The following is a 57,671-nucleotide window of genomic DNA, read 5'->3' on the forward strand; positions in this document are numbered from 1 at the left end:
TTGGTCAAGCAGATTATCAGCTGGTCATTGAACAAATGCGTGCTGAACTTGCCAAAGTCGGTGCAGTAAACGTTTAAGCCTACTAGCATAGTGTGCGCTGATAGATAGCATAGAGCATGCTAAACGTATCTGTCTGATGGTTTAAATCAGCAGATGCGTCTACTTTACGCAGCCTGCTTTTAGTGTTTAATCATGCAGCATGAAAATGATAAGAACGACTTTAAATCATCCTTGTTTTGGTTATTTTAACTGTCAGAGATGATTGATTTTAAGCTGAGTATTTCTGTTCAGCTTCGGCTTAAGCTCAATAAAATAGGAACAGCACATGGCTTGGATGGCGTTATTGCTGGCGGGTGTTTTCGAAATTGTCTGGGCCTATTCGATGAAGCTTTCGGATGGCTTTACCCGACTGACCTCGAGTATTGTGACCTTAATTTTTATGATGTTAAGTTTTGCCTTGCTGACTTATGCCATGCGTAGTTTGCCACTGGGTACAGCCTATACCATTTGGACCGGCATTGGTGCAGTGGGTTCTTTTTTAGTGGGCATTTTAGTCTTAGGTGAGCCTGCGACCGCCCTGCGTATGCTGGCCGCGGTGCTGATTATCGCTGGATTAGTCTTAATGAAACTGTCATCATAAAATTAAAGTTTTGCCATAAGGAGCAAGTGATGCAACTCCACTTTATAGACATGCCATCTCCTGTTGGGCGCTTAAAATTAGTGGCCAATTCACAGGCTTTGGTGGCAGTGATGTGGGAAAATGAACAGCCCAAATGTTTAGACTCTAAACAGCTGTTGCCCTGTGCTGATCATCCGATTTTATTGGCCACTCAAAAGCAATTAAGCGAATATTTTGCCGGACAACGCCAACATTTTGATCTGCCTTTGACCTTTGAAGGCACAGACTTTCAACAGAAAGTTTGGCAGGCATTGCTGAGTATTCCGTTTGCAGAAACTCGCAGTTATCGTGATATTGCTGCGCAAATTGGCAATGTCAAAGCAGTACGTGCAGTGGGTGCGGCCAATGGGAAAAACCCAATTTCCATTATTGCGCCGTGTCATCGGGTGATTGGTGCCAATGGCCAGTTGGTGGGTTTTGCCGGTGGATTGAACAATAAACACATTTTACTTCAGCTTGAACAACAGGTGGCTCAAACAAGCAACAGTTAAAGCCCTTGCCATTATTTCTGTCCTATACCATTGAGTAAAAGATGCTAAATGCCATATTAGGTCCCTTATTTTCAATATTGGGTTGGGTTGTTTTTGTCGTTATTGGCTTAGCAATTTTTAAGATTTTTAAGCCAGTTTTAAAAGGTAAGTTGGGGGAGTTTGCGGTCAGCCAACACGCCAAAAAATATTTAACCGCAGAATATATTGTACTGAACAATTGTACCTTGCCCGAGGTGCAGTTAGGCACCACGCAAATTGACCATATTTTACTCAGTCCCTATGGTATTTTTGTGATTGAAACTAAAAACTATAAGGGCTGGATTTTTGGCAGTGAACGTCAAAAAATGTGGACGCAGACTTTATTTAAAAAAAGCTATAAATTTCAAAACCCATTGCATCAAAACTATAAGCATCAAAAAGTGTTACAGCAGTTGTTGGTAGATTTAATCGCACCTGAATATTTGCATTCAATTGTGGTATTTATGCCAGAATGTGAGTTTAAAACAGTCATGCCGATGAATGTATTTAAAGGCAAAGACTGGGTTAACTATGTTAAAGCGTTTAAGCATGAGGTGATTCCGGCGATGAAACTAAAACGCATTCAACAGTGTATTGAAAAAGAAATGCTGGAAAAATCATGGAAAACCGATCGCTTGCATGTGGCCAATTTAAAACAACATAAAAATAACCGTTAACATTCAATCTGGCATACAAGTTTTGTGTTTATTTTATCGCGTGGACTGCAATTTAGTTTAAAAGCATAATCGACTAACTTGTCGTGTGTTGGAGTTGGTCGATTATTTCTTGCAAGTGTTTAATACGTTTGACCTCATTCCACAGGGTTTTTGCTTGAGGATAGTGTTTAGACATCATGCCGAGCCATTGTTTATAACGTCCGACCATATTAATTTCTTTTTTATAGTTGCCTTGTAAAAAACGACTTTGTAGCAGTAATAATTCATCCCACGTCAGTAATGCGGTATCTATATTTTGGCGAATACATTGGCTTAAATCGGGAGTGGTTACTGCGCCGCGGCCGAGCATTAAATCTGCACAGCCTGATTCGAGTCGGCATTGCTTGGCATCTTGATTGTTCCAAATTTCACCATTGGCAATCACATTAATTTTTAAAGCATGTTGAATCGGTTGGAGCTGATCCCAAAAAGCGGGCGGAGTATAGCCTTCGGCTTTGGTACGCGCATGTACGGTTAACCATGCCGCACCGGCATCTTCAATGGCGTGGGCATTTTCCAACGTATAGTTGCGGTCTAAATAACCCAAACGCATTTTGGCTGATACTGGAATATGGGCCGGTACGGCATCTCGAACGGCTTTGACCAATTGATGCACTACTTCCGGTTCATCCAAAAGCACGGAACCACCGCGGTGACGATTCACGGTTTTGGCTGGACAGCCAAAATTAAGATCAATAGCCGGCGCGCCCAGTTCAACCACACGTGCGGCATTGGCGGCCAACATCTCGGCATTGTTACCCAAAAATTGCACATGCACCGGTGTGCCCGCTGCGGTCTTACCATCAGTCAGCAGTTCAGGGCAATAGGTATGATAAACGTGGTCAGGCAGCACAGCGTCGGTCACTCGAATAAATTCGGTTACACACCAATCAAAGCTGCCGACATGCGTTAAAACTTCACGCATAATTGGATCAGTTAAGCCTTCCATGGGCGCAAGAATAAGTTTCAAGGAGAAAGACCTGTCAAGAGCAAAAAAGCGGTTATACGCACTTTATCATCGCTTGTCTAGCCAGCGCTTAAAGCACTGACCGGCAATGCGTCAAGTAAGCGATTTTTAGCGGCCTAAAATCATCTCTAAGACAAACTTAGAGCCAATAAAACCAATGGCCAGTAGGACAAAACCGATCAAGGTAAAACGAATGGCTTTTTGCCCGCGCCAACCAAAACGGTAATGGCCAATCAGTAAAGCGCCGTAAACAAACCATGAGATAATACTAAAAGCCGTTTTATGCGCCAAATGTTGGGCAAAAAAATCATCAATCGTAAAGAAACCAAACAATAACGCCACGGTTAATAGGGCAAAGCCGGTAATAATCAAATCGAAGAGTAACGATTCCATGGCTTGAAAAGAGGGCAATAAATTGACCCAAAGTCTTTTTTGTTTGTTCTTTAGTTCGCGGTCTTGAAACCATAAAATAACCGCTTGAATGGTGGCCATCAGCAGCACCGCATAAGCTGAAAGGGATAAAATAATATGGATATCTAGACCCAAAAAATGCTGTTCAATAAATTGATTTTGCTTGCTTAAACTAAAACCCATAATCAGGCCGACTGCGGCCACCGGAATGCCAATTAAATTGAGTGCTAAAATTGGCCGAAATGCACTAAAAATAAAACTCAGCAGCAGCATTAATCCTGAAGTGAATGACATGAGGACAAATACATCATAATTTACCCCAAGCGGGGTCAGCATATCGTTGTATAAGACCGCAGCATGCAGCACTAAGCCTAAGCCCAGTACCAGTCTGATAAACCAATGGTTTGGTTCACGTTTTGACACTAAATGAATCAACAAATACCAAAAAGAGCTGGTATAGGCCATTAATGCTAAGATCGTGTAAACCAAGGGGAGACTGATCATGTCAAACCTTTTTCAGGGTGATAAATATTCATTTATATAAATTCTACGCGAACTACAGTATCCTATAGCATCTTATGCATAAATTTTCTATTTTAAGAAAGATTTTTTTGCAACTAGCAATTTTAAGCGGATTTTGCAATGTTTGATACCTTAACAGAACGACTCACGCAGAGTTTAAGAAATGTTACTGGCTCAGGGCAGCTAACCGAAGACAATATTAAAGATACGTTACGTGAAGTACGTATGGCACTTCTTGAAGCCGATGTTGCGTTACCTGTAACTCGTGAATTCATCGCGAAAGTTAAGGAAGAAGCATTGGGTCAAGAAGTGATGACTCAGTTATCACCAGGCCAAGCTTTTGTCAAAATTGTTCATGATGAACTGACCAAAATGATGGGCGAGGCCAACGAAAGCCTTGACCTTGCAGCCAAACCGCCAGTGGTGATTTTATTGGCCGGTTTACAAGGTGCGGGTAAAACCACCACCGCTGCAAAATTGGCACGTTTTCTCCATGAGCGTCAAAAGAAAAAAGTCGCGATGGTGTCTGCCGACGTTTATCGTCCGGCGGCGATTAAACAGCTTCAAACTGTGGCAGGTGAAGTGGGCGCGATTTTCTTAGAATCCAGTGCCGATGAAAAACCGATTACCATTGTCACGCGCGCAATTGAACAGGCTAAAATTCAGTTTGCCGATGTGTTGATTGTCGATACTGCGGGTCGTTTACATGTCGATGATGACATGATGGACGAAATTAAACAGCTGCATGCGGCCATTAACCCAACTGAAACGCTGTTCGTGGTGGATGCCATGACCGGTCAGGATGCGGCCAATACCGCAAAAGCATTTAACGATGCATTACCGCTGACCGGTGTGATTCTGACCAAAACCGATGGTGATGCACGCGGTGGTGCGGCACTTTCAGTACGTGCCATTACCGGTAAGCCAATTAAATTCTTGGGCATGGGTGAAAAACTCGATGCGCTAGAGCCATTCCATCCTGAACGTATCGCACAGCGTATTTTAGGCATGGGCGATGTACTTTCTTTAGTCGAAGAAGTTGAACGTAAAATCGACAAAGAAAAAGCGGAAAAAATGGCGAAAAAACTGCAAAAAGGCGGTAGCTTCAACTTTGAAGATATGCTGATGCAGTTTGAACAAATGAACAATATGGGCGGCATGATGGGCTTCTTAGACAAGTTGCCGGGCATGAGTAATTCAGGTATTCAAGATGCCATTGCACAAGCGAATCCTGAAAAGCAAGTGAAAAAAATGGAAGCGATTATCCAATCGATGACCATTAAAGAACGCCGTAACCCAGACTTAATGAATCCAAGTCGTAAAAAACGTATTGCAGCGGGCTGTGGTATGGATGTGGTTGAAGTCAATAAGTTGATTAAACAGCACGCGCAAATGGCTAAAATGATGAAGAAATTCGCTAATCCATCGGGTATGGCGAAAATGATGAAATCATTAAGCGGGATGCAAAATAAATTCGGCGGTGGCGGCGGTATGGGCCCACTGTTCGGTGGCAATGATAAAAAGTAATTTTTATCTGCTTATCATAAAAAAAGATGCGATAAACGCATCTTTTTTTATAGCTGAATTTTTTGATTATTTAGAGGATTCAAACTCTTGCTGTTCAATATAAAATTGCAAACCGCTAAGCAGTAGATCTGGTTTAATGATCGGATTGAATTCTGTTAAAAACTGAGCAAATAACGGCGCATCACCACCGGTGAGAATTAATTGCCGTGGCTTTTGTTGCATGACTTGCTGGATGGTGCTGACCAAACCCAAAAAAATCCCATGATGTACTGCATCAATGGTATTGCGTCCGGGAGTTAGCTCATCAAAGGCGGCATCGGGAATTTTAATGCCTTTGGTGTTTTGAATCAGCGAGTCGCGCTGTAAATATAAATTCGGTAAAATATAGCCACCTAAATGCTGTAAGCCGTCGCTTAAGTCAATGGTTAACGCCGTACCACAGCTGATGATGCAATAATCTGCTGCCGGATCATGCGCCACGGCCAATACTTGTAACCAACGGTCAATCCCCAGTTGTGTCGGCTCATCATAGCCACAGTTTAAGCCCGCATATTCTGCATGGACGCGAGCAAAAATCACTGGAATATTCAGCGTTTTTAAAATGGCTTTAATCCGTGCATTGTTCTTTTTATCTTGCACAGAGGACACGCCCACATTGTGCAGCTGCAAAGCTTTAAAATGTTGAATCAGACCTAACAGTAAATCTGCGGGCGACTGTAAATGCATTTCTGCTGCATGTTCAATCACCTCATGGTGATCGGTAATCCAATATTTAAGCCGTGTATTGCCAATATCTAACCATAAATTTTTCATTGCCATGTCTCTATAGCGCGGCGTCTAAACGGCGTAAACGCCCTTGATAAAACTGTTGTATGCCTGCATGGGTTTCAATACAGACTGCGCCATCATCTTGAATGCCTAAAAAAATACCGCAACACAGTCCCGAATGATGTTCAAATTCAACCGCCTGCTGTATAAATGCGGCATTGTGGTTAAAACGTGCTGCCAAATGATAACAACCATGATCAAACCATTCACGTGCCTGTTGAATGGCCAGATACAGCTCAGCAATCAGTTCAATACGCATAATGTTTGTTAAACCGAGTTCTGCTAAAGAGCTGGCATGTTGATCAAGCTGTTCTTTGGCAATTGGCGCCAGATTAATCCCGACCCCCACAATGACTTGATGCGGCGACAGCGGTTCAACTAAAATACCGCCCCATTTACCCTGTGTGCTATACAGATCATTTGGCCATTTGACTTGTAAATCTAAACCTTTAAGACTGGGCATTTGTAGAATATTCAGTGCAATTTCAAGTGCAAGTCGGCCATCGATGGGTGTTTGTGTATTCAGCAATGTGCTTAAATAGATGTTGCCTTCTGGAGACAACCATTGCCTCTGACGTTGACCGCGACCTTGAGTTTGCTGCGTACTACACACCAAAACACTGTGCATACCTTTCAGAGCCAGTTCACGTACATCATCATTGGTGGATGTGGTGATGGGTTTGAGGATTAACACTTCAGGAAGCTGCTTGGCGTCATTGAGAATTTTTTGCAGTTGTCGCGTCTCTACATCCATTTAAATTAAACACCGTGGAATATGAAATATGGAGTTAATCATATATTTATTAATTGGCGCAATGGCAGGTTTTGCCGCCGGACTGTTTGGGGTCGGTGGTGGCATGATTATTGTTCCTATTTTATATATTGTCTTTACCCAGTTAAATTATGATCCGGCGGTGATTATGCATTTGGCGGTGGGCACTTCGTTGGCCACCATTATTGTGACCTCAATCAGCTCAGTCTCCGCCCATCATAAAAGAGGTGCGGTATTGTGGGATGTGTTTGCTAATTTAGCTCCGGGACTGGCATTGGGTTCATTTTTGGGTGCAGGGATTGCCGATTATATTTCCGGTCAAGGGCTACAATTACTCATTGGTTTTTTTGCAGTGTGGGTGGCTTATGGCATGTTTAACGGTGCCAGTAAACCCGTTGATTTATCCAAGCACTTACCCAGTAAAAAATTACAACTGTTGGCAGGCGGCGGCATTGGTATTGCATCGGCTATTTTTGGGATTGGGGGTGGCAGTTTAACCGTACCGTATTTAAACCGTCATGGTGTGGTGATGCAAAAAGCAGTGGCCACCTCCGCAGCAGGGGGGTTACCTATTGCCGCGGCAGGTGCACTGGGCTTTATGTGGTTTGGTTCGAATGCGTCGGTTGAAATTCCGCACAGTATTGGGTATGTACATATTTATGCTTTTTTAGGGATTAGCGTGATGAGCTTTATGACGGCAAAACTGGGTGCTAAAGTGGCGCATAATTTATCACCGGCAATGCTCAAACGCTGTTTCTCTGGTCTTTTAACCGTGGTCGGGCTATATTTTATTTATCACGGTTTTACAGCTTCCTTTTAATAGCCAAAAATTATTGCGCTGTTAAAGCGTCAGATGATTGAGCCGGTTATTATTGTTTTTGTTCAGCTCAGGGCATCCTCATTTAAAAAATGCCTTTTGAGTGATAAACAGGTCATACGGTTGAATTATCGCGTCATTTAAAGCCTGAATTTTTGAGCGCTTTAGGCTTAGATAGCTTAAATTTTCATCTATAATCAGCAGTATATTTTTTGTTTAATGCTGGCTTAACGCTTGAAGCTACTTTGATTGACTTTAGCGACTTAAAATTGTCTAACAATGTCATATTCTTTATGCTAAAAACACAGTAAAACGGCGGCTAGAGTATCTGAACATGCGTAAATTTTTCGATTGCATCTTATAAAAACAATATAGGGCGAATATGCAACAACAAGAAATCAATAGTCTATCTGGACAAATAGCTCAACACATTAGTGAGCAAATTATTCGCGGTGAGTTGGTGGAAGGGGAACGTATTCAAGAGCTGCGCATCTCCACTGAACTTCAGGTCAGCCGTGGTTCGGTGCGTGAAGCGTTATTGCTGTTACAGCGTACGCAGCTGATTGAGATTTATCCGCGCCGTGGTGCGATTGTCTCGGAAATGTCCACGCAACAAGTGCGTGCGTTATTTGATACCAGTGCTTTGCTGTTGGGGCAAATCGTGCAGCGTATGGCAGAGGTGTGGCGTGCGCATGAAGCAGACAATATTCAACAATTGCTCAATCAATTACATGATGAAACCCGTCAGGGCCATACTGAAAAATTTTATGATTTAATCTTTCAAGGCTTAGCACGGCAACATGATTTAATCAGCAATAGCTATTTAATGAAGTTTTATCACGACCTATTGCCAGCCCTACGACGGAGCTATTTTTTAACCTTAAATATCTCGCGCCGTGAGCTAGATGAATCCTTTGCCTTGTTTAAGTTGGTGACTGATGCGATTTTGAACCGAAAAGCACAACAAGCCACTTTATTTATGGATGATTTTTGTCGACACTTACGCAACCTCGTGTTGGAGTCGCTGACACGAATGAAACAAATCGAACTTGCATGGGCAAGACGTTCACGACGTTGATCAGGACATTATGCGTTTAAGCAGCTTAAAACTCTCCGGCTTTAAATCTTTTGCCGACAGCACCACTTTACATTTTAAAGCTAACCGCAGTGCTGTGGTGGGGCCAAATGGCTGTGGTAAATCCAATATTATTGATGCTATTCGTTGGGTGATGGGTGAATCCAGTGCGCGGCAATTGCGTGGTGGCAGCATGCAAGATGTGATTTTCACCGGTACCGCCAAGCGTAAGCCAGTGGGAGTGGCCAGTGTTGAACTGCGTTTTGACAATACCGCGGGCACTTTGGGTGGAACTTATCAGGCCTATAATGAATTGGCGATACGTCGGCAGGTCAATCGCGAGGGAAAGTCAGAATATTTCTTAAACGGCAGCAAGTGTCGCCGCCGTGATATTACCGATCTTTTTTTGGGGACAGGACTGGGACCGCGGTCTTACGCCATTATTGAACAAGGCATGATTAACCGATTAATCGATGCCAAACCTGATGATATGCGTGTGTTTATTGAAGAAGCCGCTGGCATTTCACGTTATCAGGCACGTCGCCGTGAAACCTTATTGCATTTAGAGCATACACAGCAAAACCTTGCGCGTTTAGACGATATTTTGGCAGAACTTAAAGCGCAGCGTAAAAGCTTAAAACGCCAGTCCGAAGCGGCTATTCAGTATAAAAATTTAAAAACGCAAATTCGTCGGTTAAATATTGAAATGCTGTCTTTTCAATATGAACAAAGTATGCAGGCGCAGCAACAACACAGTGGACAGATGACTCAGTTAGAGCACAGTCTTAAAGTGGTACATGCTGAACTTGGTACAGTAGAGCAGGCGTTGACGGCCAGTCAGGAGGTCTTTCAGCAGCTGATACAGCAATCGAGTCCGTTACAACAGGCATGGCAACAGGCAGAGCAAAAGCTGTCTGAATTAAAACGCGATTACGAACAAAAACAGGCACGCTATACGCACAATTGTTTGAGCTTAACCCAGTTACAGCAGCAACAGTTGCACAGCCAACAGCAGCTGCAACAGATGGATGCAGACCGGCTGAGGTTGCTTGCACAACAGCAGCAACAGCTTCAGCAGCAAGCGCAACAACAGCAACAGCTGCAGCAATATAGCCAAAACCTAAGCGCGCAAAAACGACAGCAGCAACAGCTACAACAACAGTTTGCAGCGATTAAAACGCAAGTTGAACGGCAGCAGCAGCAAAAAAACCAATGCGCGATGCACAGCGAACAATTGGCTAAAAATATTCTACGGCTAGAGCAGCAAAAAACCACTTTGCAGCAGCAAATGGCACACATCCATCAGCAGCATCCACCGCAGCAGGTTCAGCAGCTAAACGATCGGCAACATCAGCTTGCAGAGCAAATTGAGCAGCTACAGCAGGGCATTCAGGCCGATACTGCAAGCTTAGATTTAGTCCAAGCAGAATACGCACAGCAGCACAGTGATGTGGCGGATTTAAAATCCGAAATACATATTTTACAGATCGAGCAAAATCATCTGAGGCAATTGCTGATAAAAAATAATCCGCATACTCAGCAAGATGCGCAGCAATTGATGCAACTGTTAAAACTGAATGACATCGCCAAACCACATGCCGCTTTAATTGAAAAGTTTTTAGCGCAGTGGTTGTCGGCACATGTGCTTGATGCAGAGGATAGCTTTGCTGAAAATATCGCGCGGCAACTGAAACTGCAGACCAATAACGCGTGCATGCAATTGGCCAATTTACCCTGTTTGGCCGATTGGATTATTGCCCCGCAGCATTCAATTTGGCAGCAAGTGGCCGTGACAGAGCATTTGGCGCAGGCATTGTGTTTACAAGCAACACTGCGTGCTGGACAGTCGATCTTAACTTTGGATGGTTATCATGTGGCTGCCGATTGGGTGATTGGCTTATTTTATGACAGCGCCAGTCAAGCCGCACAAGGAACACTCACTCATCAAATTCGTTTAGATGAAATTGATGCCGCGCTCGGTGATGCGTGCTTGAAACTGAAAACCGCGGAACAGCAGTTACCGCCGCTGAAGCAGCAGATTCAAACGCTGCAACAAACGCTGCAACAGCAGCAAGCACAATTACAAAAACAGCATAATACTGTGCAACATACTGCGCTTGAATTGGCCAGCTTAAACAGTGCGCAGCATGCTTTTAGCGTGCAAAAGCAACAATTGACCGAGCAACTGCAACAGCTTGAGGCACAGCTGCAAGAAGATTTAATGCAAAAAGATGATTTAGACATTGATTTGCATGCGCTGGATATCAAACTTGCGCAGAACTTACCCAACTATCAACAGCTGCAATCTCAAGTCACTGAAACTCATCAGCAACTTGAAAAAATGCAAGAGCAAGCGCAACAAGTGCAACAACAGTTGGCGTTATTACAGCATCAACAGGTGCAGACTCAGCAGCAAATTGCATTGCTAGAAAAAGATGAGGGTATGCTCAAAAGTCAATTAAAGCACACTATTGATCAAATTCGCGATATACAACACACAATTGCCTCGTTACAATCAGAACTGCCAGCACAAGCGTCAGCGGTGGATCAACAAGCACAGCTGAGCCTGCAATGCCAAAATACTTGCAATAGCTGGCAAGTTGAACTCAATCAGATTCAACAAAAACAGCAGCAGTTGACAGAGCAGCGTCATCAGCAGCAACAGCAGCATGAAATATTACGCACAGAATTAGAGCATAGTCGTCTGGCGGTGCAGGCAGCAAAATCAGACGCGCAGCATTATGCAGAACAATTGAGTGCTTTAAATACGGTTTTTGTGAGTGGCTTGCAGATAGATTTAACGCTTCATCAGCAGCAATTAAGCACCGCCCAGCAGCAATTTACACAGTTGGGCGCGGTAAATTTAGCGGCTATGCAAGAATATGAACAGATCAGCCTGCGTTTTGAAGAACTTGATCATCAAATGCAGGATTTGCAAAAAACGGTTGATCAATTGCAAGCGGCCATGAAAAGTATTGATCAAGAAACGCGTAAATTATTTATGGCGACCTTTAATCAGATTAATCTTGAGCTGCAAGATTTATTTCCAAAAGTTTTTAATGGGGGAGAAGCCAGTTTAACCTTAGATGGTGACTGGCAATCGGGAGTCAAATTGATGGCCCGACCGCCCGGTAAGCGTAATAGTGCTTTGGCGTTATTGTCAGGCGGTGAAAAAGCTTTAACCGCCTTGGCCTTGGTGTTTGCCATTTTTCGTTTAAATCCGGCACCATTTTGTGTGTTGGATGAAGTTGATGCACCTTTAGACGATGCGAACGTTGCCAGATTTTGTAATTTGGTAAAAGAGCTTTCTGAACAAGTGCAATTCATTTACATTACCCATAATAAAGTTGCAATGACAATGGCAACCGATTTATTAGGTGTTACCATGCCAGAACCCGGTACATCAAAATTAGTCACTGTCGATTTGGAACATGCAAAAGAATACGGTTTAGTCGCGGAGTCATAAAAATGGAAATCACCACCGTTGTTGGGATTGTTATCGCCGTTATCATTATGTTATTCGGCTTAAGAATATTACTTAAAAAACCTGCCGATGCAACACCGTCACTCGATTCAGAACTGCATGTCGATACAGACAGCCAACAGCCTGTGATTCCTCGCCATGTCCGCGATCAATTGCAAAATACTGAAGCGACTTCGCTTGAAGCACGCGTTGAACCGACCTTAGCAGAGCCTGCGAGTCAGTTTGCCAAGCCGTCTGAAGATACGGCCAAAGCCAGCGTTGCGGCAATTAAGCCGGTGGAGAATGTGCCTGTGTCGGTTGACAGCACAGCAGCACTCAGCACAGATACTCTATCGACCGCCAAAACGGTCGATGCGAACAATGAGTCTGAGGCTTTGAAAGCGGTCGCGACTGAAACCAAAGTGGCTGATGCCAAAACGCCGACGGAGCTGAGTCTAAATGCGCATATCGAAAAAGCTGAAATTTCTGAATTTGAAGATGAAAGTAATATTTTAGATGAGCACTTACATGAGCAGCAACGTGTGGATGAAGAAAGCGCCTTGTCGACTGCGGTTGAGTTTATTACCCTGAATATTTATCCAGAGCGCCGTGTCTTATCGGGTGAAAAAACCTTAAAAGTCTTGCTGAAATATGGTCTGCGTTTTGGTGAAATGGCGTGTTTTCATCGTTATAATCAAGACGACACGAAACTCTTGTTTTCGGTATTACAAATTACCGATGAAGGTGCAGCAGGGTTTGATTTAGAAACCTTGTCGACTGAACAAGTCAAAGGTTTGGCCTTTTTCTTGGCTCTACCACACAGTGATGTGCAAAATGCGTTTGATACCATGGACAGTCTATCGCGATTAATTGCGCGTGAAATAGATGGCACGATTTACGATCAAAATAATCAAGAATTTACTCCACAGCTACGCGAGCAATGGCGTCATCAGGCAATTGATTATCGTGCAGGTCACACTGCTGAAGTTTAGTTTGAAAAAACATGCTTCGATTTCTATAATAGCAACAGATCAAATATCAACAAAGGGCGGAAATACCGCCCTTTTTTATGGTGTAAAAATGACCCACGATGTAAGCATTCCAGCACAAATGCGCCAATTGATTGACCTATTGGCCCAGCATAACCATGCCTATTATGTGATGGATCAACCGACGATTGAAGATAGTGAATATGATCAATTATTTCAGCAATTAAAAGCCTTAGAGGCGCAGTATCCTGAATATCTACAAGCGGATACACCCACCGATAAAGTCGGTGGAAAGGCGCTGCCTAAATTTGAAAATGTCACCCATGTGGTACCAATGCTGTCATTGGGTAATGTCTTTCATCAAGACGATTTATTTGAATTTGATCGCAAAGTAAAAGAGCGTTTACCGCATCAACAGGTTCAATATGATGTCGAGCTGAAATTTGATGGCTTGGCGATTTCCTTGTGGTATGAACACGGAGTTTTAATTCGTGCCGTAACGCGTGGCGATGGGGAAACGGGGGAACTAATTACCGAAAATGTGAAAACCATTCGTAATTTACCCAAAGTCCTTTGCTCTACGCATCAACCGGTGCCTGAACTGTTAGAAGTTCGCGGTGAAGTACTGATGCCCAAAGCCGGCTTTGAAAAACTCAATGCCCAAAATGCGGCCAAAGGTGAAAAACTATTTGCCAATCCACGCAATGCAGCAGCGGGTAGTTTACGTCAACTTGATCCGGCCATTGCACGTTCACGACCGTTGGCTTTTTATGCCTATGGCATTGCGCAATGTCAGCCGCATCATGAACAAAGTACTATGTCGGCCAGTTTAGCGTGGTTGACGCAGTTTGGTTTTGCAATTGGCGAACAGCATTTTATTTGTGACAGTATTGAAGAAGTACAGCAGCGCTATGATGAAATTAATCAGCTGCGCGCACAGTTAAAAGTTGAAATTGATGGCGTGGTCATCAAGGTTGATGACTTAAAACAACAACAACAACTGGGTTTTTTAAGCCGTGAACCGCGTTGGGCCACCGCCTATAAATTCCCAGCCGTGGCGGCGTTAACCACGATTGAAAATATTGACTGGCAGGTGGGGCGTACAGGCACTTTAACACCGGTGGCTCGTTTAAATCCGGTTGCAGTTGGTGGCGTCATTGTCTCCAATGTGACCTTACACAACATTGGCGAAATTCACCGACTAGATGTGCGTATCGGCGATACCGTCAGCGTCTACCGCAGTGGCGATGTGATTCCAAAAGTTGAAAAAGTCTGGCCGGAATTTCGTCCACAGACTGCGCTAGCGGTGCATTTACCAGAACAGTGTCCAGTGTGTGATTCACCTGTGGTCATGCCTGAAGGTGAGGCTTTGGCACGTTGTTCAGGTGGGCTGTACTGTGCGGCGCAGCGTATTGAAGCGATTCGTCATTTTGTCTCACGTAAAGCGTTGGATATTGAAGGTTTGGGCGATCGTTGGGTGGAATCTTTGTTACATCTAGATTTACTTAACAATGTGGCGGATATTTATAGCTTGCATCAACATCGTGAACAGTTACTCAGCATTGAAAAAATGGGCGAGAAATCGGTTCAGAATCTCTTTGATGCAATTGAAAACAGTAAGAAAACCACCTTGGCCGCCTTTATCTATGCCTTAGGTATTCGCGGGGTAGGCGAGACCACGGCACGGATGTTGGCGCAAACCTTCCAAACCTTGGATGCACTGCAAGCGGCCGATTTAGAAGCACTCAAAAAAACCCCTGATGTGGGCGCGATAACCGCAGAGTGGATTGTTGATTTCTTTCAAGCGCCACATAATTTAGAAGTGCTGCAGCGGTTATTGGCTGCCGGTATTCATTGGGATGCACCGATTGCACCAACGCGTCAGCCACTGAATGGCGAAAGCTGGGTGATTACCGGTACGCTTAGCCAAATGGGACGTGATCAGGCCACACAAATGCTACAAGCCTTAGGTGCGCGCGTCAGTGGTAGTATTTCCAGTAAAACCAAATGTTTGGTGGCAGGTGAAAAAGCCGGTTCTAAGCTTGAAAAGGCTGAGAAACTGGGGGTATCGGTTATGAATGAAACTGAATTCTTGGCCTTGATGGCAGAATATGGACAAAGTTTATAAGCTTTTACACAGCCCGTAAGCAGATTTTTTAGGTTATAAAGTATTAAATCTAAAGAGCATGATGGCTTATCAGTACTAGCGTGCTGATAAGCACAGAGAGGACTTATTTTTCTGTAAAACGTTAGCTCTAGCGATTCTAGTGCCTCGAGATTGTGCTGATCTGTCTCATTTGCGCTGCTGCTCACCAATCCTTACAAATTTTAAAAATCACTTTTTAGCACCAAAAGTGATTTGATGAAGTTGGCAGGCTGCGCGCAAAGGCTTATTTTATATATGGAAAATGTATTTTTGATTGCTGTAAATGCGTATGTTTCTCATTTTAATTTATAAAAATCATAAACTTACATAATTTATCTTTTGCATTATGGTGTTAACTTGGCCATAATCATAGCTAATCGAGTCGGGAGTAATTGCAATGCGTGGTAATCCAGAAGTCATAGACTATCTTAATATGTTGATTGGCGGCGAACTGGCTGCTCGTGATCAATATCTCATCCATTCTCGTATGTATGAAGATTGGGGCTTAAGTAAAATTTTTCAGCGTATCGACCATGAAATGCAAGAAGAAGCGGCCCATGCTGATGCAATTATTCGCCGTGTGCTGTTTTTAGAAGGCATCCCGAATATGCAACGTGATGATGTTGAAATTGGTGAAGATGTCATCAGTTGTTTAAAAGCCGATTTAAAGCTTGAATACGATGTACGTGAAAAATTAGCCCAAGGCGTAAAGCTCTGTGAAGACAAAGCCGATTATGTAACCCGTGAAATGTTACGTCAGCAAATGTCAGATACCGAAGAAGATCATACCTATTGGTTAGAAAAACAATTACGTTTGATTGAGTTGATGGGTTTACAAAACTATATTCAATCACAAATGTAAGCTGCCGTTGAAGTCAAAAAGCCCAGTGTATACTGGGCTTTTTAATGCGCTGATTTTTTTCCTGAGATTAAAATTTAGCGCTCAAAATCAATCTAAGTCAGACTTGCGCTTATTTGCTTTTGGTGAGTTTTTCAATATCTGCAAGCACTTGCGCAGCATGCGACTGAGTATTAACACTGTTATAGTGATAAACAATCGTGCCTTGCGGATCGATTAAAAAGCTTTCGCGCTTGGCAATTTGCGCAATACCAAAATTACGCACAATTCCGTACTGCTGAGCCAATTGCTGATTACTGTCGGCCAAAATAGGAAAGGGTAGGGCTAACTTTTCAGAGAACTTTTGATGCGATTTTACGTCATCTAAACTTACGCCCAAGACCACGGCATTATTTTGAATAAATTGCGGATACAGTGCTTTAAATTGATTGGCTTCTTGGGTACAGCCGGGTGAGTTATCTTTTGGATAAAAATACAGCACAATCCATTTGCCTTTATATTGACTCAAGCTATGCCATTTTGCATTTTGATCTTGTAATTTAAAGCTGGGTGCAGGTTTTCCAACCCATTGTTTTTGTTGATTTGCGCTTTTGCTGGCGATGTTGTTTTCTGCATGACTGAAGTTTGAAAATCCAATGCTGGTGCCCATACAAACCAAGCCAATACTCAAAATTTTTGTATAGTTCATATCGTTCACTATGATTTGGAAGTGCCACCAGTTTAGCAGAGTTTAAAATCTAAACACTTATGAAAATGCTTTTCAGCGCGAGGCATGAAGTAATGGCCATGGATCGCTGCATTTTGATCAGATGAAGGTCAAGCATTTATCAATCTCGTGCTTGAATAAATACGTCAATGGGACAAATTTTCTTATTTTAAGCATGCGCCATATATCGCGATGAATGTTGCCATTGGCAATAGCACAGTGGGATGCAGATTGAATATACTGAAGCTCCCTGATTTTATGCTGAGCATATTTTGAATTTCTCTATTTTACTGATCACTGGTTGGGGCGGCGGTACGCAACTGCTGCATCCACTAAAACAGGCTTTAGAAAATCATGCGCATCATGTTGAGGTGATCAATATTTTTGATGCTTTTGATGCTGCCGTTTTACAACAGAACGTCGCATTGGCACGTGCTTATGATGTGATTGTCGGCTGGTCGTTGGGTGGGCAATTGGCTGCTGTTTTGGTCAATGAAATTGAAAAAAAGTATGCTGAACACAAAATTTTAATTACCTTGGCCTCTAATCCTTGTTTTGTGGCGAATGATTTTTGGCCGCATGCCATGCCGGTTGCAACCTTTAAAGCCTTTAAACAGTCATTTGAGCATGATGCGATCAGCACGCTAAAACGTTTTGGGTATATGGTTTGTCAAGGCGTACTCAGCACCAAGACAGATTTACTGATTTTACAAAGTTTGATTCAGCCGCAACAAATTCAGCTGCTTCAACAGGGTTTAGTGCTGCTGGAAAATCTTAATGTGGTGGATATCTTAAAAAATTACTCAGGTCAGCAGTATCATCTGTTTGCCATGCAGGATGCCTTGGTTCCTCACCAAGTTAGCCATGATTTGCAAAATTTAGCCGCAAAATATCTCAATACGGACACTATTTTAGGCGCTCATGCTTTCCCCGTAACGCAGCCGCTCATGAGCAGTGATCAAATCTACCAATATTTAAGGCAAATTCAGTCAAGCTGAGTATAAATGCACAATCTCGCAATTTCTTTTTATCGGTACTGGGTTTAACATCCAAGCATTAGATTTTTTACACTGTTCGAGGCAAAAGGATGACCGAATTAACTGATCTAGAGTTTGATCTTCAACATATTTGGCATCCTTATACGTCCATGACCTGTCCATTGCCGACCTTTAAAGTGAAAAAAGCTTTTGGTGCAATGATTGAGTTAGATGATGGTCGTCAATTGATTGATGGTATGTCGTCATGGTGGTGCGCCATTCATGGTTATAACCATCCTGAACTGAATCAGGCGGTGACGGATCAGCTGCAAAATATGTCGCACATTATGTTTGGTGGACTGACTCATCAACCGGCCATTGATTTGACCCGCTTGTTGTTAACCATCATGCCACCCAGCTTGGATAAAGTTTTTTATTCAGATTCGGGGTCGGTGGCAGTTGAAGTGGCTTTAAAGATGGCAGTGCAATATTGGGCATCGTTGGGATCTGCGCACAGCAGTCAAAAAACCAATTTTGTCACGCCGCGCTCTGGTTATCATGGTGATACATGGAACGCGATGTCAGTTTGTGATCCCGTGACGGGTATGCATCAAATTTTTGGCTCAAGTTTACCCAATCGTATTTTTGTACCCGCCCCAAAAACTGCTTTTGATCAAGCGTGGGATCAAGCCGATATTGCCGAATTGGCACAGGTTTTAGCGCAGCATCACGCCAGTATCGCTGGTCTAATTTTAGAGCCAATTGTACAAGGTGCAGGCGGCATGCGTTTTTATCATCCTGAATATTTACGCCAAGCCAAACTGCTGTGCGAGCAGTATCAGGTGCTGTTAATTTTTGATGAAATTGCCACTGGTTTTGGCCGTACCGGTAAATTATTTGCATGGGAACATGCGCAAGTTGAACCGGATATTATGTGTATCGGTAAAGGCTTAACGGGAGGGTATATGACGCTGGCTGCTACCCTCACCACCCAAAAAGTGGCTGAAACTATTAGTCAGGGGCCGGCAGGGGTATTTATGCATGGCCCGACTTTTATGGCCAATCCGCTGGCCTGTGCAGTGGCACTTAAAAGCACGCAACTGTTATTGGGGCAGGAGTGGCAGGCCACTATTCAGCGCATTGAGCAGCAACTGATACAATATTTAACGCCGCTTTCAGAGCTGGAATATGTCAAAGAGGTGCGCATACTGGGGGCGATTGGCGTGGTTGAACTGTGCTTTAATGTGGATATGCAAAGCCTGCAACAAGAATTTGTGCGCCGTGGTATTTGGGTGCGCCCATTTGGAAAATTAGTCTACGTAATGCCACCATATATCATCAGTACCGCTGAATTAAGCCATTTATTACAACAATTGGTTGAGGTGGTACAGCAGATGCAGGAGATCAATGCATGAGCCTGTTAGATGGATATGCAATCAAGCTGGATGAATTAAAACAGCACGGTAATCTGCGTCAATTTCGCTCGAATCGGCAGCATGGGCGCTATATCGAAATCAATCAGCAACAGATGCTAAACTTGTCTTCGAATGATTATTTGGGATTGGCTGCAGACCTTCAATTGCGCGAACAGTTCTTTGATGAAACACCGTCTGATCAGCGCATCATGAGTGCATCTTCTTCGCGTTTATTAACGGGGAATTTTCCGGCTTATGAAGCGTTAGAAGCTCGTTTAAGTCAGGCTTTTCAAGGCCGTGCCGCGCTGTTATTTAACAGTGGCTATCACATGAATATTGGTATTTTACCTGCGCTGTGTGACGCAAAAACGCTCATCCTTGCCGATAAACTGGTGCATGCCAGCATCATTGATGGTATTCGCTTGTCCTCTGCAAAATATGTGCGTTATCGTCACAATGATTTAGAGCATCTGCGCCAACTTTTACAGAAATATCATCTAGATGAAAACTTTAATCGCATTATAGTGGTGACGGAATCTATTTTCAGTATGGATGGCGATGAAACCCATCTGGCTGAATTGGTGCGGATAAAACAGCAATTTAATAAAGTCATGCTGTATGTCGATGAAGCGCATGCCATTGGCGTGCGCGGTGAACACGGTCTTGGCTGTGCAGAACAGCATGGCGTTATAGATGAGATTGATTTTTTGGTCGGCACCTTTGGTAAAGCCTTGGCATCGATTGGTGGTTATTTGATTTGCCATCCTATTATTCGCGACTATTTAATCAATAGTATGCGGCCGCTTATTTTTAGTACCGCCCAGCCGCCCATTTGTATGGCGTGGAGCGACTTTATCTTGCAAAAAGTCTTTACCTTGCAGCAATCGCGGCAGCATTTACAGCAGATCAGTCAGTACTTAAAGCAGGCCGTGCAGGCCAAAGGCTTTGATTGTCCATCGACCTCTCAGATTGTACCGATCATTTTGGGTGAATCACAAAAGACCGTGAATAAAGCCCAAGCACTACAGCAAGCTGGTTTTTATATTATGCCGGTCCGCCCACCCACCGTACCGCAGCACAGTTCTCGATTACGCATCTGTTTAAACCGTCAAGTGAATACCGATGATCTTGATCAGCTGATTGCTTTGTTGTGAGAGCCAATAGTGAATATTGATAAGCGACGGGTGGCGCAGCGTTTTGCCAAAGCCAGCCAAAGTTATACTCAGCACGCGATTGTGCAAAAGCAGATTTGTCAGCAGTTAATCCAATTGATGCAGCAATATCTGCCAGCAACCGATGTGGATCGGGTGTTTGAAATTGGTTGTGGTTCAGGTAATTTAACCCAGTTAATATTGCAAGAATTGAGCGTACAACAGTTAATTTTGAATGATTTATATCCTCAAGTGCAGCAACATTTTACGGAAAATAATGCGCTACACTGGTATATTGGCGATATTGAACAGCTGGATTTTCCGCAGAATTTGGCCTTAATTGCCTCAAGTTCCGCTTTGCAGTGGATGTCGGATATAGACGCAATTTTTAAGCAATGTGCAGCTGCTTTAAATCAGAACGGTTATTTTTGTTTTTCCAGTTTTGGGCAAAAAAACTTACAGGAAATTAAAGCCCTTACCGGTCAAGGCTTGAAGTATCTAGAGCCTGAATGTATTGCTCAAAAATTAGAGTCACACGGTTTTGAAATTATTCATTTTTCAGAGCAGCTGGAGGTTTTAGATTTCAGCCATCCTAAACAGATTTTACAGCATTTAAAAGCCACCGGTGTGACTGCAACCGCGTCTCATCACCGCTGGACCAAGCAGTCATTACACCAATTTTATTTCGATTATCAACAATTTTCAAATGTAGATCAGCAGGGTCAAATCAGCTATCGTCTGACCTATCATCCTATTTATTGTATTGCACGGAGAACGCCATGATCACACCTGTATATTTTATTAGCGGTATCGATACAGGCATCGGCAAAACCTATACCACGGGTTATTTGGCAAAATTGTGGAATGAACAAGGGCAGAAAACCATTACCCAGAAGTTAATTCAAACCGGTAATGTGGATATTTCTGAAGATATTCAACAACACCGTGAAATTATGCAAAGCGGTTGGCTGGCTGAAGATGACAGCAAGCTGACCATGCCGGAAATTTTTAGTTATCCTGCATCACCGCATTTGGCCACTAAAATTGATGGCCGTGAGATTGATTTTCACAAAATCTCTGCGGCAACGATAAGCTTGACTGAAAAATATGATGTGGTGCTACTTGAAGGTGCGGGCGGTTTAATGGTGCCTTTAACCGATAGCTTACTGACCATTGATTATTTAGTAGATAAAAAATTTCCGATTATTTTGGTCAGCTCAGGACGTTTAGGCAGTATCAATCACACGCTGTTAAGTTTAGAGGCCCTCAAAAGCCGTGGGCTAGAGTTGTATGCATTGGCCTATAACTTAAATGATGAATCTCAAGATGAGTTAATTTCTAAAGATACCTCGGATTACTTAAAAAATTATTTGGCGCTACATTTTCCCCAAGCACAGTGGATTGATATTCCAAAAATTGAGTCGCAGCAGCTACGGAAGATACAACGATGACGGACCTAGAATTCTTACAATATACCGTTAATTTAGCCAAAGAAAATGTCGCTACAGGAGGCAGACCCTTTGCCGCATTGGTGGTTAAAGACGGTCAGATTATCAGTCGTGGGGTTAATCAAATCTTGATCAGTAATGATCCGACTGCGCATGCAGAATTAACTGCGCTACGTGAGGCATGTCAAGTCTTGCAAAATTTATCACTTGAAGGCTGTATGGTCTATGCCAGCGGTCAACCCTGTCCGATGTGCTTGGCTGCAATGCGCATGGTCGGTATTCACAAAATTATTTATGCCTATTCCAATCAAGATGCAGCACCTTTTGGCTTATCCACAGAAAAGATTGCCAATATTTTAAGGCAAGTACCCGATCAGCAAGAAGGTTTAGAGTTTATTCAGTTAAAGCTGGATTCTTCTTTTGCCGTATATCCGTTATGGCAGCAAGAAAATACTTAACAGTGGTATTTTTATCCGTTTATTCTAGGTTGAAGCATAAAAAATGGGGCTTACCATTGTATGTAAGCCCCATTCAGATATAGCTACGTAAGAGCGGTCAGCCCTTACGACTTAACCGCTTAAAACTTTTTAAAGCCTTTGTTGCTGCCAAACGGTTTACGTGGTGCAAATTTGTTTTCACCACGATTTTGATTGTCTAAAGTATTGCCATTACGCTCTGTGCTGGCGCGATTACCGCGATCATCGCCACGTGAATCTGAACGTTCTTGACGTGGGTAAGCAGAACGCTGTTCTGTTGCGCCCTCTGTGCGAGGACGACTATTTGGTCGGCTGTCGCGGGTGTTGTCAGTATTTGCTGGACGTGAGTCACGGCGTTGTTCAGACGGCTGCGCTTCACCTTCGTTGTCACGGCGTTGTTGACGCAAATAACCACCACGACGTGCTGCCATTGGTTTTTCTTGCATACGCTCGTTACGACGTTTTGCCATACCAAACAGACCTGTACCTTGACGTGGTTTTAATTCCACGGACTTGGTGAGGTTATCAATATCGTTTTTATCCAGTTCAATCCAACGACCGGTACGTAATTCACGCGGTAAAATCACTGTGCCATAACGGGTACGCAGTAAACGACTAACTTTTAAACCTTGTGATTCAAAAATACGACGAACTTCGCGATTACGACCTTCTTTAACCACCACTTGATACCAACGGTTGATCCCTTCGCCACCAATTTCAGAGAAGTTTTCAAATTTTGCTGGGCCATCATCCAATACCACGCCTTTGAGCATGGTGTTTTTGATGAGTGGCGTCACTTCGCCCATAACACGTACCGCATATTCGCGTTCAATTTCATTGGACGGATGCATTAAGCGGTTGGCCAACTCACCATCGTTTGTGAACAACAATAAGCCCGATGAGTTAATGTCGAGACGACCAACCATCACCCAGCGATCGCCTGCAATAGCAGGTAATTGTTCAAAGACGGTTGGACGTGACTCAGGGTCATTGCGCGAACAAATCTCACCTTCAGGTTTGTAATAAATCAGGACACGGCGACGAATTTCATCTTCAATTTGGAATTGAACTTTACGACCATCGATGCGAAGCTCATCACCTGGTTCAATGCGTTCACCCACTTGGGCAACGGTGCCGTTAATGCTTACGCGACCAGCGGCAATGACTTCTTCCATATAACGGCGAGAACCCAAACCAACGCGTGCAAGCACCTTTTGTAATTTTTCACTCATGACAGCATAACCTTAGAAATTATCATCAACAGTACGCCTATTTACGACATCGGTGCGTGAGCATCGAGCGCCATAAAAGCTTCCTTGGCATCCTGTAGGGGAGGCAATTGACCTAAAGACAGCAGGCCAAAAGCATTTAAAAATTGTGGCGTTGTAACTAACAACGCAGGTCTTCCTGGTAACTCTTTAAAGCCGGACTCTTTAATCCAGTTCCAATCAAACAATGAGCGTAATATTTGGCTATTGTTGGAAACTCCACGAATTTGTTCAATATCTGCTCGGGTCACCGGTTGGTGATACGCAATCACCGCCACGGTTTCAAGCAGCGTTGGCGATAAGCGAGTTGGTCGCTCTGGCCACACTTGGGTAATAATATCACGATATTTCGCACGGACCTGAAAACGGTAACCTTGTGCAGTTTCAATCAATTCAATTGAGCGGCCCTGTTGCAACACACTTAGTTGTTGTAACAGCAGGCGTAATTCTGTTTTGCTGTATTTATTTTGCAATGCTTCTTCTAAGCGTGCCAATGACACGGCAGTTTCACTGGCAAAAATAATCGCCTCTAACTGCATTAACGTTTCGTGTTGAGGTGCTACAGTCAATTCAGAATCTACACAAGTGTTGCTCATCTTTGCACCCCTTGAATAGCAAGTGGCGCGTCAATGCCATTGGCCACAATAGTGACCTTTTGTTGCCGCGTCAGTTCTAAAATAGCCATAAAAGTCACCACCATGCCCAAACGCCCTTGACTGGGTTTAAGTAACAGCTGAAACGATAAAACCTCACCGCAGTGTAATTTTTGTTCAATAAAGGCAATGCGCTCTTCAAGTAAAACCGGCTCGGCTTGAATATGATGAACAATCGGCTCGGGGCGGTTAAAGACACAGCGTAGCGCATCATGCAGCAGATCCACTGTATAGCCTTGTGGTTGTTCTAGCGTCTGACTTAAGCCCACATGGGTTAAGAAGGTATCGCGCTCTAAAACAGGGAGCTGGCCCAAACGTTCCGCCGCTTGTTTAATCCGTAAATAGGTTTCTAAACGATCAATCAATTGTTGTTTTGGATCTTTTTCAATGATCCGCGTTGGACTGGCTTTGGGTAACAACAGTCGAGACTTCAGATCGGCCAACAACGCCGCCATCACCATATAATCTGCGGTCAGCTCAATATCGAGCGACTTCATCGCATGCATATAAGATAAATATTGCGCTGCAATCGGGGCAATATCAAGCTGTAATAAGTCAAAACCATTTTTTTGAATCAGATAAATTAAAAAATCGAGTGGTCCTTCGAAATGCTCTAAAAGAATTTCAAATGCAGCAGGAGGAATATAGAGATCCTCAGGGAATGAGTTGTGCCACTCATCCATAACACGGATCAGTGTGGCTTGCTCCATAGGCTTATGGATAGATTGATTCATTGCAATTATAGGCCACGCGAATTTTCAAAGGCATGAAGATGCTATTTCGGATCAGCTTTTTGGAAAAAGCATCAGGGTGATGAGAAAAAGCACAGAATTAATCTGCGTAGTCTAAAGGAAAACGCAGCTCAAATAAATTACAAAATCTCACAAATAGCAAAAAACCTGAAAATAAGTAGGGATTATTAATGTTAAAGCAGCAAAAGTGGAGTGATACAGGATAATATTTTGCAGCAGATCAAGGCTTAGCGCGTAATTAAATTAAAATCCAACAATAAGAGATAAAATTTCAGATGAACGATCATCACCGCGTACACCAGAATGAATATGGACAAATGGTTGGGAGTTCGGTGCAGCTGAAGCCGATTCATTTTTTAGCCGATTCCTTATCTGGCACTCATGCCAGCTTGCAGGTTTTATCTACGGATACACTCACCCCAGCTTGCTTAAAGCAATTGTGGCAAGTGCTAAAGGATGAAAGCGATGGTCGTTGTTGGACTTATTTGCCTTATTCTGCTTTTAAAAGTGCAGCGGCGTTAGAAACATTATTGCAGCATAATTTTTCTATGCCCCATGCCATTCATTATTTAATTCAAATTCAGCACAGAATAGTCGGTTGGGTCGGTCTGCTGAATCTGCGCCCCACAGATGGGGTGATAGAGATTGGCAATATTTATTTTTCTCATCAGATGAAACAGTCTGTCGCCTCCACTGAAGTGATCTATCTATTATTAAATAGCTGCTTTGAACAGGGCTTTCGCCGAGTAGAGTGGAAGTGTGATGATTTAAATACGCCGTCAAAACGTGCGGCTTTACGCTTTGGTTTTCAGTATGAAGGCACATTTCGTCAAGATCGTATCTATAAAGCCCGCAACCGTAATACCGCTTGGTTTTCAATGTTAGACAGTGAATGGCCGCGGGTTAAAGCAGCCTATCTTGCATGGCTCACTATTGATAATTTTGATCCTGCGGGGCAGCAAAAAATTAAATTGGCCGAATTCATGCAGCAATATGTCTTAGATGAGACGCGGTAATCAGCTTGCAGTAGGCATTTAGATGTTTGCTTGGTGCATTGGTCATTGCGTGATCTAAAGCAATTTAAATGCAATCCTCCAAAGCGTGAGCGGCCAAAAACAATTATCTAAGCGAGAAAGTGAAGTCAGTCATGGGTTTAAGCTAAGTCAAATAGGCTTTGCTATCGCTTGATTGAGCGCAAATTCAAGCACGCGTTGACAACGCTCACGTAAGCATAAATTTTGCTGATCAAACTGAATTGACAGCTCATCAATGATCGAAACTTCTAAAAAGTAAGTGAACACGCGCTCATTCATCCGTATGAAGGGCGCGGCAGGATCCAGCTCAATGACTTGCGTCTGGGACTCTAGTGTCCATGGCTGTTCAACATACAGCGTATCCTGTTCTGGAAACTGGCCAATGTTCAGCAGCACACTGAATAAGTCCATTGCTTTATCTTAACAATGAAGCATCGAGCACTTATTCAAATGCGCTAACATCGCCAACACCGCGGCGAATCACTTCGGGATGATCACCAGATAGATCAATAATACTGGTGGTGTTTAAAATCCCTAAACCGCCATCAATAAACACATCAATACGATTGGCTAAGGCCATTTCAATCTCATACGGATCATCTAAGGGATCTTCGTGATTGGGCAGAATTAGCGTACTGGTCAGCAGCGGTTCACCCAATTCTTGAAGTAACATCTGACAGATTGGATTGCTGGGAATACGTAAGCCAATCGTTTTCTTTTTCGCATGCATTAAGCGTTTGGGAACTTCACTGGTGGCCGGTAAAATAAAGGTGGTAACAGCGGGCGTGTTGTTCTTCAATAGACGATACATGGCATTGTCCACTTTGGCATAGGTGGCAATATCGGATAAGTCACAACAAATAATGGCATATTGATGTTTTGGGCCTAAACCACGAATTTGGGCAATGCGCTCCATGGCGGCTTTATTGCCAATTTGACAGCCAATGGCATAAGCGGCATCGGTGGGGTAGACCACCACATCGCCGGCACGGATACGCTCTACCGCTTGGCTGATTAAACGCGGTTGAGGATTATCAGGATGTACTCTTAAATGCAGCATATTTATTCTCTCCCGACTTATTTTTAGTCATTATCTGTTGAATTTACAAGGTCTTGCAATCAAGCTTTAGTGCGTTTGTGTAATTTAATCTAACATTTGACGCGTAAACTCAGCACTTTGTAATCTTTTGCCACTTCGGGTACAGGCACAAATACAGGCAATAAAGTGTGCAGCGTCACGCGGAAGTTTGGCCTCTCTATTCAAATAGCGTTGCACTTGGGCATAAACATGGTCTTTAAACGTCGCGCCATTACCGCCATCACCGGTTAAATTATCGAGTGAGACACGGAATTTTCGCCCAAAAGCTTGCGAAAATAACCATTCAATCGCTTGCGGTTTAATTTCCACTTGCTCAAATAGAGCTTGCTGTTCGGCAGTTCGACCATCAGGTGCATACCAATAACCTAAGTCAGGCAATAAGCGTCTATGCTCGCCTGCAATGCTCCAGTGGCTAATTTCATGTAAGGCGCTGTTAAAGAAGCCATGCGCAAATTGAATTCGCGCGGGTTCATTTTTGTTGGCAGGAAAGTATTCTGGCTCAAAATCTCCGCGGATAAGCGTCACATTTAGGTGGGAAAACCAATAATTAAAGTGTAGTATAAGCCAGTCTACTTGTTGCGCTTCTGTTTGCAAATTAGTCCATAGCGTACGTTGCACTTGGTCTAAATTACTTGCAGGATTTGAAGTTAAATGAGTGGTTAACTGTAATGAAGTGGTGACTTCAGGTTGCGGCTGCAACTGATGCATGACTTGTATTACCCAAATGATCTGTCTAAATAAGTACAAAATTGTATCTTAATCTTTGACAGAGTACCCATGAATTTGTAGAATTGCCGCCTTAATTATGTCAGCAAATACCTTTCCGGCACAGATTGAGCCGTTTAAATGGGCTGAACAAGGCTTTACATGGTCAGGTACCCTGCCATTGTCTCGCTTTGTTCGTATTTCCCGTGAAACTATTGGATCAATTGATCATCAATTGATTAATATAAACTGTAAGCTATCAATGGATGCGTATCATCGTATCGTATGGTTAGATGGACATGTTGAAACGAAAGCACCAATGGAATGTCAGCGTTGTCTGAATACCGTTGAAATACCGCTCGTTTTAGATTTTCATTTAGCGCTTGTGGGTGATGAAGCACTGATAGAGCGCTTGGATGAGGATGCTGATTTCATCGTTTTAGGTGAAAGTGAAGCAACGACAAAAGGTAGCATTGATGCGCCTGCGTCGGCTGATTTACTCGCGCTGATAGAAGATGAGTTGTTATTGTTGATGCCTTTGTCTCCTAGACATGACGTTTGTGAGCATAAGCATCAACCTGCCGAAGAAGAGATTGTCGAAGAAAAACGGGATAATCCGTTTGATGTTTTGGCAAATTTGAAAGGCAAACTTAACTAATTCTTGTGTTATACTGTAAAGTATAAGACAACTGAATTTGTTCTGATCCATTTTTTCGATCTTTGTAAGGAGCCATCATGGCCGTTCAGCAAAACCGTAAAAGTCGCTCTCGCCGTGACATGCGCCGTTCACATGACGCTTTAACCGAGAATGCATTAACTGTAGACCAAACATCTGGTGAAATTCACCGTCGTCACCACGTGACTAAAGATGGTATCTACCGTGGTCATCAATTATTCGCTAAAGCAGTTGCTGCTGAATAAATGATGATGTATTAAGCGTTAAGCTTAGTAAAAAATTGGGAGCGAAAGCTCCCTTTTTTTGTGGCTGTTTTTGTTGTATTTGGCAATTACCAAAACAAAAATTAAGTGTTAAATTTCGCAGCATAAAACGAGCTTAGCTTCTTGAAAGGATTTTTATATGTCGTCTAAACGACTCGAGCAGATTGCTCAAGCGACAAAAACTGCATTTGTTTTTCCAGGTCAGGGCTCACAAAAAGTCGGTATGTTGGCTGATCTTGCTCAGCAGTTTGCAGGCATCAACGCTACTTTTGCCGAAGCTTCCGAGGCCATTGGCTTTGATTTGTGGCAGATTGCGCAAAGCGGCGAAGGTTTAAATCAAACAGAATTTACACAGCCTGTATTGCTCACCGCAAGTATCGCCTTATGGCGCGTGTGGTTAGAATTGGGTGGTGTGGCACCAAAATATCTTGCAGGTCACTCACTGGGTGAGTACAGCGCCTTGGTTGCAGCTGAAGCCATGAGCTTAGGCGATGCCGTTAAGCTTGTACATTTACGCGGTAAATTGATGCAAGAAGCTGTGCCTGAAGGACAGGGCGCCATGGCGGCAATTTTGGGCTTAGATGATGCTAAAGTGCTTGCGCTGTGTGCAGAAGTCAATGCACAAGGTCAAGGTTCAGTAGACGCCGCCAATTACAATGCACAAGGTCAAGTGGTGGTTGCAGGCGATAAAGCTGCCGTAGAAGCAGTGATGTTGGCAGCAAAAGAACAATCGGGTAAAGCCATTGCCTTACCGGTGTCTGTACCATCGCATTGTTCATTGATGAAACCTGCGGCTGAGAAGTTTGCCCAAGCATTAGAACAAACAAATATTGAGCTACCTCATCTTGCGGTAATACAAAATGTCAATGCAGCCATTGCCACCGATGTAGCACAACTACGTCAGGCATTGACGGCCCAATTGTACCAGTCGGTGCAATGGACCAAGACCATGCAATATCTGCAAGACCAAGGTGTGCAATATGTGGTTGAGTGTGGTCCGGGCAATGTGTTGGCCAATATGGCCAAGCGTTTGCCCAATATTGAAAAAGCTTTTCCACTTGACAGTTCAAGTCGCTTGGAAGATGCACTAAATGCCATTTTAGTGGCTGAAGGAAAAATTGCATGACACAGGAACGTAAAGTTGCACTGGTTACCGGTGCAAGTAGAGGCATTGGCGCAGCCATCGCAAAACAACTGATTTTAGACGGTTACTTTGTGGTGGGTACAGCAACATCTTCAGCGGGTGCAGAAAAGATTTCTGTAGAGTTTGCTGAAAATGGTGCAGGTCTGGTTCTAGATGTACGTGATGCCGGCGCAATTGATGCCTTGGTTACAGAGATTGAACAAAAATATGGACCGGTTTTAATATTGGTAAATAATGCCGGTATTACCAAAGATAATTTATTATTGCGCATGTCTGAAGATGATTGGGATGACATTCTCAACATTCATTTAAAAGCCGTTTACCGTTTATCTAAACGCGTTTTAAAAGGCATGACCCGCGCACGTTTTGGCCGCATTATTAATATTAGTTCTGTGGTTGCGCATTTTGCCAATCCTGGACAAGCCAATTATTCTGCGGCAAAGGCCGGTATAGAAGCGTTTGGACGTAGTTTGGCAAAAGAAATGGGCAGTCGTCAAATTACAGTCAATGCTGTTGCACCCGGTTTTATCTCGACTGAGATGACCGAGCAACTTAGTGAAGAAATTCGCAAGAAAATGAGCGATCAAGTGGCCTTAAACCGTTTAGGTGATCCACAAGACATCGCAAATGCAGTGAGCTTTTTGGCCAGCGAGAAAGCAAATTATATCACTGGAACTGTTTTACACGTGAATGGTGGTTTATACATGAGCTAATTGGCTGATGGATAAACTTTGCAAAAACAACATATTCAATTAAACTAACGGCATTAAAAAAGCCACAAGCAATGAGGAGAATTCCTGTGAGCGATATCGAACTACGTATCAAAAAAGCAGTTGCAGAACAACTGGGTCTTAAAGCTGAAGAAATCAAAAACGAAGCATCTTTCATGGATGATTTGGGTGCTGACTCTTTAGACTTGGTTGAGCTTGTTATGTCTTTCGAAAATGATTTCGACATCACCATCCCTGATGAAGATTCTAATGAAATCACAACCGTACAATCTGCAATTGACTATGTTTCTAAAAAACTAGGTTAATTGTTGTTTCAGCCTAGCTGAATAAAAAGGTCACCTTTACGGTGGCTTTTTTATTGCCTATTGAAAAGTATAATTACACATCGTTACCTTTGTTTTACTAAAGACAACCTTATGTAGGCAAAATTTTAGGTATAAAAATAGGGTACTTTTGCTTTAGATAGCGTGAATAACAATTACGGAGAAATACAATGGGTCTTTTTGATTTTGTAAAAGGTATTGGTAAAAAAAATACAGCACCAGCTGAACCACAAGCTGCTCCAACCACACCTGCTGAGCCTTCTGCACAAGAAATTGCAAACAAACTATTGGGCCATATCAAAGCATTGGGTCTGTCTGTATCGGGCTTATCGGTCAGTTATAACTCAACCAGTGATTTGGCCACAGTTAAAGGGCAGGTGCAGACTCAAGCAGATCGTGAAAAAATTATTTTGGCCGTGGGGAATGTTGATCATGTCGCGCAAGTGGATGATCAGATGACTGTGGCCACACCTGAGGCTGAAAGTAAATTTTATACGGTTAAATCAGGTGATAATCTATCTAAAATTTCTAAAGAATTTTATGGTGATGCTAATCATTACAACAAAATTTTTGAAGCCAATCGTCCATTGTTAAAAAATGTCGATGATATTTATCCTGGTCAGATGTTGCGTATTCCAGCTTAAATTACTCACTGATAAAAAGGCGCTTTATGCGCCTTTTTTGTTTAAAAGAGATATATAAAAGATACGTTAGCCTATAAACTGTATAAGTATTTGATAAATAATAATTAGGCTAAAAATGAAAGGACAAATATTAGATTACTCGATTCAAAGCAATAGCGGAGTAATTAGTGGGGATGATCAAAACCGTTATCAATTTTCGGGAAGTGCTTGGCGTGGACAGAATGCACCCGTTCGAGGTCAGAAAGTAGATTTTACGATTGATGCTACAGGTCAAGCCAACGAGATCTATGTGCTTAGCTCAACTTCTGTATTTCCTACTCAAGTGGGAGATAAAAATAGAATTGTTGCGGCAATTCTTGCATTCTTTTTGGGTGGTTTTGGTATACACAAATTTTATTTAGGCCAAATTGGCTTGGGCATTTTATATTTAATTTTCTTTTGGACATTTATTCCAGCTTTAGTCGCTTTTATCGAATTTATTATTTATCTATGTACTTCTGATGAAGATTTTGCCCGAAAATATGGCTAAATTTGAAACAAAAAAAAGGACGATATAGTCGTCCTTTTTTGGGTTTGCCTTTATTTAGCAGGCTGCCCCCATTGATTGGTTTCTTGTTTGGTCTCTGTTGCGAGCCATACAATTAATAAAATAGTACCAATCAGTGGAATAAGGGCAATTAGGAACCACCAACCCGAACGGCCTATATCATGTAAACGTCGAACTGCTGCTGCAAGACTTGGAATAAAGAGTGCTAATGCGGCAATCATATAAAAGATAAAGTCAGTGCTGAGGATTGCATCAATAATTTGCGCAATCACTAAGAGAATGAATTGAACTAAAGCGAAGAACCAATACTCTTTACGACGCGCACGTCCAGTAAAGTTGGCATAATTTTTTAAGCATTTGACGAACCAATCAATCATATTGAATTGTTCTTCAGCCTTATTTTGGTCAGAAATTTTATCTAGTTGATTGGAAATATTTTGTACAGAGTTGCTATGACCTAGGGCGTTAAAAATTTGAAGGGCATTACCTGCTGGGTCGATATCAAAATCTACTCGATCACCGCGTGCAGGAGGACGTTGTCCACGCCATTCTGCGCCTGTAAAGTTGTAACGGTTTTGGTCGTCCCCACTAATAATACCGGTATTGCTCTGGATTGAAAAATCCAAAATACTTCCTTTCATTGTTGCCTCGTGATTTTTATGACTATAAAGCGGTAGATTTACTATTTTTTATATGCGAATGATAATAACAGGATTGCTGTAAATTTAATCTAATTATCTTCTTAAGTGACTGTATTATAATTTATTAATAAAAAATCCCGCCATGCTAGGCGGGATTTTATCTATTTTCTTATTACCAGCTTAATGCGCCACCGGTTTGATAGTCTGTTACACGCGTTTCAAAGAAATTTTTCTCTTTACGCAAGTCCATCATCTCAGACATCCATTGGAATGGATTATTTACACCCGCGAATTGCTCAGGTAAGCCCAATTGCGCCAAACGGCGGTTAGCAATGAACTGTAAATATTCTTCCATCATGGCGGCATTCATACCCAATACACCACGTGGCATAGTGTCACGTGCATATTCAATTTCCAGCATGGTTCCTTCTAGAATCATTTGAATGATTTCTTCTTGGAATTCAGCTGTCCATAAGGCAGGATTTTCATTCTTGATTTGGTTAATCATGTCGATACCAAAATTCAAGTGCATAGATTCATCACGCAAGATGTATTGGAATTGCTCAGCAACACCGTTCATCTTATTGCGACGACCCATCGACAAGATTTGGCTAAAACCACAATAGAAGAAAATACCTTCTAGTACACAATAGAAGGCAATCAAATTACGCAGTAAAATTTGATCGTTTTCTGGTGTGCCGGTTTTGAAGTTTGGATCACATAAAGACTGGGTATACTTTAAGCCCCAAGCGGCTTTACGTGCAACCGAGGGTACTTCGCGGTACATGTTGAAGACTTCGCCTTCATCCATACCCAAAGATTCGATGCAGTATTGGTACGCGTGGGTATGAATCGCTTCTTCAAAAGCTTGACGCAAAATGTATTGACGGCATTCAGGGTTGGTAATGTGGCGATAAATTGCCAAAACCAAGTTGTTTGCCACCAATGAATCTGCGGTAGAGAAGAAACCCAACGAACGCATAACAATGGTACGCTCATCTTCGGTTAAGCCATTTTCAGACTTCCAAAGCGCGATGTCATGGTTCATGTTCACTTCTTGCGGCATCCAGTGGTTTGCACAACCGTCTAGATACTTTTGCCAAGCCCATTCGTATTTGAACGGTACAAGTTGATTTAAATCGGCACGACAGTTAATCATGGCTTTGTCATCAACTTGCACACGTTGTGCGCCCATTTCAAGCTCTTCTAAGCCGGGTGCAACATCAAGCGTTTCTAAGGCAGCAGATGCTCTTGCCATTGAATCGGTTGAATATACGGTCCGCTTTGAAGGGGCTGTAGCGGGTTGTGCAGCAGCCACATCCGACGGTGTGTGGTGTGCATCAGATACCATCTGCGAATCAGTCGCTTTTTGCGGTTCGATGCGCGCAGACTTGTGTTCAGGTACAGCCGGTTTTTGCGAATCATCTTCGAAATCGTCCCAACTAAGGATAGACATATCACTTCTCTCTTCGTTGCTTGCATCGGTTATCTGACATCTCACAAACGAAGATGTCTACTATACGCTTATTCTGTATAAGCCAAATCAAGTTTTGCCGATAGATGCTATCGTTCGCTTTGAAAATAGCAGCAATCTTCATTGATTATTTTACTTACGCTGTTGTTTACAAATGGCTATAAAGGCATAGACCATTGGTACATAGAAAAAAATAAAGGCAGAGACCAAAACAGCCAGTCCTAACATATAGTTATGGGTCATATGGTGCATGGTCTTTTCCTTTATTTATATTTTAATTTTCCTAAATCCTTCTTTGTTAATGAGGGGGATTACACGTATTAAAATTGGTGCAATCCCCCTCCTTTTAGGAGGGGTTAGGGGAGGTCATGCAAAGCTTATTGGCAAGCTTCGCAATCAGGATTATCAAGTGAACATGCCAATGGCACAGGCGCTGCTTGCGCAAAATCATCTTCAGCCACAATCGCTGCTTCGGGTTTTTTTGCCGCTTCAACTACAGCAACCGATGCGCTGGTTACCACGGGTGCGCCAGTATTTGATTTTACTGCGTTTAAAGCACCGGTATTAATGGTTGATTTTTCAGCAGATGTTGCACCCAAAGCACGTAGGTAATAAGTGGTTTTAAGACCACGTAACCACGCCATTTTATAGGTCATATCCAGTTTTTTACCATTGGCACCTGAAATATATAGGTTCAATGATTGTGCTTGATCGATCCATTTTTGACGACGTGATGCAGCATCCACAATCCAACGGGTTTCCACTTCAAATGCAGTTGCAAAAATAGCTTTGAGTTCTTCTGGGATACGCGAAATCTTTTGTACCGAACCTTCAAAGTGTTTCAGATCATTGACCATGACTGAATCCCACAGGTTACGCTCTTTTAACGCACGTACTAAGTACGGGTTAATGACGGTGAACTCACCTGAAAGGTTTGATTTCACATACAGATTTTGGAATGTTGGTTCAATCGACTGTGAAACACCACAAATGTTTGAAATGGTTGCGGTTGGCGCAATGGCCATCACATTCGAGTTACGCATACCGTCTTTTTGAACTTTATGACGTAAGGTATCCCAATCTAAACGCTGTGTACGATCAACTTCAAACATACGTTCAGGACGGGTTTTTGCAACCAAGTCTAAAGAATCAATCGGTAAAATCCCTTGATCCCACAGTGAACCTTTAAAGGTTTCGTAAGTACCACGTTCCACCGCCAAATCACTAGAAGTTGAAATCGCGTAATAGCTGATCACTTCCATAGATTCATCGGCAAATTCAACCGCAGCATCAGAACCGTAGGCCAAGTTCATTTCATATAGCGCATCTTGGAAGCCCATGATGCCCATACCGACTGGACGGTGCTTCATGTTTGAGGTGCGTGCTTGCGGAACAGCGTAATAGTTAATATCAATCACGTTGTCGAGCATACGAACCGCAGTTTTAACGGTGCGTGCTAGTTTTTCACGGTCTAAAATACCACCTTTAACGTGTTCAACCAAGTTGATTGAACCTAAATTACACACCGCAATTTCATCTTCACTGGTGTTTAAGGTAATTTCGGTACACAAGTTTGATGAATGCACCACGCCTACGTGTTGTTGTGGTGAACGTAAGTTACACACGTCTTTAAAGGTAATCCAAGGATGACCTGTTTCAAATAACATCGATAACATTTTGCGCCACAAATCTTTTGCACGGATTTTTTTGTGCAACATATTTGTTTCTTTGGCGATGCCTTCGTAATAGGCATAACGCTGTGCAAATTCTAGACCCGTTAAATCATGCAAATCTGGTGTTTCTGAAGGCGTGAACAAGGTCCATTCACCATCTTCAAATACGCGTTGCATGAATAAATCCGGAACCCAGTTGGCAGTATTCATGTCATGGGTACGACGACGGTCATCACCAGTGTTTTTACGTAGCTCTAGGAATTCTTCAATATCCAAATGCCATGTTTCAAGATAGGCGCAGACTGCACCTTTACGTTTACCACCTTGGTTGACGGCAACTGCAGTATCGTTAGCAACTTTTAAAAATGGAACCACACCTTGTGATTTACCATTGGTGCCTTTGATGTACGAGTTCAACGCACGAACGGGTGTCCAGTCATTACCTAAACCGCCGGCCCATTTTGACAACATGGCATTATCACGCATCGCGCCATAAATATTGTAGAGGTCATCGCCAATGGTGGTTAAGTAGCAGCTTGATAATTGTGGACGCAACGTACCTGAGTTAAACAGGGTAGGCGTAGAAGCCATATAATCAAAGCTAGAGAGTAAGTTATAGAACTCAATGGCACGATCTTCACGGTTTTCTTCATTGATGGACAAACCCATACATACGCGCATAAAGAACAATTGTGGAAGTTCAAAACGCACGCCATCTGAATGGATAAAGTAACGATCAAATAAAGTCTGTAGACCTAAATAGGTAAATTGGTTTGAGCGTTCAGGTTGAATCGCGGCGGCCAATTTAACCAAGTCAAAATTTAATAGCTCAGGTGATAATAGCTCCAGCGCAATCCCTTTTTTTAAGAAGGTTTCTAAAGCATCACCTTCTAAAGTATCACTTGGTAAATCCAAGAATGCTAAACCGGTGTCGACTAAATTATCACGCAGTAAACGCGCAGTCACATACGTGTAGTTCGGTTCTTGTTCAATACGAGTACGCGTCGCCATCATCATGGTGGTGGCGATGTCTGACTCTTTAACTCCGTTGTATAAGTTTTTAACGGTTTCATTGATGATCTCTTGAACATCAATGCCCTCTAAACCTTCAGCTGCTTTTTCGATGTGTGCTTTTAATGCAGCCAAATCTAAAGGTTTTAATTGACCATCTGCCGCAGTCACTTGCAAAGTCGGGTGATGATGCGCGCCCAGTTTTTTACGTGCTTCAGAGCGTTGTTCGCGGTAGATCACATACGAGCGAGCAACTTTTTGCTCACCGGTACGCATCAATGCCAATTCAACTTGGTCTTGAATTTCTTCAATGTGAATCGTGCCGCCTGACGGTAAACGACGATTAAAGGTATTCATGACCATTTCAGTCAACTGTTCAATACGATCGTGAATACGGCTTGAATCAGCGCTTTGTTGACCTTCTACAGCCAAAAAAGCTTTACCGATTGCTACAGAAATTTTTTCTGCATCAAAAGCGGCAACATCACCGGTGCGTTTAATCACCTGAAGTTGACCGGGAGTTGAGGTGGTTACGCTCATTGAGGCATAGCTCCATTATCATCTATGGTTATGTGTGTAGCTCACTTGAACGCGGGCGATATTTCGCTACAGCGTTTAAGGGCTAAACACAAGAACTAGTGGTTTAAAATCGAATTGAACACAAGATACGGGAAAATTGAGGGTAGATCAATATTGACATTTTAGTAAAAATTTTTCTATTTTTCCCCAGAATTCATTTGCAAAAAAATTCCTATTTTTATCTTTTTGGTATAAGCCTTATTAGACAAGGGCGTAGCATAACAAAGCTTGGGCAAAGCACTTAGAGATAACATTGTGGATAACTATAAACAGTGAAACTAATCAGTCATATTCTGTACAATCCGATAAAAGCCCTAAAATGCTCATAAAAACCTCAATTTGTAACATTATGTGTCAATATTGGCACAATATATTTTTATTTTTTATAAAAACTCAATTAATTCAATGCTTCATAAAAATATAACAAAAAACTACTTTGATGTAGCAGTTTGGTGAATGCCATCTTGTTTACAATGTAAACGTGTGTATATTGCTGAATATATTAAAAACGTATCTGTTGGATTTGAGGATACCTTAATCCATAGACAAGGGGCATTTTATGAGTCAAGAAGAAAAGTTACCAAAAGTCTTAATTGTTGAAGATGACGAGCGTCTTGCGCGTTTGACTCAAGAATACCTGATCCGTAATGGACTAGAGGTTGGGGTAGAGCCGGATGGTAACCGTGCGATTCGTCGTATTATTGCAGAGCAACCAGACATCGTGGTACTGGATGTGATGTTGCCAGGTGCTGATGGTTTAACCATTTGCCGTGAAGTTCGTCCACATTATCATCAACCGATTCTGATGCTAACGGCACGTACTGAAGATATGGACCAAGTCTTGGGTCTAGAAATGGGCGCAGATGACTATGTCGCTAAGCCGGTACAGCCACGTGTTTTACTGGCGCGTATTCGTGCATTATTGCGTCGTACTGACAAAGTGCCTGAAGATGAAGTGGCACAACGTATTGAATTTGATGACTTGGTTATCGACAACGGCGGCCGCTCAGTGACCTTAAATGGCGAGTTGGTTGATTTTACCAGTGCAGAATATGATTTATTGTGGTTATTGGCATCCAATGCCGGACGCATCTTGTCTCGTGAAGATATTTTTGAGCGTCTACGTGGTATTGAATATGATGGCCAAGACCGTTCAATTGATGTGCGTATTTCACGTATTCGTCCAAAAATTGGTGATGATCCTGAAAACCCAAAACGCATTAAAACTGTGCGTAGTAAAGGTTATTTATTCGTTAAAGAAACCAGCGGTTTATAATATTTGTACCTAATTTTTATAGGACACACCTTTGTTTAAACACAGTATATTTTTGCGCATTTATGCGGGCTTGGTCATTTTGGTCGCCTTGGTGGCAGTATTCGGCTATCTGTTGGTACAAATTATTAACTATCAGCGCGCGCAAGAATATCGTGAGTCATTAACCGATGGCGTGTCTTATATTATTAGTGAAGGCATTGCACGGCAGCCAAACGAGCAACAAAAAAAAGATTGGATCTCTGATGCTGCTGATTTACTGGAACTGCCGATTTACTATGTCGATGCCAGTAAAGTTGAATTGTCGCGTGCAGAAAAAAAACGCATTGAAGCGCGTAAGGCTGCAGTGCGTTATGATGCTGAACATTCTACCGCCTATATTATTATTGGTTTAAAAGATGATGCTAAACATCTGCTGTATATAAAAGTCGATAAAATTGGCGAGCGCCAAATGAAGGCCTTACCGATCTTTATTTTGGATTATTTGGTTTATTATCCCGGCCAAGAAAAAGAATATTTAGCTAAAATTCAATCTAATTTCTCTTATCCGATTCAAATTCAAAAAGTTCAAGATCTACCTCTAGACTCTGAACAAATTGGGCGCTTAAGGCTCGATCACAGCATTATTTTATACCGTGACAATGCTTCAGTGCGCGGCACCACCATCTCGATTGTATCACCGATGCCAAGTTCGCCTTCTGAGGTGTTGGTGTTAGGTCCTGTGCCGCTCTTTAATTGGATGCCTTTTCAGCTTGCCGCCGGTATTACTTTACTGAGTTTGTTTGTGTTAAGCCTAGGTGTGTATGGTCTGTTGGTGCCGATGCAACGTCGTTTGCGTGAAGTGAATTATGCGCTGCATCGCATGAAATCTGGTGACATGACATTACGTTTACCGATTGATGGTACCGATGAAATGGCCAGTTTGGCCAGTAATTACAACAGTATGTCCGATCATATTCAGCGCTTAATTGAAGCACAGCGTGAGTTGATGCGCGCGGTGTCGCATGAGTTACGTACGCCGGTGGCACGTATTCGTTTTGCCATGGAAATGCTGGCCGATGAAGATGATTACGATTACCGCATACAACAAGTCGAGATGATTGATAAAGACATTGAAGCCTTAAATACTTTAATTGATGAAATTATGACCTATGCCAAATTAGAGCAGGGCGCACCATCTTTAGATTTTGAAAAAATTATTTTATCTGATGTGTTGGATCAAGTCGTGGTTGAGACTGCAGCACTCAAAACTCAAAAAGACATTCAACTTAAAGCACCGCCTGCTGAATTGATGGTGGATGCTGAGCGTCGCTATTTACACCGTGTGGTACAAAATTTAGTCGGTAATGCGGTACGTTATTGCAATCAGACTGTGATTGTCAGTGGTGGGATTGATGAGCAAGGCTTGGCCTATGTGCAAGTTGAGGATGATGGGCAGGGCATTGCAGAAGAGGATCGCCAGCGCATCTTTGAAGCGTTTTCTCGCTTAGATGATAGTCGTACGCGTGAATCTGGCGGATACGGTTTGGGCTTGTCAATTGTCAATCGCATCGCGTACTGGTTTGGCGGCACGATTCATGTGGATGAAAGTCCAACCTTGGGCGGAGCGCGTTTTACCATGTCATGGCCTGCCGAGCGCTTTAATCAATCTAAAAAGAAAGGCATTTTAACCAAAGATGATATAGATGTTTAAGTAAAGCATTAAAAAAGCACCGAATTCGGTGCTTTTTTAATGCTTTACTTTCTGTATTTTTTATTCATGTAGCGTAGCATCAGGTTCGATAATTGGTTTGCCTTGTCTTAAGCTAACCAATGCATCGGGATTAAAATCCAGCAATAAAGAATTATTGGTGGCATCAATGGCGTAACGGCTAATCACAATTTGATCGCCATTAATGGTTTCCACTTTATATTGATCGGCAATATTTAAGATGGCATCCAAATTGGTGGTGGTAGAGGCGAAATCTTGGCGGAACAGCTCATAAATATCACGCAGATCAAAAATGGCATTTTGCGCATCTGGGTGTTTTTTAACATAGCTTTCTAAATGGCGCACCAGTAATTGTGCAAAGAAAAAATAGTCAGGTTTATGGGTGTATTGTAAGCTCATGCAAGTGTTCCTTATTCTATCTTTCGTCGTTATAAATACAAATAGCATAAATAATAGAGCGATTCATGAGTAGATACCTTTGAGTTATAAAAAAACACATAAAATATGCATTAGAGCTAATTTTTTATATCCTGATATCAAGTGTTTGTGAGCCAATGCTGTGAATATAGTAAGGTGATTTCTTCGGGCTATAGCGGGGGTTTTAGTTGATTTAATTGAAGCGGTAAATTTCTATCCGCTAGCGCTCAAAAGAGTACATTAAAACAGCCTATTTAAAAATTATTGAGCTTCGTTATGCTAAGGTGTTTAGGTCAGTATTAAAACAAAGCCCTTCAGATAAAGGCGGTTTGGAAAAATATAAAAAAAGAATCTATAAATTTGAAAAAAATAATCGGTTTGCTTTTCTTGATTTAATAAAGCGATTATTAAATCAATAAAACTGGCTAAGCCTTTAAAAAATTGCAAAATGATTAAAAATGCGCCTAAAGACTAAGTCTTATAAACTAGCAAGTGAAATCATAAATCAGGTACAATTGGCGGGATTAATTTTGTGTTTGGTGTATTTGAAGGCCAATACATACATTCTTTGTTAATAAATTAGGCCTGCCAGGAGTTATCCCCGCATGAGTGCCATTACTCCATACGACTGGGCAATTATTGCCTTCGTGATCGGCGTTACATTTCTTTGCGTCTTTATGCTCACAGTTCCGTTACTCCTTGGGGGTAAATCATGGGGCCGTGCCAAACAAGAGCAATTTGAATCAGGTGTGGTAGGTGCTGGTGGAGCACGTATTCGCTTGTCTGCTAAGTTTTACTTGGTTGCTATTTTCTTCGTGGTGTTTGACTTAGAAGCCCTCTATCTTTACGCATGGGCAACATCGGTTCGTGAAGTCGGTTGGTTTGGTTTTACCACCGTGGTGATTTTTGTGGTCGACTTATTAATTGCTTTGGTTTATGCCATCTCTGTTGGGGCTTTAAACTGGGCGCCAGTTGATCGTCGTAAATCAGGGGCACCCGCAATGAAAATTGGTTCTCCGAACATGAACCTTGCAGACATTACCCGCTTTAATTCTATCGAAGAGTTGGTGCTTGATCCTACGGGACAAATTCCGGCTCAATCTTCTGGTCGTGTGAAAGCAAAAACACCGGCTACATCATCTATTAAGGAGTAATACGGGATGAAATATACATTAACCCGTGCGAATCCGGATGCTGACGAATATCCACTTCAAGAGCGCCAGATCGTCAGTGATCCGCTAGAAGAAGAAGTGAATAAGAATGTATTCATGACTCGTCTAGAGGACATGGCGCATACAGCTGTCAACTGGGGGCGTAAAAACTCTGTCTGGCCTTTTAACTTTGGGACCTCGTGCTGCTACGTTGAGTATGCCACTACTTTAACCGGTGTACATGATATGTCGCGTTTTGGTGCAGAAGTTATTCGTGCCTCACCACGTCAAGCTGATTTAATGATTGTTGCAGGCACCTGTTTTGTTAAAATGGCCCCTGTAATTCAGCGTTTATATGAGCAAATGTTAGAGCCTAAATGGGTGATTTCAATGGGTGCTTGTGCAAACTCTGGCGGTATGTACGACATTTATTCCGTTGTACAAGGTGTGGATAAAATTATTCCTGTCGATGTGTACGTCCCAGGTTGTCCACCGCGTCCTGAAGCATTGTTACAAGCCCTAATGTTGTTACAAGACCAAATTCAATTAGAGCGCCGTCCACTTTCAGCCGTTTTGGGTGATGATCTTCAGCCGATATATAAGCCAAAGATGCAGCCAGAGCGTGACCGTAAAAATGCTGAACGTATTGCTGTGAAAAACTTACGCTCTATGGATGAAATTAAATAATTTTAGCGATGAATAGTGATGCACCCGTCTGGGTGTAATTGTCGTTAAAGTTGCCTTGAATTTGTATTAAATAGGAAGCCAAGACAATGGCTGAAACTGAAATTGCTATGCCAGAATCAACGCCTGTTGATTCACGCCCAGCATTTGCAATTGTAGAAGAGCTGAAAACCAAATTTGGTGAGAACTTCTATGTGCAAGCGACTTTTGAAGATTTTCCAACGGTCTGGGTTGAGCGCGCGCGTATACAAGACGTTTTAATGTTCTTGCGTAAAGTGTCGCGTCCTTACGTGATGCTGTTTGACTTATCTGCAGTCGATGAGCGTTTACGTACGCATCGTGAAGATTTGCCGCCCTCAGAATTCACTGTGTTTTATCACTTGTTGTCGCTTGAGCGTAACAGTGATATTCGTATTAAAGTTGCGTTGAATGAGAGCGATCTCAATATGCCAACCGCAACCAACATTTGGCCCAATGCCAACTGGTACGAACGTGAAGCTTACGATATGTTCGGGATCAATTTCGAAGGGCATCCTATGCTCCGTCGTATTTTGTTGCCGACCTATTGGGAAGGTCATCCACTGCGTAAAGAATACTCTGCACGTGCGACCGAATATACCCCGTATATGCAGAACCAAGCCAAGCAAGATTTCGAGCAAGAGCATTTACGCTTTGTACCCGAAGATTGGGGTCTATCGCGCGGTAATGCCGACGAAGATTTCATGTTCTTGAACTTGGGGCCGAACCATCCTTCAGCGCATGGTGCATTCCGTGTCATCTTGCAGCTTGATGGTGAAGAAGTTAAAGACTGCGTACCGGATATTGGTTATCACCACCGCGGTGTGGAAAAAATGGCTGAACGTCAAACTTGGCATTCTTTCATTCCCTATACCGATCGGGTCGACTACTTAGGTGGTTGCGCGCAAAACATGCCCTATGTAATGGGTGTGGAGCAATTGGCCGGTATTACTGTGCCGGATCGTGCGCAATGTATCCGCGTGATGATGTCTGAGCTATTTCGTATTAATAACCATTTATTGTTTATTGGTACAGCCATTCAAGATGCCGGCGGTATGACGCCAGTATTTTATATGTTTGCCGATCGTCAAAAAATCTATGATGCCATTGAAGCCATTACCGGTTTCCGTATGCATCCCGCATGGTTCCGTATTGGTGGAACCGCGCATGATTTACCCAACAATTGGCAGTCATTGATTCGTGACATCCTCGATTGGATGCCAAAACGAATGAATGAATACTATACCGCTGCACTGCGTAACTCTGTGTTTATGGGTCGTACTCAAAAGGTTGCACAGTACGATGCAAAATCAGCATTGGCGTGGGGCGTAACCGGTACTGGTTTACGTGCGACGGGTATTGACTTTGATGTACGTAAATATCGTCCATACAGTGGCTATGAAAATTACGACTTTGAAGTGCCACTGGAATATGAAGGTGATGCTTACGCGCGCGTGATGGTGCATTTCCATGAAATTAATGAATCGTTAAAGATCGTTAAGCAATGCTTGGACAATATGCCATCGGGTGCCTATAAAGCCGATCATCCATTGGCTGTTCCACCGCCAAAAGACAAAACCTTGCAAGACATTGAAACTTTGATTACGCATTTCTTAAGCGTGTCATGGGGTCCGGTGATGCCGGCCGGTGAAGCGTCGGTCATGGCTGAAGTGGTGAAGGGTGCGTCGAATTATTATTTGACTTCAGATAAGTCAACCATGAGTTATCGTACCCGTATTCGTACACCTACCTTTACCCATTTGCAGCAAATGCCTTCTGTGATTAACGGCAGTTTAGTCTCTGACTTGATCATTTATTTAGCGACAATTGATGTCGTGATGGCTGACGTGGATCGCTAAGGGGAAACGCATTATGATGATTTTGACTGATAAAAAGCCCCGTGTGAATGTTGAAGGGATTTTAACCCCTGAAGAAATTCATGATATTCAGCATCACATTGGCCACTATCCGTACCCACGCGCTGCATCCCTCGATGCATTAAAGGGTGTACAGCGCCGTAATGGTTGGGTAGACAATGCACAAATGAATGCCATTGCACAATTGCTGAGCATGAGTGTGGCAGATTTAGAAGGTGTAGCAACTTTTTATAACCGTATCTATCGTCAACCGGTAGGTCGTCACGTAATTCTACTGTGTGACTCAATTGCCTGTTTCTTGATGGGTGCAGAGACCTTAGCAGAAGCTTTTCAGCGTGAATTGGGCATTCAGTTTGGTCAAACCACGGCTGATGATCGTTTTACCTTGCTGCCTATTTGCTGCCTCGGGAATTGCGATAAAGGGCCAACCTTAATGATTGATGAAGACACTCACGGTTTGGTTGAAGTGACTTCGGTGAAACAGTTGTTGGAGAAGTATGTATGAATACTGAACCAAGACCAATTTATGGCGACGGTAATCCAGAAAAGTATCCATTGACTTGGCGCTTAAGCAAACAAGAACATGTGCGCAACGCCGATGATTATGAAGCTTTAGACGGTTATGCGGGCTTTAAAAAGGCCATTGAGCTTAAACCGGCTGAAGTGCTTGATGCGATTAAAGCGGCTACGGTAAAAGGCCGTGGTGGTGCAGGTTTCCCCGCGGGTATTAAATGGTCGTTGATGGCACCGAATGACGGTGGCCCACGCTACCTGATCTGTAATGCCGATGAAATGGAACCGGGTACCTTTAAAGACCGTTTGTTGATGGAAAAACTTCCACATCAATTGATCGAAGGCATGTTGATTGCAGCGTATACCTTAGAAGCCACACACGGATATATCTTTATCCGCGGTGAATATATTGAAGCGGCGCAATATCTAAATGAAGCATTGGTGCAAATTCGTGCCAAAGGTTATTTAGGTGACAACATCCTTGATACCGGTTGGAGCTTCGATTTACACGTGCATACCGGTGCGGGTCGTTATATTTGCGGTGAAGAAACGGCATTGATTAACTCGCTTGAAGGCCGCCGTGCTAATCCACGAACCAAACCACCGTTTCCACAAGTGGCCGGTGCTTGGGGTCGTCCAACGATTGTTAATAACGTTGAAACCTTCAATAACTTACCGGCCATTATTTTGCGTGGTGCAGAGTGGTATGTCGGTTTATCTGCGGGTAAATCCAAAGACCCAGGCACCAAAATTTATGGTGCATCGGGCAAAGTGAAATTCCCGGGTTTGTGGGAATTGCCCTTTGGTACCACGGCTCGTGAAGTGATTGAAGATTATGCCGGTGGTATGCGTGATGGTTTAACCCTCAAAGCATGGTTACCGGGCGGCGCTTCAACGGATTTCTTGGCAGCAGAACACATTGATTTGCCGATGGATGCTGAAAGCATCATGAAAGCAGGTTCACGTTTAGGGACCTGCTTGTTGATGGTGGTGGATGAAACCCAATGTATGGTGGCTGCAACCCGTAACTTAGAAGAATTCTTTTCGCGTGAATCATGTGGTTTCTGTACCCCTTGCCGTGATGGTTTGCCTTGGGCGGTTAAAGCGCTTAAAGCAATCGAAACCGGTCAAGGTAAAATGGAAGACATTGAACACTTGCAAGAGCTTACCCGTAAATTATGGATTGGTAAGACTTTCTGTGCTCACGCACCTGGTGCGATGGAACCATTGATGGGCGCCCTCAAATATTTCCGTAGCGAGTTTGAAGCAAAAGTGACCAACAGTCCGCTTGCTGCCGCCCGCCACGTAGAACAAGCTTAAGGAATTCGACTATGGCTACAATTCATGTCGATGGAAAATCGTACGAAGTCAATGGCTCCGAAAACTTGCTACAAGCATGTTTATCTTTGGGTCTTGATATTCCGTACTTTTGTTGGCATCCATCCTTAGGTTCTGTCGGTTCTTGCCGTCAATGTGCCGTGACCCAATATGCGAACCCTGAAGATACGCGCGGTCGCTTGGTCATGTCATGTATGACACCTGCATCTGACAATACCTATATTTCAATTGAAGACAAAGAAGCAAAAGATTTTCGTGCCTCGATTGTTGAATTTTTGATGACCAACCACCCACACGACTGTCCAGTGTGTGAAGAAGGTGGACACTGTCATTTACAAGATATGACCGTCATGACGCAGCACGATCGTCGTCGTTATCGCTTCACAAAACGTACGCACTATAACCAAGAGCTTGGCTCGTTTATTTCTCATGAAATGAACCGTTGTATCGCCTGTTATCGTTGTGTGCGTTACTACAACGATTATGCGGGTGGTACAGACTTTGGTGTGTATGCCAATGCCTCACGGGTATATTTTGGTCGTCCAGAATCGGGTACTTTAGAATCTGAATTTTCAGGTAACTTAACTGAAGTTTGCCCAACTGGTGTGTTTACCGATAAAACCCATTCAGAGCGTTACAACCGTAAATGGGACATGCAGTATGCGCCAAGCGTATGCCACGGCTGTTCGTCAGGTTGTAATATTTCTCCGGGTGAACGTTATGGTGAGCTGCGACGCGTTGAAAACCGCTTTAATGGTGACGTGAATCAGTACTTCTTGTGCGATAAAGGTCGTTTCGGAACTGGTTATGTAAACCGTGCCGATCGTCCGCGTCAACCCCAGTTCCGTTCGGATGAAAACATCAGTGATGTTTCAGTTGATCAAGCCTTAGACACTATTATTGCCAAACTTGAAGGCAAAAAAGTCTTGGGTATTGGTTCACCACGTGCAAGTTTAGAAAGTAATTTCGCATTACGTGAATTGGTCGGTCAAGAACATTACTGCGCGGGTATGTCGCAAAAAGAACAAAACTTGGTGGAACTTGCAGCCTCAATCATGCAAACCGAGGGTGTTTATAACCCAACGATGCGTGAAATTGAAAGCTATGATGCCGTGCTCATTTTGGGGGAAGACTTAACCCAAACTGCGCCACGTATGGCCTTGTCTGTACGCCAAGCGGCAAAAAACAAAGCCAAAGAAATGGCTGCGGAACGTCGCACGCAAGAATGGTTGGCAGAACCGGTACAACGTATTGCACAAGATGCAAAATCACCCATTTATATTTTGGCGGCAACACAAACGCGTTTGTCTGATGTGGCCACTGCTGAAGTGGTGGCATCACCAAATGATATCGCACGTTTAGGCTTTGCCGTTGCAGCCGCTTTGGTGGGTGACACTTTAAATGGTTTAGATGACGATGCCACTGCATTTGCTCAAACCATTGCCGATACCTTAAAAGCTGCGAAAAAACCGTTGATTATCTCCGGTACCAGCTTACAAGATCCAGCCATCATGGAAGCTGCAGCACAAGTGGCGCAGAATTTGGGTACGCATGCCGGTTTAACCTTAACAGTTCCTGAAGTGAACTCGATGGGTGCGGCAATTTTTGGTGGTCAAAGTCTCGAGCAAGCCTTTGCACAAGATTATGATGTGGTGATTGTGGTAGAAAACGATCTTTATCGTCGTCTACCGGCTGCACAAGTAGATGCGGCATTGGCCAAAGTGCAAGATTTAATTGTACTGGATCACTCAGAAACAGCGACCGTTAAGCAAGCATCGATTGTATTGTCTGCGGCCAGCTTTGCTGAAGGTGATGGTACGGTGGTGTCTCAAGAAGGTCGTGCACAGCGTTTCTTCCAAGTTTATGATCCAAGTTACTACAAACCAGAATTGGCCATTAAAGAGTCATGGCGCTGGTTGCATGCCCTTGAAACAGGCATTGCAGGTAAAGCCATTTCTTGGACAGTGTTGGATGACGTGATTGAATCGGTGGCTAAAAATGTTCCGGCATTACAAGCCATTCAAGATGTTGCACCGGATGCAGGTTTCCGTGTACATGGTTTGAAAATTGCACGTGAACCGCGCCGTTATTCAGGCCGTACTGCAATGCGTGCGCCATTATCTGTACATGAACCAAAACAACCGATTGATATTGATTCTGCCTTAACCTTCTCGATGGAAGGGTATGTCGGTGATCAAACACCATCTGCATTGATTCCATTTGCATGGTCAGCCGGTTGGAACTCGCCACAAGCGTGGAATAAATTGCAAGATAACGTCGGTGGCCACTTAAAAGGTGGTGATGCGGGTGTGCGTTTATTTGATCGTTTAAGCAAGCGTCCAGCACGTAGTTTTGTTGCACCGATGCCGATTTTAGTTCATGCCGATAGTTTCCGTTTAGTGCCGATGCATCATATTTTTGCCTCAGGTGAATTCACGGTGAAAACGCCAGCCATGGAATCTCGTATTCCCAATGCCATGTTTGCAGTGGGTGAGCAAGATGCAACGCGTTTAAATCTGCAAGATGGTCAAGAAATGACCGTGAAAGCAGGTGAGAGCACGATTCGTCTACCGGTTCAGGTGATTGAATATTTACCGACAGGTTATATTGGTTATCCAGTGGGTCTGGCGCCTACAGTATCTCTAGCAGAGCCTGTATCCGTTGCGGTAGGAGTGTAATTCATGAATCAAGAAGTTATACGTCAAACACCGCTTTGGGCTGAGAACTGGCCAATTGCTTATTCAGTTATTCAAGCAATTGTGATTTTGTTGGTGGTGGTACTGGTTGCTGCATTGATGTCGTTTATTGAACGTCGTCTGTTGGCACTTTGGCAAGATCGTTATGGTCCAAACCGTGTGGGTCCGGGCGGGATGTTCCAAATTGTCGCCGACATGCTTAAAATCATGTTTAAAGAAGATTGGACACCAAAATTTGCCGATAAACTGACCTTTCGTTTAGCACCTGCTGTGGCCATGGCCACTGCGGTATTGTCATTTATGGTGATTCCAGTCAGTCCAACGCTGGGCGTGGCTGACATGAGTATTGGCCTATTGTTCTTTATGGCCATGGCGGGTATTTCAGTCTATGCCGTACTGTTTGGTGGTTGGTCATCGAACAATAAATATGCCTTACTGGGCGGACTTCGTTCTGCTGCACAGACCATTTCTTATGAAGTGTTTTTGGGGATTTCATTGATGGGTGTGGTGGCAATTGCCGGCTCATTCAATATGCGTGAAATTGTTGAAGCACAGCGTGATGTCTGGTTCGTGATACCACAATTTTTAGGCTTCTTGGTCTTTGTTGTGGCCGGTGTTGCGGTAACACATCGTCATCCATTTGACCAACCTGAAGCTGAACAAGAATTAGCGGAAGGTTATCACGTGGAATATGGCGGCATGAAATGGGGAATGTTCTTCGTTGCCGAATATGTCAACGTGGTGCTTATTTCAGCATTGATTGTGACTTTATTCTTCGGTGGATGGTTAGCGCCATTCAACCTAGAAATTCCATTTGTTCCACCAGTGTTCTGGTTCATTATTAAAACTGCATTCTTTGTAATGATGTTTGTTTTGGCGCGTGGCTCGTTAATGCGTCCACGTTATGACCAAGTAATGAATTTTGGTTGGAAAGTTTGTTTGCCATTGGCGTTGGTCAACTTGTTAGTGACTGGTGCTGTGATTCTGATGAATCAGGCCTAGGACAGCAGGGAGTACAAAATGTATAAAATTCTAGCTGGATTCGGGTCAATCGTACGTTCATTGTGGATGGTTTTTAGCCACGTGACACGTAAACGTGACACCATTTTATATCCAGAAGTACCGGGCGAACAAATTGCTCCGCCGCGTTATCGTGGTCGTATTGTTTTGACCCGTGACCCCGATGGCGAAGAGCGCTGTGTGGCATGTAACTTGTGCGCAGTGGCTTGTCCGGTGGGTTGTATTTCACTGCAAAAAGCTGAAAAAGAAGATGGTCGTTGGTATCCGGAGTTTTTCCGTATCAACTTCTCTCGCTGTATTTTCTGCGGCATGTGTGAAGAGGCCTGTCCAACCACGGCGATTCAAATGACCCCTGATTTTGAAATGGGTGAATATGTGCGTCAAGACTTGGTCTATGAGAAAGAAAACTTGCTTATCTCAGGACCGGGTAAATATCCTGACTATAATTTTTATCGTGTAGCCGGTATGGCCATTACAGGTAAAGACAAAGGTCAAGCACAGCATGAAAGTGCACCTATTGATGTACGGAGCTTATTACCATGATTTGGCCATTTTATTTGATGGCACTCGTGGCCATAGTCTCAACCATTCGCGTGGTGACGAACGCGAACCCTGTACATGCTTTGCTTAGCCTAATTGTTTCGTTGCTGGCCGTTTCGGGTATGTTCATGATTGTCGGTGCGCCGTTTGCCGGTGCGCTTGAAATTATTGTCTATGCCGGCGCGATCATGGTGCTGTTCGTGTTTGTGGTGATGATGCTGAATTTAGGTCAGCATACTGTTGATCAAGAACGTAAATGGCTCAGTTCATCAGCATGGGCTTATCCTGCGTTGATGAGCTTCCTGATGGGTTTGGTGTTGGTGTGGATGCTCGGTTCTGATTACACCACTGCCGGCCCAGTAATGGGAACGACCGTGATTGGTCCTAAAGCCGTTGGTCAAGCACTCTTTACTCACTATTTACTATTGGTTGAAGTTGCCGCGATGTTGTTACTTGCCGCTTTGGTGGGTGCATTTCATTTGGGTAAACGTGAGCCAAGTGCAGAGAAGGAAAAAGAATAATGGGCAACATCCCTTTAGAACATGGTTTGATCGTTGCAACCATTCTTTTTGCACTTGGTTTTTACGGTGTAATGGTGCGACGCAATCTTTTGTTTATGTTAATGAGCCTTGAAGTCATGATGAATGCTGCAGCACTGGCATTCGTTTTAGCGGGCAGTGCTTGGGTACAACCAGATGGGCAAATCATGTTCATCTTGATTTTAACTCTTGCCGCTGCTGAGGCATGTATTGGTTTGGCCATTGTGCTTCAGTTCTATCATCGCTTCCATCACTTGGATGTGGATGCGGCTAGTGAGATGCGCGGATGAGTTATTTATATTTAACAGTATTGTTTCCGCTCATTGGTTTCATCCTTTTAGCGGCGGGGCGTAATAAGCTGCCGGAAAATGTTGCTGCAATCATCGGTGTCGGTTCAGTCGGTTTATCGGCTTTATTTGCGCTGATTGCGGGTATGGGCTTTGTGGCCAATGGTTCGGTGGCTCAAGTTCAGCATTTGTGGACATGGTTTAATGTGGCCGGTCTTGCACCGGGCATGAGTCTACATTTAGATGGTTTATCCTTATTAATGTTGGGTATGGTGACCGGTGTTGGTTTCCTTATTCATATCTTTGCTGCATGGTATATGCGCGGTGAAGAAGACTTTGCGCGTTTCTTCTCGTATTTCAACCTCTTTGTGGCCAGCATGTTGTTGTTGGTTCTAGGCGATAACTTGGTGTTATTGTTCTTGGGTTGGGAAGGCGTAGGTCTGTGCTCATATCTGTTAATTGGTTATTACTATCAAAATCCAGACAATGGGTTTGCAGCTATTAAAGCATTTACCGTCACGCGTATTGGTGATGTGTTTTTACTAATTGCTTTATTCTTGTTGTATCAACAATTTGGCACCTTACATATTGCTACCATCGTTGAAAATGCACCGCAGGTCTTGGCCGGAAATCATTCACTGGCCATCTGGACTTCATTAATGTTGTTCTTGGGTGCAGCGGGTAAATCTGCACAAATTCCATTACAAACTTGGCTTGCCGATGCAATGGCAGGTCCAACGCCTGTTTCTGCATTGATCCATGCCGCAACGATGGTCACCGCAGGTGTTTACCTGTGCTGCCGTATGTTCAGCGTGTTTGAAATGACCCCTGAAGTGATGATGTTTATCTCCATCACGGGTGCAGTTACCTTGATTGTGGCCGGCTTTGCAGCCTTGGTACAAACGGACATTAAACGTATTTTGGCTTACTCAACCATGAGTCAGCTGGGGTATATGTTTATGGCAGTTGGTGCAGAAGCCTATCAAGCGGGTTTATTCCACATGCTTGCGCACGCATTCTTTAAGGCATTGTTGTTCTTATCGTCTGGTGCGGTCATTTTGGCTTATCATCACGAACAAAATATCTTCAAAATGGGTGGCTTGTTCAAACATAACAAATTCCTATTTGCTTGCTTCGCCATTGGTGGGGGAGCACTCGCTGCAATTCCATTCTTAACCATTGGTTTCTTCTCTAAAGATGCCATCTTGGGTGCGGTTTGGGCACAAGGTCAAACTGTCGCGCTCTATGGCAGCTTGTACTGGGTCGGTGTTGCAGGTGCATTCTTAACGTCTATTTATACTTTCCGTTTAATTTGGGTGGTATTTTTTGGCGAAGAAAAAACAGCATATCACGACATCAAAGGGGCCACGTATTGGTTGCCTTTGGCAGTCTTGGCGGTACTTTCCACGGGTTTAGCGTACTTCTTAAAAGCGCCAGTGGAAGGAATTTTAAATGCTGCACATATTCCAGCCTTTGTGATTCCTGAAGCGCTTGAAGCCGGTGTACACAGTGCAGAATATACCGCAGTGGGTATTGCATTGGTCGGTTTGGTGATTGGCGTTATTTTATTTGCCTTTGCTTACAATGCGGTTAAAGGCTTTGCGCAAGGTTCATTTGGCGCCGGTTTGGTGACTATCTGCCGCAACGCCTTTGGTTTTGATGCCTTGTATAACATCGTATTTGTGAAGCCATATTTATTTATCGCGAAATTATTGGGTCGTGATCCAATTGATAATTTGTGGTTAATGCTTCCTGCCATTGTTAAAGGTGGTCATAGCTTTACCAGCGCACGTCAAACAGGTTCATTGCGTGAATACGCATCAAGTATGTCACTGGGTGTTGTGGTGTTACTGATGATCTTGGTCGTGATTCAGGTCGTGGGGAAATAAGATGGAAATCACAAACAACTGGATTTTACCCGCACTCATCCTCGTACCGTTCATTGCCGGTTTTATTTGCTGGTTGGTTGATAAATTTGACCAGCATTTACCACGTTATATCGCGTTAATCGGTATGCTGGTAACCTTAGGTTTAACGGTTGCGTTGTGGCAGTCGGGTAGTTTTACGTATGAATTAGGCGCCAAAGTTCCAACTTGGTCAGCAGAATTCATGTTGCCTTGGATTCAAACCCTCGGTATTAACATTCACCTTGCGGTGGATGGTTTATCTTTACTGATGGTCGGCTTAACGGCATTACTGGGTGTACTTGCAGTCGGTTGTTCATGGGGCGAGATTCAAAAGAACGTGGGTTTCTTCCACCTCAACCTTTTATGGTCGTTGGGTGGGGTGATCGGGGTATTTCTAGCGATTGATTTGTTCTTGTTCTTCTTCTTCTGGGAGATGATGCTGGTTCCAATCTATTTCTTGATCGCTCTTTGGGGTCATAAAGGCGCAGATGGTAAATCTCGTGTCTATGCAGCCACTAAATTCTTCATCTATACTCAAGTTGCCGGCTTAATCATGCTGATCGGTATCTTAGGATTGGTGGTGTATGGCTACATGATGACCGGTATGATCGGATTTGATTACGGTTACTTATTGGGTGTAGCAAATACACTGGATGCACAACTCCCATCAGTGGCTTATGCCTTAATGCTGTGTATGTTTGTCGGTTTTGCAGTGAAACTTCCTGTATTTCCTTTGCATGGCTGGTTACCGGATGCACATGCGCAAGCACCCACCGCAGGTTCGGTGGATTTAGCCGGTATCTTAATTAAGACTGCAGCTTACGGTTTACTACGTTTTGTGATTCCATTTTTCCCAGCGGCATCTGCACAGTTTGCAGACATCGCAATTATTTTGGGTTTAATTGGTATCTTCTACGGCGCGTGGTGTGCTTTCCAGCAAACCGACATGAAACGTCTGCTTGCCTATACCTCTATTTCGCATATGGGTTTTGTCTTACTGGCGCTTTACGCCGGTAATCTTTTAACCTTCCAAGGCTTAATGATCATGATGTTGGCGCACGGTTTATCCTCTGCGGCTTTGTTCATTATGTGTGGTCAAGTGTATGAGCGTTTACATACCCGTGATTTGCGTCAAATGGGCGGTATTCGGGGTCAATTTAAATACCTGTCTTTCTTCTTAATGTTCTTTGTTGCTGCATTGGTCGGTATTCCGGGTCTAGGTAACTTTATTGGTGAATTCCTGATTTTAATCGGTTCATTTGCCAAGTTCCCAACCTTTACTATTTTGGCCGCTATCAGCTTAGTCTTTGCCGGTCTATATGGTTTAATCCTGATCCACAAAGCATTATTTGGTACGCCAAACGAAGCACAAAAACCGCACTATAACCATCCACTCAAAGACTTAAATGCACGTGAAGTGGTTATTTTACTGGTGTGTGCCTTTGGTCTACTGTGGCTTGGTATCTATCCACAAAGCTTCCTTGATATTTCCAATTCAAGCATGGCGTGGTTAGCAAATAGCTATATTCCAGTTCAAGAGACAGTTGATGTGCTGCAACAAGCCAGTACTCAACTTGAAAATGTGGAGATCCAATAAGCCATGAACTTCACAATGTCATTTTCCGAGCTTATGCCGTTAGCTCCTGTGATGATCGTGGCTTTAACTGCGATCCTCGTGATGATTTTGATTACCATTAAACGTAATCATAATTTAGTTGCCACTGTATCTGTGGTGGGCTTAAACCTCGCCGCGGCTTATATTTTATATGCCATGTTTGGTGGGGCGTTTGCACCCGCCAACGTGATGGGCATGTTTATGGTTGATCCATTTAGCATGCTCTATCAATTGGTGATTATTGTTGCAGCACTGGCATGCTGTACCTTGTCACATGCCTATATTGAAACCTACACCGATAACCGTGAAGAGCTGTATATCTTGATGTTGTCTTCGGTGGCCGGTGCCATGTTAATGGTGTCAAGTTCACACTATGCCTCTTTCTTCATTAGCCTTGAGCTGATGTCGATTCCGATTTATGGTCTGCTTGCGTATACCCATCAGCGTTCACAATCGTTAGAAGCCGGCGTTAAATATTTGGTTCTTTCCGCAACAGCATCTGCCATGTTGCTGATGGGGATGGCCTATATTTATGCCTATACCGGTTCATTGTCTTTTTATGACAACGTTCAAGCACTGATGCAAGCCATTCAACAACCGATGGTAATTCTAGGTTTAGGCCTGATTATCTGTGCGGTGGCCTTTAAATTGTCTTTGGCACCATTTCATAAATGGACTCCAGACGTTTATGCAGGTGCACCGGCTCCGATTGCAACGTTCCTTGCCACAGTGGCAAAAGTTGCCACCATTGGTTTGTTCGTTCGTTATTTACTGACCTCTGGCGCAATCTTGATTGATTCGATTGTGACCATTTTGACCATTATTGCGGTACTTTCCATCTTGGTGGGTAACTTCCTTGCGGTGCGTCAAGTCAACTTAAAACGTATTTTAGGTTACTCCTCTATCGCACACTTTGGTTACTTGTTGATTGGTCTAATCAGCATGACTTATGCCAGCTTAGGTAACGTATCGGTCTATGTGATTACTTATGTACTCACCACAATTGGTGCCTTTGGTGTGGTGGCGTTAATGTCGAGTCCCTATAACAATACGGATGAAGCGCAAAGTTTGGCGGACTATCGTGGTTTGTTCTGGCGTCGTCCAGTGCTCACTGCGGCGTTAACCGTGATGATGTTATCACTGGCCGGTATTCCAATGACGGCAGGCTTTATTGGTAAGTTCTTGGTGGTGATGGCTGCGGTAACAACACAGCATTGGTTCTTGGCTGCCATGATTGTGGTGGGTTCAGGGATTGGTCTGTACTATTACTTGCGTGTCATGGTCGTGATGTATATGACACCACCGGATACCCCACGTATTGATGCCGATAAACATTGGGGTCAAAAAGTCGGTGGTATTATGGTGTTGGCTGCGGCTCTAGCGGTATTGGTGATCGGGGTTTATCCAGATCCAATTATTAAGCTGGCGCTACAAGCAGAAATTATGTCACCACTACATTTCATGCTATCTCAACAGTAATGTTCATAAATTAGTACTATTAACAAAAAAGCCCCCATAGATTGGGGGCTTTTTTACGCCTGAAGGATAAAAAGCACTTATAATAGTGCAAATTTTTATCTACTTTTTAGGTACTCTCCCGTGGCTATTCATGAAATTCGTCATCCACTCATTCAACATAAACTTGGTTTACTGCGCCGTGCAGACATCAGTACAAAAAACTTTCGTGAACTTGCACAAGAAGTCACCATGCTACTGACCTATGAAGCGACCAAAGACTTACCGATGGTCGATCATGAATTAGATGGTTGGAATGGCAAAGTAACGGTACAGCGTATTGCAGGTAAAAAAATTACAGTGGTGCCTATTCTACGTGCCGGTATTGGCATGTTGGATGGTTTTCTGAATCTTATTCCAAGTGCCAAAGTATCGGTTTTGGGTTTAGAGCGTGATGAAGAAACCCTAGAAGCGCGAACTTATTACAAAAAATTAGTGCCAGATGTACAAAATCGTATTGCTATGATTATTGATCCAATGTTGGCCACCGGCTCATCATTAGTCGCCGCCATTGATGTGCTTAAAGCCAGTGGCTGTAAAGATATACGGGTCATGGTTTTGGTGGCTGCGCCTGAAGGCATCAAGCGCGTACAAACGGCTCATCCAGAAGTGACTATTTTTACTGCATCGATAGATCAAGGTCTCAATGCAAATGGCTATATCGTGCCGGGTTTAGGCGATGCCGGCGATAAAATCTTTGGGTCAGTGCAAAAAGATTAATCTGTTTGCTTAAGCATGAAAAAAAGAGGCATACCGCCTCTTTTTTTATATACTACGACTATAGTATTTATAAAATAGGATCACGTTCATGAAACTAGCATTTCAATTTGGAAAAATTATTAAATATAATTCAGAGAAAGGGTTTGGTTTTATTTCCTCAGCAGGCGAAGATATTTTTTT

At 43.2% G+C, this 57,671-nt stretch carries 57 protein-coding genes and 1 pseudogene (1 of these 58 cut by a window edge); 42 read left to right on the forward strand and 16 right to left on the reverse strand.

Annotation, left to right across the window (positions count from 1 at the left end):
- The 4 genes and pseudogenes from SE27_RS14410 to SE27_RS04495 form a co-directional block, all read left to right on the forward strand.
- A pseudogene (locus tag SE27_RS14410) lies at positions 1 to 77 on the forward strand (ribulose-phosphate 3-epimerase); the annotation flags it as partial.
- A 248-nt stretch (positions 78 to 325) separates the two neighbouring features.
- Positions 326 to 640 carry a DMT family transporter gene (locus SE27_RS04485; RefSeq protein ID WP_039621237.1) on the forward strand — a complete coding sequence of 105 codons (315 nt, stop codon included), beginning with the start codon at positions 326 to 328 and terminating at the stop codon, positions 638 to 640.
- A 29-nt stretch (positions 641 to 669) separates the two neighbouring features.
- Positions 670 to 1,170, forward strand: coding sequence for a methylated-DNA--[protein]-cysteine S-methyltransferase (locus tag SE27_RS04490; RefSeq protein ID WP_039621240.1), 501 nt, complete (start codon positions 670 to 672; stop codon positions 1,168 to 1,170).
- A gap of 41 nt (positions 1,171 to 1,211) precedes the next feature.
- The gene (locus tag SE27_RS04495) at positions 1,212 to 1,865 is read left to right on the forward strand and encodes a nuclease-related domain-containing protein (protein ID WP_039621242.1); all 654 of its coding nucleotides are present in this window, start codon (positions 1,212 to 1,214) and stop codon (positions 1,863 to 1,865) included.
- Between the two features lie 73 nt (positions 1,866 to 1,938).
- Here the strand turns inward: SE27_RS04495 and SE27_RS04500 are convergent, their stop codons facing one another.
- Positions 1,939 to 2,874 carry a tRNA dihydrouridine synthase gene (locus tag SE27_RS04500; RefSeq protein WP_081406872.1) on the reverse strand — a complete coding sequence of 312 codons (936 nt, stop codon included), beginning with the start codon at positions 2,872 to 2,874 and terminating at the stop codon, positions 1,939 to 1,941.
- Positions 2,875 to 2,979: 105 nt separating this feature from the next.
- Positions 2,980 to 3,786 (reverse strand): cytochrome C assembly family protein, encoded by an 807-nt coding sequence (locus tag SE27_RS04505; protein WP_039621246.1) that lies wholly within the window; start codon positions 3,784 to 3,786, stop codon positions 2,980 to 2,982.
- Positions 3,787 to 3,924: 138 nt separating this feature from the next.
- Between SE27_RS04505 and ffh the strand changes: the two genes are divergently transcribed.
- On the forward strand, positions 3,925 to 5,331 hold the full coding sequence (ffh, locus tag SE27_RS04510) for a signal recognition particle protein (protein WP_039621249.1): 1,407 nt from the start codon (positions 3,925 to 3,927) through the stop codon (positions 5,329 to 5,331).
- Positions 5,332 to 5,397: 66 nt separating this feature from the next.
- Here the strand turns inward: ffh and SE27_RS04515 are convergent, their stop codons facing one another.
- Together SE27_RS04515 and SE27_RS04520 are read right to left on the reverse strand one after the other, a co-directional pair.
- Positions 5,398 to 6,144 (reverse strand): type III pantothenate kinase, encoded by a 747-nt coding sequence (locus SE27_RS04515; protein WP_039621251.1) that lies wholly within the window; start codon positions 6,142 to 6,144, stop codon positions 5,398 to 5,400.
- 10 nt (positions 6,145 to 6,154) lie between these two features.
- Complete coding sequence (locus SE27_RS04520; protein WP_039621253.1) at positions 6,155 to 6,913, reverse strand: biotin--[acetyl-CoA-carboxylase] ligase; 759 nt, start codon at positions 6,911 to 6,913, stop codon at positions 6,155 to 6,157.
- Positions 6,914 to 6,941: 28 nt separating this feature from the next.
- Here SE27_RS04520 and SE27_RS04525 point away from each other — a divergent pair, with 28 nt between their 5' ends.
- From SE27_RS04525 to ftn, 6 genes are all read left to right on the forward strand, one after another.
- Positions 6,942 to 7,751 (forward strand): sulfite exporter TauE/SafE family protein, encoded by an 810-nt coding sequence (locus tag SE27_RS04525; protein WP_039621254.1) that lies wholly within the window; start codon positions 6,942 to 6,944, stop codon positions 7,749 to 7,751.
- Between the two features lie 379 nt (positions 7,752 to 8,130).
- Entirely contained in the window at positions 8,131 to 8,826 is a 696-nt protein-coding gene (locus tag SE27_RS04530; protein ID WP_039621256.1) for a GntR family transcriptional regulator, read from the forward strand.
- A gap of 10 nt (positions 8,827 to 8,836) precedes the next feature.
- Positions 8,837 to 12,289, forward strand: coding sequence for a chromosome segregation protein SMC (gene smc / locus SE27_RS04535; protein WP_039621258.1), 3,453 nt, complete (start codon positions 8,837 to 8,839; stop codon positions 12,287 to 12,289).
- Positions 12,290 to 12,291: 2 nt separating this feature from the next.
- Positions 12,292 to 13,278, forward strand: coding sequence for a cell division protein ZipA C-terminal FtsZ-binding domain-containing protein (locus SE27_RS04540; RefSeq protein WP_039621259.1), 987 nt, complete (start codon positions 12,292 to 12,294; stop codon positions 13,276 to 13,278).
- An 88-nt stretch (positions 13,279 to 13,366) separates the two neighbouring features.
- Positions 13,367 to 15,403, forward strand: a complete 2,037-nt coding sequence (gene ligA, locus SE27_RS04545; RefSeq protein WP_039621261.1) for an NAD-dependent DNA ligase LigA — start codon at positions 13,367 to 13,369, stop codon at positions 15,401 to 15,403.
- Positions 15,404 to 15,818: 415 nt separating this feature from the next.
- The gene (gene ftn, locus SE27_RS04550) at positions 15,819 to 16,283 is read left to right on the forward strand and encodes a heteropolymeric bacterioferritin subunit Ftn (RefSeq protein ID WP_039621263.1); all 465 of its coding nucleotides are present in this window, start codon (positions 15,819 to 15,821) and stop codon (positions 16,281 to 16,283) included.
- Between the two features lie 109 nt (positions 16,284 to 16,392).
- Here the strand turns inward: ftn and SE27_RS04555 are convergent, their stop codons facing one another.
- Positions 16,393 to 16,929 carry a peroxiredoxin gene (locus SE27_RS04555; protein ID WP_370686754.1) on the reverse strand — a complete coding sequence of 179 codons (537 nt, stop codon included), beginning with the start codon at positions 16,927 to 16,929 and terminating at the stop codon, positions 16,393 to 16,395.
- Between the two features lie 329 nt (positions 16,930 to 17,258).
- Here SE27_RS04555 and SE27_RS04560 point away from each other — a divergent pair, with 329 nt between their 5' ends.
- From SE27_RS04560 to SE27_RS04585, 6 genes are all read left to right on the forward strand, one after another.
- Positions 17,259 to 17,984 (forward strand): alpha/beta hydrolase family protein, encoded by a 726-nt coding sequence (locus tag SE27_RS04560; protein WP_039621267.1) that lies wholly within the window; start codon positions 17,259 to 17,261, stop codon positions 17,982 to 17,984.
- An 89-nt stretch (positions 17,985 to 18,073) separates the two neighbouring features.
- A complete protein-coding gene (gene bioA / locus SE27_RS04565) occupies positions 18,074 to 19,378 on the forward strand; it encodes an adenosylmethionine--8-amino-7-oxononanoate transaminase (protein ID WP_039621268.1) in 1,305 nt (434 codons plus the stop codon).
- Positions 19,375 to 20,532 (forward strand): 8-amino-7-oxononanoate synthase, encoded by a 1,158-nt coding sequence (locus tag SE27_RS04570; RefSeq protein ID WP_039621270.1) that lies wholly within the window; start codon positions 19,375 to 19,377, stop codon positions 20,530 to 20,532. The genes bioA and SE27_RS04570 overlap by 4 nt, the downstream gene beginning before the upstream one ends.
- 9 nt (positions 20,533 to 20,541) lie before the next feature.
- Complete coding sequence (gene bioC / locus SE27_RS04575) at positions 20,542 to 21,312, forward strand: malonyl-ACP O-methyltransferase BioC (RefSeq protein ID WP_081406873.1); 771 nt, start codon at positions 20,542 to 20,544, stop codon at positions 21,310 to 21,312.
- Positions 21,309 to 21,980 (forward strand): dethiobiotin synthase, encoded by a 672-nt coding sequence (gene bioD / locus SE27_RS04580; protein ID WP_039621274.1) that lies wholly within the window; start codon positions 21,309 to 21,311, stop codon positions 21,978 to 21,980. The genes bioC and bioD overlap by 4 nt, the downstream gene beginning before the upstream one ends.
- The gene (locus SE27_RS04585; RefSeq protein ID WP_039621276.1) at positions 21,977 to 22,435 is read left to right on the forward strand and encodes a nucleoside deaminase; all 459 of its coding nucleotides are present in this window, start codon (positions 21,977 to 21,979) and stop codon (positions 22,433 to 22,435) included. Before bioD ends, SE27_RS04585 begins: the two co-directional genes overlap by 4 nt.
- A gap of 119 nt (positions 22,436 to 22,554) precedes the next feature.
- Here SE27_RS04585 and rluB read toward each other — a convergent pair whose 3' ends face one another.
- Genes rluB through SE27_RS04600 form a run of 3 tightly spaced genes read right to left on the reverse strand, consistent with a single transcriptional unit; the run spans position 22,555 to position 25,108 of the window.
- Positions 22,555 to 23,685, reverse strand: coding sequence for a 23S rRNA pseudouridine(2605) synthase RluB (gene rluB / locus SE27_RS04590; RefSeq protein WP_081406874.1), 1,131 nt, complete (start codon positions 23,683 to 23,685; stop codon positions 22,555 to 22,557).
- Between the two features lie 41 nt (positions 23,686 to 23,726).
- The gene (gene scpB / locus SE27_RS04595) at positions 23,727 to 24,317 is read right to left on the reverse strand and encodes an SMC-Scp complex subunit ScpB (RefSeq protein WP_039621279.1); all 591 of its coding nucleotides are present in this window, start codon (positions 24,315 to 24,317) and stop codon (positions 23,727 to 23,729) included.
- The gene (locus tag SE27_RS04600) at positions 24,314 to 25,108 is read right to left on the reverse strand and encodes a segregation and condensation protein A (protein ID WP_039621281.1); all 795 of its coding nucleotides are present in this window, start codon (positions 25,106 to 25,108) and stop codon (positions 24,314 to 24,316) included. The genes scpB and SE27_RS04600 overlap by 4 nt, the downstream gene beginning before the upstream one ends.
- Positions 25,109 to 25,401: 293 nt before the next feature.
- Here SE27_RS04600 and SE27_RS04605 point away from each other — a divergent pair, with 293 nt between their 5' ends.
- Positions 25,402 to 26,142 carry a GNAT family N-acetyltransferase gene (locus SE27_RS04605; RefSeq protein ID WP_039621283.1) on the forward strand — a complete coding sequence of 247 codons (741 nt, stop codon included), beginning with the start codon at positions 25,402 to 25,404 and terminating at the stop codon, positions 26,140 to 26,142.
- A 147-nt stretch (positions 26,143 to 26,289) separates the two neighbouring features.
- Here the strand turns inward: SE27_RS04605 and SE27_RS04610 are convergent, their stop codons facing one another.
- The 3 genes from SE27_RS04610 to SE27_RS04620 all read right to left on the reverse strand — a co-directional run bounded on the left by SE27_RS04610 (position 26,290) and on the right by SE27_RS04620 (position 27,967).
- Positions 26,290 to 26,571 (reverse strand): hypothetical protein, encoded by a 282-nt coding sequence (locus SE27_RS04610; RefSeq protein ID WP_039621285.1) that lies wholly within the window; start codon positions 26,569 to 26,571, stop codon positions 26,290 to 26,292.
- Positions 26,572 to 26,602: 31 nt separating this feature from the next.
- On the reverse strand, positions 26,603 to 27,220 hold the full coding sequence (locus SE27_RS04615) for an L-threonylcarbamoyladenylate synthase (protein WP_039621287.1): 618 nt from the start codon (positions 27,218 to 27,220) through the stop codon (positions 26,603 to 26,605).
- Between the two features lie 84 nt (positions 27,221 to 27,304).
- Positions 27,305 to 27,967 (reverse strand): elongation factor P hydroxylase, encoded by a 663-nt coding sequence (locus SE27_RS04620; protein WP_039621289.1) that lies wholly within the window; start codon positions 27,965 to 27,967, stop codon positions 27,305 to 27,307.
- A gap of 97 nt (positions 27,968 to 28,064) precedes the next feature.
- On the opposite strand from SE27_RS04620, the gene SE27_RS04625 reads away from it, so the two are divergent.
- The 7 genes from SE27_RS04625 (at position 28,065) to SE27_RS13610 (ending at position 32,274) form a co-directional block, all read left to right on the forward strand.
- Positions 28,065 to 28,622, forward strand: coding sequence for a YceD family protein (locus SE27_RS04625; RefSeq protein ID WP_039621291.1), 558 nt, complete (start codon positions 28,065 to 28,067; stop codon positions 28,620 to 28,622).
- A 77-nt stretch (positions 28,623 to 28,699) separates the two neighbouring features.
- Positions 28,700 to 28,885, forward strand: a complete 186-nt coding sequence (gene rpmF / locus SE27_RS04630; protein WP_039621293.1) for a 50S ribosomal protein L32 — start codon at positions 28,700 to 28,702, stop codon at positions 28,883 to 28,885.
- A gap of 157 nt (positions 28,886 to 29,042) precedes the next feature.
- Positions 29,043 to 30,029: an ACP S-malonyltransferase gene (gene fabD / locus SE27_RS04635; RefSeq protein WP_039621295.1), complete on the forward strand. Its 987-nt coding sequence runs from the start codon at positions 29,043 to 29,045 to the stop codon at positions 30,027 to 30,029.
- Positions 30,026 to 30,760, forward strand: a complete 735-nt coding sequence (gene fabG / locus SE27_RS04640; RefSeq protein ID WP_039621297.1) for a 3-oxoacyl-ACP reductase FabG — start codon at positions 30,026 to 30,028, stop codon at positions 30,758 to 30,760. The genes fabD and fabG overlap by 4 nt, the downstream gene beginning before the upstream one ends.
- 86 nt (positions 30,761 to 30,846) lie before the next feature.
- Positions 30,847 to 31,083: an acyl carrier protein gene (gene acpP, locus SE27_RS04645; protein ID WP_039621299.1), complete on the forward strand. Its 237-nt coding sequence runs from the start codon at positions 30,847 to 30,849 to the stop codon at positions 31,081 to 31,083.
- Positions 31,084 to 31,271: 188 nt separating this feature from the next.
- The gene (lysM, locus tag SE27_RS04650; RefSeq protein ID WP_039621301.1) at positions 31,272 to 31,745 is read left to right on the forward strand and encodes a peptidoglycan-binding protein LysM; all 474 of its coding nucleotides are present in this window, start codon (positions 31,272 to 31,274) and stop codon (positions 31,743 to 31,745) included.
- A gap of 115 nt (positions 31,746 to 31,860) precedes the next feature.
- The gene (locus tag SE27_RS13610; RefSeq protein ID WP_039621303.1) at positions 31,861 to 32,274 is read left to right on the forward strand and encodes a TM2 domain-containing protein; all 414 of its coding nucleotides are present in this window, start codon (positions 31,861 to 31,863) and stop codon (positions 32,272 to 32,274) included.
- Between the two features lie 50 nt (positions 32,275 to 32,324).
- Here SE27_RS13610 and SE27_RS04660 read toward each other — a convergent pair whose 3' ends face one another.
- From SE27_RS04660 to SE27_RS04670, 4 genes are all read right to left on the reverse strand, one after another.
- Complete coding sequence (locus SE27_RS04660; RefSeq protein ID WP_039621305.1) at positions 32,325 to 32,933, reverse strand: DUF805 domain-containing protein; 609 nt, start codon at positions 32,931 to 32,933, stop codon at positions 32,325 to 32,327.
- Positions 32,934 to 33,105: 172 nt separating this feature from the next.
- On the reverse strand, positions 33,106 to 34,389 hold the full coding sequence (locus tag SE27_RS04665; protein ID WP_039621306.1) for a ribonucleotide-diphosphate reductase subunit beta: 1,284 nt from the start codon (positions 34,387 to 34,389) through the stop codon (positions 33,106 to 33,108).
- 150 nt (positions 34,390 to 34,539) lie between these two features.
- Positions 34,540 to 34,659, reverse strand: a complete 120-nt coding sequence (locus SE27_RS13615) for a preprotein translocase subunit YajC (RefSeq protein ID WP_081406875.1) — start codon at positions 34,657 to 34,659, stop codon at positions 34,540 to 34,542.
- A 125-nt stretch (positions 34,660 to 34,784) separates the two neighbouring features.
- On the reverse strand, positions 34,785 to 37,631 hold the full coding sequence (locus SE27_RS04670) for a ribonucleoside-diphosphate reductase subunit alpha (RefSeq protein WP_039621308.1): 2,847 nt from the start codon (positions 37,629 to 37,631) through the stop codon (positions 34,785 to 34,787).
- Between the two features lie 598 nt (positions 37,632 to 38,229).
- On the opposite strand from SE27_RS04670, the gene bfmR reads away from it, so the two are divergent.
- A complete protein-coding gene (bfmR, locus tag SE27_RS04675; protein WP_039621310.1) occupies positions 38,230 to 38,946 on the forward strand; it encodes a response regulator transcription factor BfmR in 717 nt (238 codons plus the stop codon).
- A gap of 31 nt (positions 38,947 to 38,977) precedes the next feature.
- A complete protein-coding gene (bfmS, locus tag SE27_RS04680; protein WP_039621312.1) occupies positions 38,978 to 40,636 on the forward strand; it encodes a sensor histidine kinase BfmS in 1,659 nt (552 codons plus the stop codon).
- 60 nt (positions 40,637 to 40,696) lie between these two features.
- On the opposite strand, the gene SE27_RS04685 is transcribed toward bfmS, so the two are convergent.
- On the reverse strand, positions 40,697 to 41,053 hold the full coding sequence (locus SE27_RS04685) for a hypothetical protein (RefSeq protein ID WP_039621313.1): 357 nt from the start codon (positions 41,051 to 41,053) through the stop codon (positions 40,697 to 40,699).
- A 623-nt stretch (positions 41,054 to 41,676) separates the two neighbouring features.
- Here SE27_RS04685 and ndhC point away from each other — a divergent pair.
- The 15 genes from ndhC to SE27_RS04760 form a co-directional block, all read left to right on the forward strand.
- On the forward strand, positions 41,677 to 42,225 hold the full coding sequence (gene ndhC, locus SE27_RS04690; protein ID WP_039621315.1) for an NADH-quinone oxidoreductase subunit A: 549 nt from the start codon (positions 41,677 to 41,679) through the stop codon (positions 42,223 to 42,225).
- Between the two features lie 6 nt (positions 42,226 to 42,231).
- Complete coding sequence (locus SE27_RS04695; RefSeq protein WP_039621317.1) at positions 42,232 to 42,909, forward strand: NuoB/complex I 20 kDa subunit family protein; 678 nt, start codon at positions 42,232 to 42,234, stop codon at positions 42,907 to 42,909.
- Positions 42,910 to 42,995: 86 nt separating this feature from the next.
- Entirely contained in the window at positions 42,996 to 44,783 is a 1,788-nt protein-coding gene (gene nuoC, locus SE27_RS04700) for an NADH-quinone oxidoreductase subunit C/D (RefSeq protein WP_039621319.1), read from the forward strand.
- 13 nt (positions 44,784 to 44,796) lie between these two features.
- Positions 44,797 to 45,306 (forward strand): NADH-quinone oxidoreductase subunit NuoE, encoded by a 510-nt coding sequence (gene nuoE / locus SE27_RS04705; protein ID WP_039621321.1) that lies wholly within the window; start codon positions 44,797 to 44,799, stop codon positions 45,304 to 45,306.
- The gene (nuoF, locus tag SE27_RS04710) at positions 45,303 to 46,634 is read left to right on the forward strand and encodes an NADH-quinone oxidoreductase subunit NuoF (RefSeq protein WP_039621323.1); all 1,332 of its coding nucleotides are present in this window, start codon (positions 45,303 to 45,305) and stop codon (positions 46,632 to 46,634) included. Before nuoE ends, nuoF begins: the two co-directional genes overlap by 4 nt.
- An 11-nt stretch (positions 46,635 to 46,645) precedes the next feature.
- Complete coding sequence (nuoG, locus tag SE27_RS04715) at positions 46,646 to 49,330, forward strand: NADH-quinone oxidoreductase subunit NuoG (RefSeq protein ID WP_039621324.1); 2,685 nt, start codon at positions 46,646 to 46,648, stop codon at positions 49,328 to 49,330.
- A gap of 3 nt (positions 49,331 to 49,333) precedes the next feature.
- Positions 49,334 to 50,350, forward strand: coding sequence for an NADH-quinone oxidoreductase subunit NuoH (gene nuoH / locus SE27_RS04720; protein ID WP_039621326.1), 1,017 nt, complete (start codon positions 49,334 to 49,336; stop codon positions 50,348 to 50,350).
- Positions 50,351 to 50,368: 18 nt separating this feature from the next.
- Positions 50,369 to 50,911 carry an NADH-quinone oxidoreductase subunit NuoI gene (gene nuoI / locus SE27_RS04725; protein WP_039621328.1) on the forward strand — a complete coding sequence of 181 codons (543 nt, stop codon included), beginning with the start codon at positions 50,369 to 50,371 and terminating at the stop codon, positions 50,909 to 50,911.
- On the forward strand, positions 50,908 to 51,429 hold the full coding sequence (nuoJ, locus tag SE27_RS04730) for an NADH-quinone oxidoreductase subunit J (protein ID WP_039621330.1): 522 nt from the start codon (positions 50,908 to 50,910) through the stop codon (positions 51,427 to 51,429). Before nuoI ends, nuoJ begins: the two co-directional genes overlap by 4 nt.
- Complete coding sequence (gene nuoK, locus SE27_RS04735) at positions 51,429 to 51,737, forward strand: NADH-quinone oxidoreductase subunit NuoK (RefSeq protein ID WP_039621332.1); 309 nt, start codon at positions 51,429 to 51,431, stop codon at positions 51,735 to 51,737. Before nuoJ ends, nuoK begins: the two co-directional genes overlap by 1 nt.
- Positions 51,734 to 53,623 carry an NADH-quinone oxidoreductase subunit L gene (gene nuoL, locus SE27_RS04740; protein WP_039621335.1) on the forward strand — a complete coding sequence of 630 codons (1,890 nt, stop codon included), beginning with the start codon at positions 51,734 to 51,736 and terminating at the stop codon, positions 53,621 to 53,623. The genes nuoK and nuoL overlap by 4 nt, the downstream gene beginning before the upstream one ends.
- Before the next feature lie 7 nt (positions 53,624 to 53,630).
- Entirely contained in the window at positions 53,631 to 55,238 is a 1,608-nt protein-coding gene (nuoM, locus tag SE27_RS04745; protein WP_171160737.1) for an NADH-quinone oxidoreductase subunit M, read from the forward strand.
- Positions 55,239 to 55,241: 3 nt separating this feature from the next.
- A complete protein-coding gene (gene nuoN, locus SE27_RS04750; RefSeq protein ID WP_039621338.1) occupies positions 55,242 to 56,735 on the forward strand; it encodes an NADH-quinone oxidoreductase subunit NuoN in 1,494 nt (497 codons plus the stop codon).
- Between the two features lie 120 nt (positions 56,736 to 56,855).
- The gene (gene upp / locus SE27_RS04755; protein ID WP_039621339.1) at positions 56,856 to 57,491 is read left to right on the forward strand and encodes a uracil phosphoribosyltransferase; all 636 of its coding nucleotides are present in this window, start codon (positions 56,856 to 56,858) and stop codon (positions 57,489 to 57,491) included.
- A gap of 88 nt (positions 57,492 to 57,579) precedes the next feature.
- Positions 57,580 to 57,671, forward strand: partial view of a cold shock domain-containing protein gene (locus tag SE27_RS04760; RefSeq protein WP_039621341.1) — the 5' end (the start) only. The gene runs 202 nt beyond the window's last position; the window shows 92 of its 294 coding nt (coding positions 1-92); its start codon is at positions 57,580 to 57,582; the stop codon falls past the right edge of the window.

This window comes from Acinetobacter harbinensis, assembly GCF_000816495.1.
GTDB classification, from domain to species: Bacteria; Pseudomonadota; Gammaproteobacteria; order Pseudomonadales; family Moraxellaceae; genus Acinetobacter; species Acinetobacter harbinensis.

Coding starts and splice junctions, on each gene's coding strand:
- nuoJ (WP_039621330.1), top strand. CDS start 50,908: ATGATTTGGCCATTTTATTTGATGGCACTCGTGGCCATAGTCTCAACC.
- nuoN (WP_039621338.1), top strand. CDS start 55,242: ATGAACTTCACAATGTCATTTTCCGAGCTTATGCCGTTAGCTCCTGTG.
- SE27_RS04665 (WP_039621306.1), bottom strand. CDS start 34,389: ATGTCTATCCTTAGTTGGGACGATTTCGAAGATGATTCGCAAAAACCG.
- SE27_RS04600 (WP_039621281.1), bottom strand. CDS start 25,108: ATGAATCAATCTATCCATAAGCCTATGGAGCAAGCCACACTGATCCGT.
- SE27_RS04570 (WP_039621270.1), top strand. CDS start 19,375: ATGAGCCTGTTAGATGGATATGCAATCAAGCTGGATGAATTAAAACAG.
- SE27_RS04540 (WP_039621259.1), top strand. CDS start 12,292: ATGGAAATCACCACCGTTGTTGGGATTGTTATCGCCGTTATCATTATG.
- SE27_RS13615 (WP_081406875.1), bottom strand. CDS start 34,659: ATGCACCATATGACCCATAACTATATGTTAGGACTGGCTGTTTTGGTC.
- SE27_RS04495 (WP_039621242.1), top strand. CDS start 1,212: ATGCTAAATGCCATATTAGGTCCCTTATTTTCAATATTGGGTTGGGTT.
- nuoC (WP_039621319.1), top strand. CDS start 42,996: ATGGCTGAAACTGAAATTGCTATGCCAGAATCAACGCCTGTTGATTCA.
- SE27_RS04490 (WP_039621240.1), top strand. CDS start 670: ATGCAACTCCACTTTATAGACATGCCATCTCCTGTTGGGCGCTTAAAA.
- SE27_RS04625 (WP_039621291.1), top strand. CDS start 28,065: ATGTCAGCAAATACCTTTCCGGCACAGATTGAGCCGTTTAAATGGGCT.
- rpmF (WP_039621293.1), top strand. CDS start 28,700: ATGGCCGTTCAGCAAAACCGTAAAAGTCGCTCTCGCCGTGACATGCGC.
- ftn (WP_039621263.1), top strand. CDS start 15,819: ATGCGTGGTAATCCAGAAGTCATAGACTATCTTAATATGTTGATTGGC.
- nuoH (WP_039621326.1), top strand. CDS start 49,334: ATGAATCAAGAAGTTATACGTCAAACACCGCTTTGGGCTGAGAACTGG.
- SE27_RS04530 (WP_039621256.1), top strand. CDS start 8,131: ATGCAACAACAAGAAATCAATAGTCTATCTGGACAAATAGCTCAACAC.
- SE27_RS04525 (WP_039621254.1), top strand. CDS start 6,942: ATGGAGTTAATCATATATTTATTAATTGGCGCAATGGCAGGTTTTGCC.
- SE27_RS04485 (WP_039621237.1), top strand. CDS start 326: ATGGCTTGGATGGCGTTATTGCTGGCGGGTGTTTTCGAAATTGTCTGG.
- nuoF (WP_039621323.1), top strand. CDS start 45,303: ATGAATACTGAACCAAGACCAATTTATGGCGACGGTAATCCAGAAAAG.
- SE27_RS04615 (WP_039621287.1), bottom strand. CDS start 27,220: ATGCTGCATTTAAGAGTACATCCTGATAATCCTCAACCGCGTTTAATC.
- SE27_RS04520 (WP_039621253.1), bottom strand. CDS start 6,913: ATGGATGTAGAGACGCGACAACTGCAAAAAATTCTCAATGACGCCAAG.
- bfmR (WP_039621310.1), top strand. CDS start 38,230: ATGAGTCAAGAAGAAAAGTTACCAAAAGTCTTAATTGTTGAAGATGAC.
- SE27_RS04685 (WP_039621313.1), bottom strand. CDS start 41,053: ATGAGCTTACAATACACCCATAAACCTGACTATTTTTTCTTTGCACAA.
- bioD (WP_039621274.1), top strand. CDS start 21,309: ATGATCACACCTGTATATTTTATTAGCGGTATCGATACAGGCATCGGC.
- lysM (WP_039621301.1), top strand. CDS start 31,272: ATGGGTCTTTTTGATTTTGTAAAAGGTATTGGTAAAAAAAATACAGCA.
- rluB (WP_081406874.1), bottom strand. CDS start 23,685: ATGAGTGAAAAATTACAAAAGGTGCTTGCACGCGTTGGTTTGGGTTCT.
- SE27_RS04695 (WP_039621317.1), top strand. CDS start 42,232: ATGAAATATACATTAACCCGTGCGAATCCGGATGCTGACGAATATCCA.
- nuoL (WP_039621335.1), top strand. CDS start 51,734: ATGAGTTATTTATATTTAACAGTATTGTTTCCGCTCATTGGTTTCATC.
- SE27_RS13610 (WP_039621303.1), top strand. CDS start 31,861: ATGAAAGGACAAATATTAGATTACTCGATTCAAAGCAATAGCGGAGTA.
- ndhC (WP_039621315.1), top strand. CDS start 41,677: ATGAGTGCCATTACTCCATACGACTGGGCAATTATTGCCTTCGTGATC.
- nuoE (WP_039621321.1), top strand. CDS start 44,797: ATGATGATTTTGACTGATAAAAAGCCCCGTGTGAATGTTGAAGGGATT.
- bioA (WP_039621268.1), top strand. CDS start 18,074: ATGACCGAATTAACTGATCTAGAGTTTGATCTTCAACATATTTGGCAT.
- SE27_RS04620 (WP_039621289.1), bottom strand. CDS start 27,967: ATGCATCAGTTGCAGCCGCAACCTGAAGTCACCACTTCATTACAGTTA.
- SE27_RS04505 (WP_039621246.1), bottom strand. CDS start 3,786: ATGATCAGTCTCCCCTTGGTTTACACGATCTTAGCATTAATGGCCTAT.
- SE27_RS04515 (WP_039621251.1), bottom strand. CDS start 6,144: ATGAAAAATTTATGGTTAGATATTGGCAATACACGGCTTAAATATTGG.
- ligA (WP_039621261.1), top strand. CDS start 13,367: ATGACCCACGATGTAAGCATTCCAGCACAAATGCGCCAATTGATTGAC.
- smc (WP_039621258.1), top strand. CDS start 8,837: ATGCGTTTAAGCAGCTTAAAACTCTCCGGCTTTAAATCTTTTGCCGAC.
- SE27_RS04585 (WP_039621276.1), top strand. CDS start 21,977: ATGACGGACCTAGAATTCTTACAATATACCGTTAATTTAGCCAAAGAA.
- ffh (WP_039621249.1), top strand. CDS start 3,925: ATGTTTGATACCTTAACAGAACGACTCACGCAGAGTTTAAGAAATGTT.
- SE27_RS04670 (WP_039621308.1), bottom strand. CDS start 37,631: ATGAGCGTAACCACCTCAACTCCCGGTCAACTTCAGGTGATTAAACGC.
- SE27_RS04605 (WP_039621283.1), top strand. CDS start 25,402: ATGAACGATCATCACCGCGTACACCAGAATGAATATGGACAAATGGTT.
- nuoG (WP_039621324.1), top strand. CDS start 46,646: ATGGCTACAATTCATGTCGATGGAAAATCGTACGAAGTCAATGGCTCC.
- SE27_RS04555 (WP_370686754.1), bottom strand. CDS start 16,929: ATGGGCACCAGCATTGGATTTTCAAACTTCAGTCATGCAGAAAACAAC.
- nuoI (WP_039621328.1), top strand. CDS start 50,369: ATGTATAAAATTCTAGCTGGATTCGGGTCAATCGTACGTTCATTGTGG.
- nuoK (WP_039621332.1), top strand. CDS start 51,429: ATGGGCAACATCCCTTTAGAACATGGTTTGATCGTTGCAACCATTCTT.
- scpB (WP_039621279.1), bottom strand. CDS start 24,317: ATGAGCAACACTTGTGTAGATTCTGAATTGACTGTAGCACCTCAACAC.
- SE27_RS04610 (WP_039621285.1), bottom strand. CDS start 26,571: ATGGACTTATTCAGTGTGCTGCTGAACATTGGCCAGTTTCCAGAACAG.
- SE27_RS04660 (WP_039621305.1), bottom strand. CDS start 32,933: ATGAAAGGAAGTATTTTGGATTTTTCAATCCAGAGCAATACCGGTATT.
- fabD (WP_039621295.1), top strand. CDS start 29,043: ATGTCGTCTAAACGACTCGAGCAGATTGCTCAAGCGACAAAAACTGCA.
- fabG (WP_039621297.1), top strand. CDS start 30,026: ATGACACAGGAACGTAAAGTTGCACTGGTTACCGGTGCAAGTAGAGGC.